This is a genomic window from Streptomyces sp. NPDC050617, from assembly GCF_040654795.1.
In the GTDB taxonomy this organism is placed as follows: Bacteria; Actinomycetota; Actinomycetes; order Streptomycetales; family Streptomycetaceae; genus Streptomyces.
Window position 1 is genome coordinate 210,792 of sequence record NZ_JBFAIS010000001.1, and the last position, 57,671, is coordinate 268,462.

General features: G+C 71.5%; 41 protein-coding genes and 1 pseudogene (1 of these 42 only partly in view). 28 read left to right on the forward strand and 14 right to left on the reverse strand.

Annotated features, from left to right (window positions below; translation table 11 throughout):
* Positions 1-233 precede the first annotated feature (233 nt).
* On the reverse strand, positions 234-7,196 hold the full coding sequence (locus tag AB0I49_RS00925) for an SDR family NAD(P)-dependent oxidoreductase (protein ID WP_363224571.1): 6,963 nt from the start codon (positions 7,194-7,196) through the stop codon (positions 234-236).
* An 820-nt stretch (positions 7,197-8,016) separates the two neighbouring features.
* Here AB0I49_RS00925 and AB0I49_RS00930 point away from each other — a divergent pair.
* Positions 8,017-8,676, forward strand: coding sequence for a response regulator (locus AB0I49_RS00930; RefSeq protein ID WP_363224572.1), 660 nt, complete (start codon positions 8,017-8,019; stop codon positions 8,674-8,676).
* On the opposite strand, the gene AB0I49_RS00935 is transcribed toward AB0I49_RS00930, so the two are convergent.
* Complete coding sequence (locus AB0I49_RS00935; RefSeq protein WP_363224573.1) at positions 8,643-9,923, reverse strand: hypothetical protein; 1,281 nt, start codon at positions 9,921-9,923, stop codon at positions 8,643-8,645. The genes AB0I49_RS00930 and AB0I49_RS00935 overlap by 34 nt on opposite strands.
* Before the next feature lie 18 nt (positions 9,924-9,941).
* Positions 9,942-11,042, reverse strand: coding sequence for an ATP-binding protein (locus tag AB0I49_RS00940; RefSeq protein WP_363224574.1), 1,101 nt, complete (start codon positions 11,040-11,042; stop codon positions 9,942-9,944).
* A 744-nt stretch (positions 11,043-11,786) separates the two neighbouring features.
* Between AB0I49_RS00940 and AB0I49_RS00945 the strand changes: the two genes are divergently transcribed.
* A complete protein-coding gene (locus tag AB0I49_RS00945) occupies positions 11,787-12,488 on the forward strand; it encodes a metal-dependent hydrolase (protein WP_363224575.1) in 702 nt (233 codons plus the stop codon).
* Between the two features lie 47 nt (positions 12,489-12,535).
* On the opposite strand, the gene AB0I49_RS00950 is transcribed toward AB0I49_RS00945, so the two are convergent.
* Positions 12,536-14,035 carry an ornithine decarboxylase gene (locus AB0I49_RS00950; RefSeq protein ID WP_363224576.1) on the reverse strand — a complete coding sequence of 500 codons (1,500 nt, stop codon included), beginning with the start codon at positions 14,033-14,035 and terminating at the stop codon, positions 12,536-12,538.
* Positions 14,036-14,515: 480 nt separating this feature from the next.
* Between AB0I49_RS00950 and AB0I49_RS00955 the strand changes: the two genes are divergently transcribed.
* The 5 genes from AB0I49_RS00955 (at position 14,516) to AB0I49_RS00975 (ending at position 18,905) form a co-directional block, all read left to right on the forward strand.
* Positions 14,516-15,481 carry an SMP-30/gluconolactonase/LRE family protein gene (locus tag AB0I49_RS00955; protein ID WP_363224953.1) on the forward strand — a complete coding sequence of 322 codons (966 nt, stop codon included), beginning with the start codon at positions 14,516-14,518 and terminating at the stop codon, positions 15,479-15,481.
* 543 nt (positions 15,482-16,024) lie between these two features.
* Positions 16,025-16,417 (forward strand): cell division protein SepF, encoded by a 393-nt coding sequence (locus tag AB0I49_RS00960; RefSeq protein WP_363130956.1) that lies wholly within the window; start codon positions 16,025-16,027, stop codon positions 16,415-16,417.
* Positions 16,418-16,472: 55 nt separating this feature from the next.
* Positions 16,473-17,678 carry an ATP-binding protein gene (locus tag AB0I49_RS00965; protein ID WP_363224577.1) on the forward strand — a complete coding sequence of 402 codons (1,206 nt, stop codon included), beginning with the start codon at positions 16,473-16,475 and terminating at the stop codon, positions 17,676-17,678.
* A 169-nt stretch (positions 17,679-17,847) separates the two neighbouring features.
* Complete coding sequence (locus AB0I49_RS00970; protein ID WP_363224578.1) at positions 17,848-18,303, forward strand: nucleotide pyrophosphohydrolase; 456 nt, start codon at positions 17,848-17,850, stop codon at positions 18,301-18,303.
* A 125-nt stretch (positions 18,304-18,428) separates the two neighbouring features.
* Entirely contained in the window at positions 18,429-18,905 is a 477-nt protein-coding gene (locus AB0I49_RS00975) for a DUF6099 family protein (RefSeq protein WP_363224579.1), read from the forward strand.
* 360 nt (positions 18,906-19,265) lie between these two features.
* Here AB0I49_RS00975 and AB0I49_RS00980 read toward each other — a convergent pair whose 3' ends face one another.
* The gene (locus AB0I49_RS00980) at positions 19,266-20,189 is read right to left on the reverse strand and encodes an LLM class F420-dependent oxidoreductase (RefSeq protein WP_363224580.1); all 924 of its coding nucleotides are present in this window, start codon (positions 20,187-20,189) and stop codon (positions 19,266-19,268) included.
* A gap of 59 nt (positions 20,190-20,248) precedes the next feature.
* On the opposite strand from AB0I49_RS00980, the gene mmuM reads away from it, so the two are divergent.
* From mmuM to AB0I49_RS01010, 6 genes are all read left to right on the forward strand, one after another.
* Positions 20,249-21,214 carry a homocysteine S-methyltransferase gene (gene mmuM, locus AB0I49_RS00985; RefSeq protein WP_363224581.1) on the forward strand — a complete coding sequence of 322 codons (966 nt, stop codon included), beginning with the start codon at positions 20,249-20,251 and terminating at the stop codon, positions 21,212-21,214.
* A gap of 124 nt (positions 21,215-21,338) precedes the next feature.
* A complete protein-coding gene (locus AB0I49_RS00990; RefSeq protein ID WP_363224582.1) occupies positions 21,339-22,862 on the forward strand; it encodes a 3' terminal RNA ribose 2'-O-methyltransferase Hen1 in 1,524 nt (507 codons plus the stop codon).
* A complete protein-coding gene (locus AB0I49_RS00995) occupies positions 22,859-25,510 on the forward strand; it encodes a polynucleotide kinase-phosphatase (RefSeq protein ID WP_363224583.1) in 2,652 nt (883 codons plus the stop codon). Before AB0I49_RS00990 ends, AB0I49_RS00995 begins: the two co-directional genes overlap by 4 nt.
* An 81-nt stretch (positions 25,511-25,591) precedes the next feature.
* Positions 25,592-26,815, forward strand: coding sequence for an arginine deiminase (locus AB0I49_RS01000; RefSeq protein ID WP_363224585.1), 1,224 nt, complete (start codon positions 25,592-25,594; stop codon positions 26,813-26,815).
* 194 nt (positions 26,816-27,009) lie between these two features.
* A complete protein-coding gene (argF, locus tag AB0I49_RS01005; RefSeq protein WP_363224586.1) occupies positions 27,010-28,032 on the forward strand; it encodes an ornithine carbamoyltransferase in 1,023 nt (340 codons plus the stop codon).
* A gap of 121 nt (positions 28,033-28,153) precedes the next feature.
* Entirely contained in the window at positions 28,154-29,623 is a 1,470-nt protein-coding gene (locus tag AB0I49_RS01010; RefSeq protein WP_363224588.1) for an amino acid permease, read from the forward strand.
* Here the strand turns inward: AB0I49_RS01010 and AB0I49_RS01015 are convergent.
* Positions 29,601-30,023, reverse strand: coding sequence for an ATP-binding protein (locus AB0I49_RS01015; protein ID WP_363224589.1), 423 nt, complete (start codon positions 30,021-30,023; stop codon positions 29,601-29,603). The two genes, AB0I49_RS01010 and AB0I49_RS01015, sit on opposite strands and share 23 nt — an antisense overlap.
* Positions 30,024-30,294: 271 nt before the next feature.
* Here AB0I49_RS01015 and AB0I49_RS01020 point away from each other — a divergent pair, with 271 nt between their 5' ends.
* Positions 30,295-31,128 (forward strand): enoyl-CoA hydratase family protein, encoded by an 834-nt coding sequence (locus tag AB0I49_RS01020; RefSeq protein WP_363224590.1) that lies wholly within the window; start codon positions 30,295-30,297, stop codon positions 31,126-31,128.
* A complete protein-coding gene (locus AB0I49_RS01025) occupies positions 31,113-33,449 on the forward strand; it encodes a bifunctional salicylyl-CoA 5-hydroxylase/oxidoreductase (RefSeq protein ID WP_363224591.1) in 2,337 nt (778 codons plus the stop codon). Before AB0I49_RS01020 ends, AB0I49_RS01025 begins: the two co-directional genes overlap by 16 nt.
* Positions 33,450-33,456: 7 nt before the next feature.
* Here the strand turns inward: AB0I49_RS01025 and AB0I49_RS01030 are convergent, their stop codons facing one another.
* Positions 33,457-34,284 carry a PaaX family transcriptional regulator C-terminal domain-containing protein gene (locus tag AB0I49_RS01030; protein ID WP_363224592.1) on the reverse strand — a complete coding sequence of 276 codons (828 nt, stop codon included), beginning with the start codon at positions 34,282-34,284 and terminating at the stop codon, positions 33,457-33,459.
* Positions 34,281-35,915 (reverse strand): AMP-binding protein, encoded by a 1,635-nt coding sequence (locus AB0I49_RS01035; protein WP_363224593.1) that lies wholly within the window; start codon positions 35,913-35,915, stop codon positions 34,281-34,283. The genes AB0I49_RS01030 and AB0I49_RS01035 overlap by 4 nt, the downstream gene beginning before the upstream one ends.
* A 152-nt stretch (positions 35,916-36,067) precedes the next feature.
* Here AB0I49_RS01035 and AB0I49_RS01040 point away from each other — a divergent pair, with 152 nt between their 5' ends.
* Positions 36,068-37,303 (forward strand): acyl-CoA dehydrogenase family protein, encoded by a 1,236-nt coding sequence (locus AB0I49_RS01040; protein ID WP_363224594.1) that lies wholly within the window; start codon positions 36,068-36,070, stop codon positions 37,301-37,303.
* A complete protein-coding gene (locus AB0I49_RS01045) occupies positions 37,300-37,719 on the forward strand; it encodes a RidA family protein (RefSeq protein ID WP_363224595.1) in 420 nt (139 codons plus the stop codon). Before AB0I49_RS01040 ends, AB0I49_RS01045 begins: the two co-directional genes overlap by 4 nt.
* 9 nt (positions 37,720-37,728) lie before the next feature.
* On the opposite strand, the gene AB0I49_RS01050 is transcribed toward AB0I49_RS01045, so the two are convergent.
* Complete coding sequence (locus AB0I49_RS01050) at positions 37,729-37,890, reverse strand: Rmf/CrpP fold protein (protein WP_363224596.1); 162 nt, start codon at positions 37,888-37,890, stop codon at positions 37,729-37,731.
* Positions 37,891-37,966: 76 nt separating this feature from the next.
* On the opposite strand from AB0I49_RS01050, the gene AB0I49_RS01055 reads away from it, so the two are divergent.
* The gene (locus AB0I49_RS01055; protein WP_363224598.1) at positions 37,967-38,896 is read left to right on the forward strand and encodes a LysR family transcriptional regulator; all 930 of its coding nucleotides are present in this window, start codon (positions 37,967-37,969) and stop codon (positions 38,894-38,896) included.
* Positions 38,897-39,094: 198 nt separating this feature from the next.
* Positions 39,095-40,279, forward strand: a complete 1,185-nt coding sequence (locus AB0I49_RS01060) for an NAD-dependent formate dehydrogenase (RefSeq protein WP_363224599.1) — start codon at positions 39,095-39,097, stop codon at positions 40,277-40,279.
* Between the two features lie 84 nt (positions 40,280-40,363).
* Here AB0I49_RS01060 and AB0I49_RS01065 read toward each other — a convergent pair whose 3' ends face one another.
* A complete protein-coding gene (locus AB0I49_RS01065; protein ID WP_363224600.1) occupies positions 40,364-41,650 on the reverse strand; it encodes a S1 family peptidase in 1,287 nt (428 codons plus the stop codon).
* A 68-nt stretch (positions 41,651-41,718) separates the two neighbouring features.
* Positions 41,719-42,213 carry a hypothetical protein gene (locus tag AB0I49_RS01070; RefSeq protein WP_363224601.1) on the reverse strand — a complete coding sequence of 165 codons (495 nt, stop codon included), beginning with the start codon at positions 42,211-42,213 and terminating at the stop codon, positions 41,719-41,721.
* A gap of 540 nt (positions 42,214-42,753) precedes the next feature.
* Between AB0I49_RS01070 and AB0I49_RS01075 the strand changes: the two genes are divergently transcribed.
* The 4 genes from AB0I49_RS01075 to AB0I49_RS01090 all read left to right on the forward strand — a co-directional run bounded on the left by AB0I49_RS01075 (position 42,754) and on the right by AB0I49_RS01090 (position 47,789).
* Positions 42,754-45,984 carry an ALF repeat-containing protein gene (locus AB0I49_RS01075; RefSeq protein ID WP_363224602.1) on the forward strand — a complete coding sequence of 1,077 codons (3,231 nt, stop codon included), beginning with the start codon at positions 42,754-42,756 and terminating at the stop codon, positions 45,982-45,984.
* A 91-nt stretch (positions 45,985-46,075) separates the two neighbouring features.
* Positions 46,076-46,471, forward strand: coding sequence for a hypothetical protein (locus AB0I49_RS01080; RefSeq protein WP_363224603.1), 396 nt, complete (start codon positions 46,076-46,078; stop codon positions 46,469-46,471).
* 48 nt (positions 46,472-46,519) lie between these two features.
* The gene (locus tag AB0I49_RS01085) at positions 46,520-46,915 is read left to right on the forward strand and encodes a hypothetical protein (RefSeq protein ID WP_363224604.1); all 396 of its coding nucleotides are present in this window, start codon (positions 46,520-46,522) and stop codon (positions 46,913-46,915) included.
* A 199-nt stretch (positions 46,916-47,114) separates the two neighbouring features.
* Positions 47,115-47,789: a restriction endonuclease gene (locus tag AB0I49_RS01090; protein WP_363224605.1), complete on the forward strand. Its 675-nt coding sequence runs from the start codon at positions 47,115-47,117 to the stop codon at positions 47,787-47,789.
* Positions 47,790-47,832: 43 nt separating this feature from the next.
* Here the strand turns inward: AB0I49_RS01090 and AB0I49_RS01095 are convergent, their stop codons facing one another.
* Positions 47,833-51,219, reverse strand: coding sequence for a caspase family protein (locus tag AB0I49_RS01095; protein WP_363224606.1), 3,387 nt, complete (start codon positions 51,217-51,219; stop codon positions 47,833-47,835).
* Positions 51,185-51,565: a hypothetical protein gene (locus AB0I49_RS01100; RefSeq protein ID WP_363224607.1), complete on the reverse strand. Its 381-nt coding sequence runs from the start codon at positions 51,563-51,565 to the stop codon at positions 51,185-51,187. Before AB0I49_RS01100 ends, AB0I49_RS01095 begins: the two co-directional genes overlap by 35 nt.
* Before the next feature lie 1,441 nt (positions 51,566-53,006).
* Here AB0I49_RS01100 and AB0I49_RS01105 point away from each other — a divergent pair.
* From AB0I49_RS01105 to AB0I49_RS01115, 3 genes and pseudogenes are all read left to right on the forward strand, one after another.
* Positions 53,007-53,408 (forward strand): hypothetical protein, encoded by a 402-nt coding sequence (locus AB0I49_RS01105; RefSeq protein ID WP_363224954.1) that lies wholly within the window; start codon positions 53,007-53,009, stop codon positions 53,406-53,408.
* A complete protein-coding gene (locus tag AB0I49_RS01110) occupies positions 53,405-53,785 on the forward strand; it encodes a hypothetical protein (protein WP_363224608.1) in 381 nt (126 codons plus the stop codon). The genes AB0I49_RS01105 and AB0I49_RS01110 overlap by 4 nt, the downstream gene beginning before the upstream one ends.
* A 283-nt stretch (positions 53,786-54,068) precedes the next feature.
* Positions 54,069-54,295: pseudogene (locus tag AB0I49_RS01115) on the forward strand (IS630 family transposase); the annotation flags it as partial.
* A 398-nt stretch (positions 54,296-54,693) separates the two neighbouring features.
* On the opposite strand, the gene AB0I49_RS01120 reads toward AB0I49_RS01115, so the two are convergent.
* Positions 54,694-56,223: a UDP-N-acetylglucosamine 1-carboxyvinyltransferase gene (locus AB0I49_RS01120; protein WP_363130918.1), complete on the reverse strand. Its 1,530-nt coding sequence runs from the start codon at positions 56,221-56,223 to the stop codon at positions 54,694-54,696.
* 92 nt (positions 56,224-56,315) lie between these two features.
* Here AB0I49_RS01120 and AB0I49_RS01125 point away from each other — a divergent pair, with 92 nt between their 5' ends.
* Positions 56,316-57,341 carry a DUF1648 domain-containing protein gene (locus AB0I49_RS01125; RefSeq protein WP_363224609.1) on the forward strand — a complete coding sequence of 342 codons (1,026 nt, stop codon included), beginning with the start codon at positions 56,316-56,318 and terminating at the stop codon, positions 57,339-57,341.
* Position 57,342: 1 nt separating this feature from the next.
* On the forward strand, positions 57,343-57,671 hold the 5' portion of the coding sequence (locus AB0I49_RS01130) for a GntR family transcriptional regulator (protein WP_363224610.1). It continues 31 nt past the right edge of the window; only the first 329 of its 360 coding nucleotides appear in the window; its start codon is at positions 57,343-57,345; its stop codon lies off the right edge, out of view.

The window sequence follows — 57,671 nt, forward strand, 5'->3', positions numbered from 1 at the left end:
TGCGTGGGTCTTGTCGGTTGTCGTGCGGGCTCCGGCGGTCGCTGCGTGGGTCTTGTCGGTTGTCGTGCGGGCTCCGGCGGTCGCTGCGTGGGTCTTGTCGGTTGTCGTGCGGGCTCCGGCGGTCGCTGCGTGGGTCTTGTCGGCTGTCGTAGGGGCACCCTCGGCCTCTGGGTGGGTCTCGCCGGCCGTCGTACGGGCTCCGCCGGTCCCCGCGCGGGCCCCGGTTCCGTCGCTCACCATCCCGACGCCGTGTAGAGCACCGAGTGCACCGCGGGCGCGCCCCAGGCCAGCTCGCGCAGCAGGCTGAGCGGCCCCTCCTCGGGGTCGATGAGCCCGATGCCGCGGGCGGCGTACGAGCGCATCAGCTCCGGCGTCACCATGCCGCCCTCGCCGCTCTCACCCGCCGCCCAGGGGCCCCAATGCACCGTCAGGCCCCGGCGCCCGGGGGCCGACCAGCGGCGGCCCAGTTCTTCCAGCGCGTCGTTGGCCGCCGCGTAGTCGCACTGGCCGCGGTTGCCGAGGGCGGCGGCGATGCTGCCGAACAGCACGGCGAACCGCGGACCGTCGGTCAGCTCACCGGCCGCGTCGAGGAGTACGCGCGCCCCGTCCACCTTCGTGGCGAACACCCGCCGGAAGGACTCGGCCGACTTCTCGGCGAACAGCCGGTCCTCGATGACGCCCGCCGCGTACACGATCCCGTCGAGCCTGCCGTGCTCGGCGTGGATGTCCTTCACCGCGGCCCGTACGGCCTCCTCGTCGCGTACGTCGACGGAGCGGTAACGCACCGGGCTGCCGAGTTCCCGCAGGTCGGCGAGGGTGGCGCGGACCTCCCGCTCGGCGAGCACGGCGGTCGCCGCACGCTCGATCCCGGCAGGCGAACCCCCACCGGCGGCGATGAGGGCGGCCCGCACCCTGTCCCGGCCGACGGCCCCCGCCGTCCTCGGATCCTCGGCCGCGGCAGGCACGGGAGTACGGCCCAGCAGCTCGATCCGGCACCGGCTCGCCGCCGCGAGCGCGCGGGCGACGCGCGCGGTGATGCCGCGTGCGCCCCCGGCCAGCAGTACCACCGAGTCGCGGTCGATCCCGGCGGCGGCCGCCTCCGCGACGCCGCCGCCCGCAGGGCCCGCGCCGGTGGCGGCGAGCGTACCGAGGCCCGTAGGCGTCGGACGCAACGCGCGCCGCCCCCGACCGCCGCCGGCCAGGACGACCGGCTCCCGTTCCGGTGCGGCCAGCTCGGTGACGACTGCCTCGGCTACCGCCTCCAAGCCGTCGCCCGCTCCGACCTCCACGAGCGTCACGGCGATGTCCTCGTACTCGCGGGCGAGGCTGCGGAAGAAGCCCCGCAGGCCGCGCGCGGCGCCCTGTTCCCGGCGCTCGACGGCGAGCAGCCGCCGCGGGCCGCCGTTCGCCAGTACCGACTTGAACAGCGCGAACGCCTCGGGGAGCGAGGTCTCGGGAGCCTCGAAGGCGTGCAGGTATACGACGGCGTCGCCGCCGTGCCCTTCCGGCAGCCGGTCGCCGGGCACCGTCTCGGGGCGCGCGCCCGCGGCTCGCAGCCGCGCGGCCAGGAGCTCGGCGAGCGGGCCGCCGCCCAACAGTGTCACGGTGGAGCCGGGCAGGAGGGCGGCGGTGACCGGCAGGAGGTCGGTCTCCACGAACTCCAGACGCTGCGGCGCGACCACGGAGGCTTCCGGCGGCGCTTGAGCCGTCGGTGTTTGAGCCGTCGGCTTTTGTCCGGTGTCCTGCCCAGCCTCCGAGGCGTCTCCGTCCCCGCCCAGCCTGGCGACGAGCAGTCCGGCGATCGCCGCCGCCGTACGAGCCGAGCCGACCTCATCGAGATCCGCGCCGTCCCCCAGGGGCAGGCCGAGGCGCGTCGCCAGCTCCCCGGCGATCTCCGTCCTCTTGATGGAGTCGACGCTGAGGTCCGCCTCCAGGTCCAGCTCCGGTTCGATCATGTCGACCGGATAGCCGGTCCGCTCCGCCACGACCGACAGCACCGATTCGAGCACGGTGCGGTGGTCGGTGGCGGCGGCGGTCGGGGGAGAAGCTTCGGTTGCGGGGGCGGGCGCGGCGGCGGGCGGCGCGGTGACCGGCTCGTACGCTGCGGTCGCATCCGGGGCCGGTACCGGAGTCGGTACCGGGGCTGTCAGCACGGGCGGCGGTGACGCTGTCGCCGCCATACCTTCCGCACCTCCCCCCAGATAGCGCAGCAGCACATCGCGCTGCGCCGAGACCATCTCCCGGCTGCTGCGCAGGAATTCGGCGATCAGGGCATCCGGACCGGACGGCGGCAGGCCGCCGCCGTCGCGAGGGGGGTTCTCCGGCACGATCAGCTCCGTGAGGGGGCGGGCGGGTTGGAGGGCGTTGGGCAGGAGGGAACCGTCGGCGCGGCGGACGAGCTGACCGTCCACGGTCCAGCCGGCGGCGGGAGGTGCGGGGGTGGCGGCGGTTTCGGTGTCCACCGCGTCGCGGCCTTGAAACAGCCGTCCGGTTCGTATGTCCACGCCGGATACGGCGAGTTGGGCGACGGCCGCGAGGAATCCGTACAGCCCGCCGCGCCGGCCGCCGCCGTCCAGCGCGACCGCGCGGTGCGGGCGGTCGCCGAGTACGGCGGAGACCAGCCGGCTCAGTACCCGGCCGGGGCCCGCTTCGGCGAAGACCCGCGCCCCGGCCGCGTACATGGCCTCGATCTGCTCGGCGAACCGGACCGGCGCGCCGATCTGCTCGGCGAGCCTCGCCCGTATGGCGTCCGGGTCGGCCGGATAGGCGGCGGCCGTGCTGTTGGCCCAGACCTGCACGGACGGCGCGCGCACGGGCAGCGTCTCCAGTGCGCGGGCGAACGTGTCGCCCGCACCGGCCATCAGCGGGCTGTGGAACGCGCACGCCACCTGAAGCCGCTTCGCGGCGAGGCCCGCGTCCCGCAGGTGGCCGATCGTCGCGTCCACCGCCGCGGTCGGGCCGGAAATCACCGTCTGGCGGGGCGAGTTGCGGTTCGCGGTGACGACCTCGCCCGCGAGTCCGCCGAGCGCCAGCACCTTCTCGACCTCATCGGCCGACGCCGTGACGGCCGCCATGGCGCCGGGGTCGCCGTCCCGGACCCTGGAGAGGATGGCCTCGGCGCGTGCGGCGCTCGCGGTGAGCAGGTCTTCGGGCGCGAGGGCCCCGGCGACCGCGAGGGCGACGAGTTCGCCGTAGCTGTGACCTGCGGTCATGTCCGGACGTACGCCTACGGTGGCGAGGAGCTCGGCGGCGGCCAGCCCCGCGATGCCCAGCGCGGGCTGGGCGACGGCGCTATCGGTGATCCGCGCGAGCTGACCGGCGGCCGTCGCGTCGTCGAAGGCGGTGGGCGGGTGGAGGGCGTCCGCCCAGCGGGCGGCGCCGAGCCGCAGGCAGCCGTGGAGTTCGGGGAAGGCGACGAAGAGATCGGCGAGCATGCCGGGGCGCTGACTGCCCTGGCCAGGGAAGAGAAACGCCAACTTGGTTTCTGTAGACGCTTTTTCGGTTCCTTGGTCGAGGCTTTGGGCGCGAGCCGTGAACAGCCCCGCCTCCGGATCGTCCGCCCCCTCGGCCGCCCTGTGCAACAGGCCGGCCAGGTGCGGCACGCTGTCGGCCAGCAGCGCGATCCGGACCGGCTCGCCCCGCGCGGCGGCCGCGTCGCCGCGCCGGGCGGCGCTACGCGCGTAGTCACGCAACCGCCACGCCCCGCCGCCCTCGACCAGGCCGAGCAGCGTACGGACGCCCCGCCGCGCGGCGGCGTCGTCCTTGCCGCGGAAGGTGAACAGTTCGGCCGGCCACTCGTCGAGCGCGTGGGCGGCCGGGGCCTGGGCGTACGCGCGTAGAACGACATGAAAATTGGTGCCGCCGAAGCCGAAGGCGCTCACGCCCGCGATGCGCTCGGCCGCCTCCGCCGGCCAGGGCCGGGCCGCGGAGTGGAAGACGAACGGGCTGCGGTCGGCGTCCCACGCCGGGTTCGGCTGCCGTATGTGCAGGGTCGGCGGCCGTACGCCGTGGTACAGCGACAGGGCCGTCTTGATCAGCCCGGCCAGCCCCGCCGCGCACTTCGTGTGCCCGATCTGGGACTTCACCGAGCCGATGACGCAGCCGCCCGGAGCGGCCCCGGCCTCGGTGAACACCTCGGTGAGCGTGGCCAGTTCGGTACGGTCGCCGACGACCGTACCCGTGCCGTGCGCTTCGATGAGGCCGACCTGCGCGGGCGAGATCCCGGCGTTGCGGTACGCGCGGGTCAGCGCGGCCCGCTGGCCCTCGGGGCGCGGCGCGGTCAGGCCGAGGGCGCGGCCGTCGCTGGCGCTGCCCACCCCGTCGATCACGGCGTAGACGCGGTCCCCGTCTCGTTCGGCGTCGGCCAGCCGCTTGAGCACCACGCAGCCGACGCCCTCGCCGAGCGCGATCCCGTCGGCGGACCGGTCGAAGGTCGCCGAGCGGCCGGTGGGCGAGAGGGCGTGCACGGAGGAGAAGAGCAGGTAGTCGTTGATGCCGTTGTGCAGGTCGGCGCCGCCGCACAGCACCAAGTCGCTTGTTCCGGTGAGGAGTTCCTTGCATGCTACGTCCACGGCGGTGAGCGAGGAGGCGCACGCGGCGTCGACGGTGTAGTTGGCGCCGCCGAGGTCGAGGCGGTTGGCGATCCGGCCCGCGATGACGTTGGCGAGCATGCCGGGGAACGAGTCCTCGGTGAGGCGCGGCAGTTGGCCGTCGAGCGCGGCGGGTAGCTCGCCGACGTACGCGGGCAGGACCGTGCGCAGGGTGCTCGCGTTGGCCAGGTCGCTGCCCGCCTCGGCCCCGAACACCACCGACGTACGGGAGTGGTCCCGGTCGGTGTGGCCCGCGTCCGCGAGGGCGCGCCGGGCGGCCTCCAGTGCGAGCAGCTGCACCGGTTCGATGCTGCTCAGGGAGGCGGGCGGGATGCCGAAGCGCAGCGGGTCGAAGGGGATCTCGGGCAGGAAGCCGCCCCACCGCGACGGGGTGCGCTCGCCGTCGCCGTCCGGCGCGTAGTACCGCTCCGGGGCCCAGCGCTCGGCCGGCACCTCGGTCACGCAGTCCTTGCCGGACAGGACGTTCGCCCAGAACGCGGCCGTGTCGGGTGCGCCGGGGAACATGCCGGCCATGCCCACGACGGCGACGCCCAGCGGTTCGGGCGCGGGCCGCCCGGCGGCCTCCGGTTCCGGCTCCGGGGGCAGGCCCAGGGTCTCGCGGATCGCCCCGTTCCGGGCCCGTAGCCATGCGGCGGCGCCGTCGCCCACCGACCGGTGGAGGGCGGCGACGGTGGTGACCTCGTCGCGCAGCACGCACACCTCACCGGCCATGAACATGCCCTCGGCGTCCTGCCGCCCTTCATCCACGGGGCGCAGCTCGGCCCCGACGCGCTCGATGCCCTTGCTGGCCAGCCGCAGCCTGCCGATGTTGAACTCTTCGAGCCGCGCCCACCTCTCGCGGTCGGGCACGCCCCGCGCGCGCAGCTCCGCCTTCAGCCCTGCGAAGTCCGCGGTGAACGCGCTGTGCGCGCAGCGGGTGGCGTGGCCGGGCGCGGTCTCCAGCAGGTCGGTCCGCTCGGCGGCGAGGACCCGCCGCTGGAACAGCGGCCGGACGGCCCCGGCTCGTACCGCTTCCGCCGTGAACAGGTAGGCGGTGCCCATGAGCACGCCGAACGCGATGCCCGCGCGGGTCAGCGGCGCGGCGAGCGCGGCGATCATCGCGGCCGAGCGCTCGTCGTGCACACCGCCCGCGAAGAGGACGGTGATGGGGGCGGGGTCGGCTGTTCCGGGGGACACGGTTTCGGTGGGCGCGGTTCCGGTGGATGCCGTCGCGGTGGATGCCGCTCTGGTGGGCGCGGTTTCGGCGGGCGCCGTCGCCATGAAGTCGAGCAGGACCTCGATCTGGGCCTCCCAGAGCGGGAAGCTGTTGCGCGGCCCGACGTGCCCGCCGCACTCCGCGCCCTCGAAGACGAACCGGCGCGCACCGGCCGTGAGGAACTGCCGCAGCAGCCCTGGGGACGGTACGTGCAGAAAGGCGGCGATGCCCGCCGCCTCCAGATCGGCGGCCTGTGCGGGCCTGCCCCCGGCGATGATCGCGTGAGTCGGCCGCAGCCGCCGTACGACCTCCAGCTGCGCGGCCCGCACCTCCTCGTCCGCGAACCCGAGGACGCCGACGCCCCAGGGCGCGTCGCCGACCGCCTCGCGGGTGCGCTCCAGCATCGTTCTCGTCTGCTCGGCGTCGCTGAGCGCCAGTGCGAGGAACGGCAGCGCGCCCGCCTCCGCGACCGCCGCGGCGAACTCGGGGCTGTCGCTGACGCGGGTCATCGGGCCCTGTGCTATGGGCAGTTGAGTGCCCAGGGCGCGTGCGCCGGGGGAGTGGGCGCCGAGCGCGGCGGCGGGCGCGTCGCCGGCGGCGATCTCGGCGAGCGCGGCCCGGATGCCGCGCACGACCTCGCCGACCGTCGTCCACCGGCAGGCGAAGGAGGCGGCGAGAAAGGCGTCCTGACCGACGGGCAGGAACTGGGTCCGCAGGTCATCGCCGCCGATGGAAGCCTCGAACTGAGAACGTGAGGAGGGTAGTTGCGGAGTTCCGGGGCCGCGACGGAGCAGTACGCGCGTGCCGTGGTGCAGTACGGTCTCCGAGCCGTCGAGCCCGCTCAGCGCCTCGGCGATCTCCAGTGGCAGTTCCGCCTCGTCGAGCAGTGCGAGCTGGGTGTCGAGCACGACGCCCGCCGCCCCGCCCGCGACGGCGGCAGCGGCGGTCCGTACGCCGATGCCGCCCCAGGCCCAGACGGGCACGTCGATGTCCGGGGAACCGAGGAGCTGCTGCAACAGTACGAACGTACTCAACTCGCCGACTCTTCCGCCGCTTTCCGTTCCCCGCGCGATCAGCCCCCAGGCCCCGGCCGCGACGGCCCGTACGGCCTCGGCGAGGTCGGCGACCTCGGCCAGGACCCGGCGGCCGGGGAACTCGTCGGGGCGGCGGTCCGGGTCGGCGAGCAGTACGGTCGCCGCCTGAACGGGCAAGTCCGCTGCGGTGAGCGTGCAGTTGGGGCGTACGCGTACGCCGAACGGCCGTGACGACCAGCGGTCCGTACGGTCGAGCAGCTCGGCGGCCCTCGCGGGGTCGCCGGTGGGCAGTTCCAGTACGCCGAGCGCGCCCGCCGCGCAGGCCGCTGCCGTGAGGCGCGGCGACGGCCGGTGCACGGGGTTGACCGCGATGACCGGGCCCGGCCGCGCATCGGGAGGCAGCTCCGCATCGGTAGGCGGCTCCGCATGGGAGGACAGTCGCGCGTCGGAAGGCTGCCGCGCGTCGGAGGGCGGCCGCGCATCGGAGGGCGGCCGTGCGTCGGAGGGCAGCCGTGCGTCGGAAGGCGGTCGCGAATCGGAAGGCGGTCGCGGGGGCTCGGGGGAGGGGCGCCCGCGCCCGGATATGGGCTGAGCGGAATCGGGCGTCGCGGAGGGCGCGTTGGACGGTCTTGGACCCGGCATCCTCATGGGCTCTCCCGACTGCGTGATCGGTCAACCAGCTGATGGTGCGTAGTAGACGGGACGGTTTTCCGAGAGGTCAACTGTCCACTTCCTACAGCTGGTTACTCTCCGTCGACCCCGTCCGGCGTGCTCACTGCCGGGCATTTCGCCCCTAGTGGCCCAACGGACCGCGGCTTCTCACGCCCGCCATCCCCGAGTAACGCAATAGAGATGAAATTGTCATGCCCACATAACTGTGTGCCTATCGATGAGGCGTCGATTGTGGGGCACATCACAGTTGGATCGGCGGTCTTTCGGGGGCGGGTGACGGGTCGACGGCCGTACGGGAGCCGTGATCGACCGCGCGTCCGGGGTGGGGGCGGGGCCGGTCCGGAACCTGATGCGGGGTCAGCCGGCGGGGCGACGCGGTACTGGTCCGGAACCTGATGGCGGGTCAGGCCGGAAGCGGTGCGGAACCGGCGCGCGCCCGGCCCGGCGTCGGTACGGTGGCGGCTCAGGGGCGCCGGGGGCGTGGCGGAGGGGGAGGGCGGTTCGTATGGCTGAGGCAACCGCGCCGGTGACCGTCGCGCTCGTGGACGACCACCCCGTCGTACTCGCGGGCATCGAGTCCTGGTACGCCGCGTCCGCGCGCCCGATCGCCGTGGTGGCGAAGGGCCCCGACACCGCGCTCGCCCTGACCGGCGCGGGCGCCGCTGCCGACGTCGTGGTCCTCGACCTCCAGCTCTCGCGCGGCGCACCCGTCTACCACGAACTGAAACAGCTCGTCGCGATGGAGCGGCAGGTCGTCGTCTACACCATGCAGGAGAGCCAGGACGCCGCGCTGACCTGCCTGGACCTGGGAGCGTTCACGTTCCTGACGAAGGCCGAGGGGGAGGATCACCTCGTGGCGGCGACGCTCGCCGCCGCCGACTGCCGCCCGTACACGCCCCCGGCCCTCGCCGGCGCCTTCGGCAGCGACGCCCGGCTCGGGCGGCCCGCGCTGGCCCCGCGGGAGGTGGAGGTGTTGCTGGAGTGGTTCCAGTCGGAGTCCAAGGCCATGGTCGGGCTCAGCCTCGGGATCTCGGTGCGGACGGTCAACACCTATCTCGACCGGGTGCGGATCAAGTACGCCAACGCCGGACGCCCGGCGCCGACCAAGGCGAACCTTGTCGCCCGCGCCATTCAGGACGGGTGGGTCTCGCTCGACGAACTGTGAGGGGGTGGGGGAGGGGGATGGACGGGTGACTGGGGCGGCTCGGGGCCCGTACCGATGCCCCCGCCGCCCGTACCGTTCCCGCCCTCCGCGTCGGTGTCGGCGTTGGTTCCGCCCGGCACGGCGCACGCGGCCTCGACCCACAGCCGGCCCTCGCTCTGGACCGTACGCACCTGGATGCCCAGCCCGGCCGACGCGGCCGGGATGTCCGTACGCGGGGCGTCCGTGACGACGCTGACCCGTACCCGCCCGCCGCCGCGCACCACGGTCGCGCGGGCGGTGTGCTCGGCCGTCGTGAGCGCGGCGAGTACGGGTTCGGTCAGCGCGCGCCGCAGCGCCCGCGGCACGGGGGCGGGCGTGCCTCGCACGGCGAGCTGTACGTCCACGCCGTTGCGCTCCGCGACCCCGATGCACGCCCGCAGCTCGTGCACCAGCGGGTCGGCGGCCTGGTCCCGTTCCGCGAACAGCCGGCGCAGCCGGGCCGCCTCGAAGGCGCACCGGCGGCGCACCCGCTCGTCCGCCGGGTCCAGCTCCCCACCGGCCAGCCCCGCCAGCAGCGGCAGCACGGAACGGCGCAGGTCCTCGTAGCGCGCCCGCTGGTCCGCGTGGATACGGGCGGACACCTCGGCCTCGGTGCGTACCCGCTCCTGCTCCCGCGCGGTCGCGCTCGCCGCCGCCGCGCATCCCCGCAGCAGCCCCGCCATGATCGCGGCGGCTGCCTGGAACGCGCAGATGACCATGGAGCTGACGGCCATCCCCGCCGCCACCTGGCGCGACGGCGCGCCCGCGGCCAGCAGCTGCGCCAGCGTGAGCGCGACGCAGCCGCCGATGAACAGCAGCGTCCAGCGCAGCCGCTCGCCGTACAGCAGCAGGACGCCGAACCAGCCGATCTCCAGGAACGACCAGTGCGGGGTGGCGAGGAAGTACGCGGCGGGCAGCCGGCTCGTGGCGACGGCCGACGCGGCCAGCGCGCAGCCGAGCCCCACGGCCGCCCAGCGCCGCGACCGGGCCCGGCCGCGCGCGCCGAGCAGCAGGTCCGCCGCCATCACCAGCGTGAGCACGCCGAAGGCGGCGAACTGGATCCACGGCTGCCGGTAGTGGTCGAGATTGGCCAGCAGGGCGGGCAGTGCCAGCCCGAAGTGGACGGCGCCGAGAATGACCAGCCCCGCGACGCGCAGTCCGCCGCGCATGTCGTCGGCGATCCGCTCCGTCAGCGGATCGGCCGGCAGTGCCTCGGTCACCTCGGACATCCGGCCACTCCAGTCGTATCAGACATACGGCCACTCCAGTCGTACGGTCGTGCCCCGGCCCGGAGCGGAGTCGACGGTCGCCCGGCCGCCGACGGAGGACATGCGCTCGACCACCGACCAGGCCAGGCCCCGGCAGTGGGCGGGCACGAGCGTCACATCGAACCCGGCGCCGTCGTCGCCGACCGTCACGGTGACCCGGTCGCCCACGCGCTCCGCGCGCACCGTGGCGTGGCCGACGCCCGAGTGCAGCGCCACGTTGCGCAGCGCCTCGGCCACCCCACCGCGCAGCGCCACGACCGCGGGACCCCAGGCGCTGCCGAGGCCGTCCGCGAACTCCGCCCGTACCCGCAGCGGGTGCCCGGCGATCTCCTCGCGCAGCTCGTCCGCCACCTCCGACTCCCCGGTCGTCACCCGCTCGGCCGCCAACTGCCGCAAATCCTTGGCGGCCTGACGCCGCAGCACATCTCCGGGTATCGACTCCCCGCGCACCGCGACCATCAGCAGAGTCGCGCACGCCGTGTCGTGCAGCGTCGCCAGGTACTCGCGCTCCGCGGAGCGCTGCGCCTGGGCGACCTCGTGACCGCGCCGGGCCGCGGCGGTCCGCGCGGCCGCCGCGTCGGCGGTGCGGCTGCTGCGCAGGACGAGCCGGTACAGCCCCTGGGCGAGCGACGACTGCACCAGCAGCCACCCCGCGTTGGGCAGCGCGTACGCCCAGCCGTCCGGCCGGTCCAGTACAGCCCCTGCCAGATCGGCGGCGGCGAGATACAGGGCCAGCGCGAGCGCGAGCGGCGCCGGGTACATCAGCTGGTACGACACCGCCACGATGCTGACGGCCACCAGCACCCAGGTGCTGCCGTGCTGTGTCTGCGACGCGGGGATGGTCAGAGCCTGGCTGAGGCACAGCCCGGTCAGCACCGCCACGTCGGCGACGAGCAGCAGCCGGGGCCGCCGCCCGGCCGCGCCGATCCGGTAATGCGCGAGGCTCCACGCCAGCATCCCCGCCGCGATGGCCGCGGCTGCCGGCATCGAGTCCACCGGCATCGCCGGCACGGCAAGCAGCGCGCACGAGCACACCACGACCGCGCGGATCCGGTGCGCGTACCTGCGGCCGAAGCTCACGAACTCCCGCTCGGCGGGTCCGGGCCCGTCCGTATCGCGCGAGCCGCCGGTCCGACCGCCCGGTAACGCGTCCGGTAATCCGGCCGGCGATCCGTCCGGCGATCCGTCCGGCAACCTCTCCGGTCCGTCTGGTCCGCCCCGTCCCTCCCCTCTATCCCGTCCGTCCGGTCCGCCCCGTCCGTCCGGTCCGCCCATTCCGAGTGCCACGCCGCCCCCCGCCCGCCGCCGGGATCCACCGGTTCTGCCGGTTCTGCCGGACCTGCCGGGATCTGCCGGGGCCCGCCGTCGATTGTCGGCCGATTGTCGGTCGATTGACCGTCACACGTCCGCGGCTGCCGGCGATAGCGTCAGTCAGGTCAGCGTGCGGACCGCTCCGGCGCCTCGCCGGGCCGGGGCCGTACATCGCCGCAATGTCCTCACCGCTCGGGCCCCCTGCCCCACGGGGGTGGGCAGGGGAACCCGGCCGGGCGACTCCGAAGGCGGGCGGCGCCCGCGCCGCCCGACGGGCCCGAGCGCGATGTCCGAGCGGCCCCGAGGGCAATGCCCGTCGACTTCGAGCGCGCTGTCCGCCGACTCCTAGGACGATGCCCGCCGGCTCCGAGCGTGCTGCTCGCCGGCTCCGGGCGGGCTGTCCGCTGCCCCCGCACCCTTCGCGTACCCGCTCTGATCAGGCTGATAGCGTCTCTGCCGAAAGTGAGGGCACGTCATGAACGTGCCGCCGGGGCGGGAAGGAACGAACGCGCGATGATGGGCCATTCGCACGCCATGAGCGGTGCGCTGATCTTCGCGGGCACCGCGTCGTACTTGCCGCCCGTGCTGATGCACACTCACCTCTCGCCGCAGGAGATACTGATGGGCACCGTGCTCTGCGCCGGTGCCGCGCTCCTGCCCGACCTGGACCACCACGACGGCACCATCGCCAACTTCCTCGGTCCGATCTCCAAGACGCTGTGCCGCTTCGTCGCCTGGATCTCCGGCGGCCACCGGCACGCCACGCACTCGCTGTTCTTCGTGGCCTTCATGACCGCCGGCAGCTGGGCGGGGGTGACCTACCTGGGCCGCCCGTTCACCCTCGGCATGTCCTTCTTCCTGCTGGCACTGGCCGTACGGGCACTCAACCTCTGTCCGCCGGGGCACGGTTTCTCCGCCTGGGGCACCATCGTGGCGATGGCGGGGATGGGCACGGCGGTGCTCGCCAAGTTCATCCCCTCGGCGCCGGGCTGGCTGCCGTACGCCATCGGGCTGGGCTGCCTGGCGCATCTGCTGGGCGACTCCATCACCAAGATGGGCGCGCCGTGGCTGTGGCCGCACAAGAAGCGCTACGAGATCGTGGTGATCCAGCACAGCGGCAACAAGCTGGAGACGGAGATCCTCACCCCCATCATGGGCGTGGCCACCGTCATCTTCCTCTGGTTCACCGCGCTCTCGCCGAACTCCATCAGCTGACAAGCTCTGAGCCGCTTTGAGCGGCTTTTCCCTGAGGCTGGGTCCGCTCAACCCTCCTTGCATACGCGCACGGTCCGCAGCGCCGGGTCCATAGCGTCCGGAAGGTTCATGCCGCCCGCGACGCCGGTCCCCAGATACCGCAGCACGGGGCCGTTCAGCCGCTCGCCGGGGAGCACGGCGGGGATGCCGGGCGGGTACGGGGTCAGCATCTCGGCGGCCACCCGCCCCGCGGCCTCCGCCACCGGCACGGCCTCGGTGGGTCCGAAGTACGCGTCGCGCGGCAGGCATGCCTGTTCGAGCCGGAGGTCGCGGGACGGCGGGACGTCGATGACGGGGGCCGGACGCAGCCGCCGCGCGTTCCCGGACAGGTCGCGCAGGGCCTCGATCAGCGCTCCCGCGGTCGCGGCGTCGTCGGCGTGCGTGATCTGGGCGCTGATCCTGCGGTGGTCGGCGAGGTGCGCGTCGACGTGGTGGTGCTCGCGGAGCCAGTCCGCCGCGCGGTAGCCCGTGGTCCCCAGTCCCCGGACGTCGATCACCACGGGGAGCGGGTCGAATCCGTCGGCCAGCCCCGGCCCGCAGAAGTCGTCGCGGCCGTTGACGTGCAGCCCCTCGATGGACTCGACGGCCGTGCGGACCTCGGCGGCCAGGTCCAGGGCGTGGGCCATCAGCCGGTGCCCGGACAGCGCCATCTGCCGTCGCCAGCCGTCCATTCCGGCGTAGAGGAGTACGGAGGGGCTGGTGGTGCCGAGCAGATCGGCGCGTGAGGCGAGTACGGCGGGGTCGACCAGCCCGCCCTGGAGGTGGAAGACGGAACCCTGCTCCAGCCCGCTGCCCATCTTGTGGATGCTGGTCACGCAGACGTCGGCGCCGGCGTCCATCGCCCAGGAGGGCAGGTCGGGGTGGAAGGGCAGATGCGCGCCCCACGCCTCGTCCACGATGAGCGGCCGGCCCCGCCGGTGGCACACCTCCGCGATGGCCGGGAGGTCGGCGCAGCTTCCGTACGGGGTGGGGCTCGTGACCAGCGCGCCCATGGCGTCCGGGTGCTCCGCGAAGCCCCGCTCGAACTCGGCCGCGGACGGCGGGTGCGCCAGGTGCAGCCCGTCGTCCCAGCACGGGTCCGCCCACACCGGCCGGACCCCGGAGAGGATCAGCCCCGAGACCACCGACTTATGGGCGTCGCGGCCCACCAGCAGCTTTTCGTGCGGACCGGCGACCGCGAGCATCGCGGCCTTGACGGAGAGGGAGCTGCCGCAGGTGGAGAAGAAGGTGTGCTCGGCGTGGACGGCGTCGGCCATCAGCGCCTCGGCCCGTTCCAGCACGCGGCCGGTGGTGCGGCGGTCGTCGAGGCCGCCCGACGCCAGCAGATCACCGTAGAAGACGGCGTCGCCGAGGACTTCGCGCACCCGCGGGTCCGCTCCGCGGGCTTGTTTGTGGCCGGGCGGGGTGAAGGGCAGTTCCTTCGATTCGCGGTATCGGACCAGAGCGTCGAGTACCGGCGCCTCATGGTGATCGATGTGATCCGCATGATCGACTTCTTCGGCAGCCATGGACAGACGACTGCCCGTGACGGCGCGGGGCCAATCCCTTTCGGCCGCGCACCGCGAATTACCGGCCGTCAGCTGATTGCTGATCAACTTCCTTGTGCGGCAAAGGACAAGAGGGTGGGAAGTCTTTAAAGTGCTGACTACGTCGCCGGCCAGGCGTTCACTTGATTGGCGGATGAGGCGGAACAGGTGTCGTCGGTGAGCGTGCGGGTACTCCTGTGGCACCGTCCGAGGAACGAGCGAAGAGACCGGCCCCGTCGAACGGAAAACAGTGCAGGTGGCGGGCGGGGCGCGAATAACTGGAGGCGGCATGGCTATTTCCCGTGATCCGGCATGAGTACGTCCCGGCGGCGACCTTCCCGTACGCGTACGGGGGAATCGCGACCCTCTCCCGCGCAAGCGCAAGCGCAAGCGCAAGCGCAACCACAAGCGCACGCGCAAGCACAAGCACATGCGCATGCGCATGCGCGAGAGCCGGGGCGGCTGCCCGTACCGCGCGTCGTCGCCCCCGGCATCGAGGGCCCGGAGGACGTGATCGTGGACGGCGCGGGCCGGATTCTGGCCGGGGCCGCGGACGGGCGCATCTGGCGCTTCGCGCTCCCGGAGGCGCCCGGCGGCGACGTCCGGCCGGAGGCCGTCGCGCATACGGGCGGCAGGCCGCTGGGCCTGGAGGCCGTACCCGGCGGCGGGCTGCTCGTATGCGACGCGGAGCGCGGCCTGCTGCGGGCGGACCCGGAGACGGGGGCCGTGGACACCCTCGCCGACGAGGCGGCGGGCGCGCCCCTGCGCTTCTGCAGCAACACCGCGGCGGCGTCGGACGGCACCGTCTACTTCACGGTCTCCAGCCGTCGGTACGGTCTTGAGGACTGGCTCGGCGACATTCTGGAGCACACCGGTACGGGCCTGCTGCTGCGCCTGCGGCCGGGCGGCGAGCCCGAAGTCCTGCTGGACGGGCTCCAGTTCGCCAACGGTGTCGCGCTGGCCCCGGACGAGTCCTTCGTCGCCGTGGCGGAGACGGGCGCGTACCGCGTCAGCCGCTACTGGCTGACCGGCCCCCGGGCCGGGCGCCACGACATCCTCGCTGACGGCCTGCCAGGTTTCCCCGACAACATCTCCCGCGACGCCGACGGCGTGTTCTGGATCGCCCTCGCCGCGCCGCGCCGGCCGGGCCTCGGCTGGCTGCACCGCAGGAGCCCGAGCGTGCGGCGGGCGGCGTGGGCCGCGGCTCGGCGGGTCCGGCCCCGGCCGAGCCGCACCCTCCGGGTCCTGGCGGTCGGCGCCGACGGCGGCATCGTCCGCGACCTGCGGTGCGGCGGGAGCCCGTACCGGATGGTCACGAGCGTCAGCCGGCGCGGGGCGCACTTGGTGATGGGCAGTCTGGTGGAAGGGGGTATCGCGGTCAGCGAGCTCCCGCCCCTCGTCGGGGATGCGGAGTGGCCGGTCCAGTAACGGACAGGACGCTTTCGCGCGGCGTCGAACACGTCGTGCGGGCACGTCGTGCGGGTTCGTGGGGCGTATGCGGACGGCAATAGCCGTGGCATTAGCCGGCGGCAACCGCTGCCTCCTCTTCCGCCCTTCTTCCTCACCTCTGCCTCCTCACCCCTTCTTACCCACCCCCTCTTCCCCACTCCTTCCTTCTCGCCCCTTCCTCCTCATGCCTTCCTCCTCATGCCTTCCTCCTCATGCCTTCCTCCTCGTGCCTTCCTCATCCTGGCCCCGTTCCTTCTTCGCCCCTTCTCCGTCCCTTCTCCGCCTCTTCCCTGCCTCTTCTCCGCCTCCCCGCCGTCGCTTCACCGATTCACCACTTTTTCGCCGCGCCACTTCTCTGTCTCTCCACCGGTTCGGCCTGCGTCACGGAGCTGGTTTGTACCGGCTTTGCTACGGGATCCCTCATACGCGGCCGGATGCGTGTCATTCGGCGCAGAGATTGTGTGTTCATCTTTAAGATTGCGGGATGTACATAGCCAGCACACTTCCCAACGGGGTGATCCGGTGATCGGTCGCGACGCCACCGACGAGCAGTGGGAGGGCCTGGCCGAGGTCGTCCCCCTGCGCAGTCGCAACGCATGGCCTTCCTGGCCCAACCACCGGGCGCTGCCCGAGGAGGAACCGGACGAGGAGCAGCGCCGGTTCGTCGTCATCCGCGTGCAGGTCTTCGCCGACGCCCGAGAGGTCGCCGAGTACCTGATCGCCCAGATCCCGGTCCTGCTCGACCTGAGCGTCGCCGACAGCGAGGTCGCCAAGCGGATCCTGGACTTCTCCAGCGGAGTCGTCTTCGGCCTGGGCAGCGCCATGCACCGGGTCGACGCGAACGTGTTCCTGCTGGCGCCCGTGGGCACCGAGGTCGAGGAACCGGCGATCGGTTCCGGCGTACCCCGATCGTAGGAAGACCGGTCAGCTAAAACGGTTCGCCGTTCGGGCCGGTGCATACGGTCCGGGCATGGACGCACGCTGCGCCGGACCGGCCGCCACAGTTCGCCCGACCGCCCGCCCTACCGTCACCGAGATCAGGCTCTCCGCCTTCAAAACGCACCGCGGAGCGGCCTTCCCGCTCGGCCCGCTCACCCTCTTCACGGGTGCGAGCGGCAGCGGCAAGTCCACCGTCCTCCAGGCGTACGAGGCGCTCGCCCGGCTCGCCGGCGGTGAGCCCCTCGACGCCGCCCTGGCCCCGGTGGCCGGCGGGAGCGCCGCGTGCGTACCGCGGCGGGCCAGACCGGACGCGCAGGGGCGGCGCGGCTTCCGCATCGGCTGCACGGTGGACGGGCCGGCCGGGGAGATCCGCCTCGACCTGGCCGTGCAGGCCGAGCCCGAACTGCGCCTGGTCGGCGAGCGGCTCACCGGCGCCGGGTGCACGCTGCTGTCCAGCGCGCTGCGCGACCCCGAGCGGCGCAGCGTCCAGGCGGCCTGGCATACCGCCGGCACCGTGCCTGTCACCCGCGCCCCGCTCCCCGACGACCTGCTCGGCACGGCCCTGCTGCCGCTGCGTGTCGCGGGCAAGACGGCAGGCCAGCGGCTCGTGCTCCAGGCAGCGGAACAGGTCGTGGTCGCGCTGCGCTCCGTTTTCGCCTGCGACCCGCGGCCGGAGCTGATGCGGGCACCGGCCAAGGCGCGGGACGCGCTGCTGCGGAGCGGGTGCGACAACGTTGCCGCGGTGCTGGGGCGTACGAGCACGGAGTGCGCCATCCGGCACACGGCCCTGGTCGCGGCGGTACGGGCCGGTTGCCAGGGGGCCGAGGTGGACGGGCTCGCGGCGCGGGAGACGGAGGGCGGCTTCGTACGGGCCGTGCTGGCGGCGGCGCCGGACGGCGACGGGATGCCCGTGGAGCGGCTGGGCGACGGGGAACTGCGCTATCTGGCGCTGGCGCTGGTCCTGCTGACCGGCCCGGGGGTGCTCGCCATGGAACGGGCCGCGGAAGTGCCCGCGGCCCGGCAGTCGTTGACCCTGCTGTTGGACGGGTTCGACCGGTGCCTCGACCGGCGGCAGGCGCGTGAGCTGTTGGCGCTCGCGGTGCGGATGTGCGCGCGGGGGCACATCCGGCTGGTGGGGACGGTGGGGTCGGCGGAGGCTCTCGGGGTGGGGGAGACGGGCGCCGAGTGGGGCGGGGACGTGACGGTGGTAGACCTGGGGCGTGATCGAAACCCCTGATTCCGCACCGCACAAGGCTGACGGCAGTACCGCTGCCGCCCGTACTTCTGAAGGCCGTACCGCTGATGGCCGCACTGCTGCTCATGGCTGCGGCGCCGGCCCTGGCAACGGTTCTGGCCCTGACTCCGGTTCCGTCGGCTCCGTCGGCTCCGGCGAGGACGTACGGGCGTTGCAGCGCCGGCTCGTCGCGTTCGCGGCCGCGCGCGACTGGCGGCAGTTCCACACGCCCAAGAACCTGGCGGCGGCGCTGAGCGTCGAGGCGTCCGAACTCGTGGAGATCTTCCAGTGGCTGACCCCGGAGCAGTCGGCGCGGGTGATGGCGGACCCGAAGTCGGCGGCGCGGGTCGAGGACGAGGTCGCGGACGTACTGGCGTATCTGCTGCAGTTCTGCGAGGTGTTGGGGGTCGACGCGCTGGCGGCGCTGGCGGCGAAGATCGACCGCAATGAGCACCGCTTCCCGGCGGTGTCCACGGCGCCCGCGGAGGCGGGGGACGGGGCGGAGGCGGGGGACAGGGGCGAGGCGGAAGACGGTGAGGCGGAGGGCGGGGGCGAGGACGAGAGCGAGGGCGGCGTGGAGGCGGAGTGGAACGGTCCGGTTTCGTCGGTTCGTCACTCTCCGGAGTGATCGAGATATCCACAGCGTAACTTCTATCCACAGATTTCTGTTTTCCCCTGGCTTTTCCGGCGGTTAGTCATCACTCTGGGTAGTGAGGTCGAGACGGCGGAGAGCGGGGACGGAATATGGAGGCAATGCGGCTCATCGGGGCCACACGGCACGCCCTGGCAGGAGCCAGCGGCGTGCGGGACATCGTCATGGAGGCATGGCAGGTACAGGCGTTGGCCCAGGCGATGGGCAGTCACCTCGCGGCCACGGGGCCGGGGGAGATACGGGCCGAGGCGTGCGGCCTCAGCGAGGCGGGGGGCCGGGCCTGCGGCGCGTTACGGCAGTCCGTCCTGCGCGATGGCGGGGTGCGGGCCGCTCAGCTCTCCGAGATGCGGGACCCGCGGCGGGCCCTGCTGGGGCTCGGCGGACTGCTCGGGGATGTGGGAATAGCTCTGGTCACGGTCGCTTCCGCCTCCGACGAGGACGGCGTGTACTGGCAGTGCATAGAAGCGATCGACGCCGCCGACGAGTCCAGCGACCGGGTGCTCAGACTGCTGAAGCGCTTCGAGGGGCGGGAGCGGGTGCCCTACGACGTGTGGGCGCGGCGGGCGAGCGGCGAATAGCCGGTGACGGGCGGCGGCCTGCCACCACCGGGGGAGACGGCGGCGCACGCCTGGCGCGGGCGCGGCACGGCGGGGGGGCTGTGGTGATGATGACGACGGGGGCGGTCGTGTCCAGTGGCAGTTGTGGTGGCGACGGAGGGGGTGGGGATGACGCTTATGGCGGGGAAGTCGGGGGCGGCGACGACCGATGCGGTGGGGGCGGCGGTGGCGTCAGCCCATTGCGCCGACACCACCGCACCGATACCACCCCACCGGGCCGACGCCACGTCACCGCGTGGACGCGACCGCACCGACGCCACCGCGCCGGTTCGTCACGTCGGCCCGGCTACCACATCGGCCCGGGCGCATCGATCGGCTGGTTCAGCTCACCTGCGGCATGACCTTGTCGGCGATGAGCTCCAGGTGGTCCAGGTCGGACAGGTCGAGCATCTGGAGGTAGATCCGCTGCGATCCGATCGACGCGAACTTGCCGATCTTTTCGGCGACCTCGTCCGGGGAGCCGGCGAGCCCGTTCTCCCGGAGATCCTCCACGCTGCGGCCGATCGCGTCGGCCCGGCGCGCGACCTCCGCGTCGTTCTTGCCGACACAGGCGACGAGGGCGTTGGAGTAGACGAGTTCGGACGCCTTGCGCCCCCGCTCCTCGGCCGCCGCCCGCACCCGACCGAACTGCTGCTCCGAGTCCTCAGGGGAGGCGAAGGGAATGTTGAACTCGTCCGCGTAGCGCGCGGCGATGGCGGGGGTGCGCTTCGTGCCGAGGCCGCCGACGAGCACGGGGATGCGGGGCTGGGCGGGCTTCGGCAGCGCGGGTGAGTCGGCGAGCTGGTAGTACGTGCCGTCGAAGGAGTAGCGGTCGCCGACGGGCGTGTTCCACAGACCCGTGATGATCTCCAGCTGCTCCTCCAGCCGCCCGAACTTCTCCTTGGGGAAGGGGATGCCGTATGCGGTGTGCTCCTCGGCGTACCAACCGGAGCCGAGGCCGAAGTCCACCCGGCCGCCGGACATCTGGTCGACCTGGGCCACCTGGATGGCGAGCACGCCCGGCAGCCGGAAGGTGCCGGCCGTCATCAGGGTGCCGAGGCGGATGCGCTTGGTCTCGCGGGCGAGCCCGGCCAGCGTGACCCAGGCGTCGGTCGGGCCGGGCAGACCGTCGACGTCCCCCATGTGCAGATAGTGATCGGAGCGGAAGAAGGCCCCGTAGTTCAGTTCCTCCGCGGTCTGCGCTACACGGAGAAGGGTGTCGTAGGTTGCGCCCTGCTGAGGTTCGGTGAAGATGCGAAGATCCATACCCCCCATCTTGCCTCGCGGCCCGGCGCGCCGGTCACCGCGTGGCCCGAGGACCACCCATGACCGCTGCTCCCATTACTCCGCTCGCCACGGCCCTGGCCCGTGGGCCGCTCGTCCTCGACGGCGGACTGTCCAACCAACTGGAGGCACAGGGCTGCGACCTCTCCGACGACCTGTGGTCGGCGCGCCTCCTCGCCGACGACCCGCGACAGATCGAGGCGGCGCACACGGCATACGCGAGGGCCGGTGCGCGGGTACTGATCACCTCCAGTTATCAGGCCACGTATGAAGGGTTCGCGCGGCGCGGGGCCGGGCGGACCGAGGCGGGGGCGCTCCTGCGGCGGAGCGTGGAACTGGCCCGGCGGGCGGCCGGCGCCGTGGAGGACGCGGTCTGGGTCGCCGCGTCCGTGGGGCCGTACGGCGCGATGCTGGCGGACGGCAGCGAGTACCGCGGGCGGTACGGGCTGAGCGTGGCGGAACTGGAGCGGTTCCACCGGCCCAGAGTGGCGGCGCTCGCCGAGGCGGAGCCGGACGTCCTCGCCCTGGAGACCGTGCCGGACGCGGACGAAGGGGAGGCGCTGCTGCGGGCGGTCGAGGGGTGCGGGGTGCCCGTATGGCTCAGTTACACCGTCGCGGGGGAGACCACTCGCGCCGGGCAGCCGCTGGCGGACGCCTTTCGCCTGGCGGCGGGCAATGACCAGGTGATCGCGGTCGGCGTCAACTGCTGTGAGCCGGGCGACGCCGAGCGGGCCGTGGAGATCGCGGCGCGGACCACCGGGAAGCCGGTGGTGGTGTATCCGAACAGCGGGGAGGCATGGGACGCGGAGGCGCGGAACTGGAGGGGGAGGCCGACCTTCGATCCGGCGCGGGTCAGAGCGTGGCGGGAGGCGGGCGCCCGGCTCATCGGGGGCTGCTGCCGGGTCGGCCCGGACCGGATCGGAGAACTGGCGCGGACGATCGCGGGGGATGCCGTGCACAGCGATGCCGAGCGTGGCGACGCGAAGCGGCGAGACTCCGCGTCGTAGGGCTCGTCACCGGCATCGTTGCCGATCCCGATCCCGATCCCGATCCCGATCCCGGCCCCGGCCCTGGCCCGGCCTTGGTGAAAACCGATAGAAGCGCAGGTCGAAGGGGGAGATAATGGCACGTGTGTTCCTGACAATCACCACGACCGGCAGCCTTGAGCGCCCCGCGACCGATCTCGGATACCTGCTGCACAAGCATCCCGACAACGCGCAGCGCTTCTCCACCTCGTACGGCACCGCGCATGTCCTCTACCCCGAGGCCACGGCGGAGCGGTGCACGGCGGCGCTGCTGCTGGAGGTGGACGCCGTGGCGCTGGTGCGGCGGGCGCGGGGCAAGGGGCGCGGCGGCGGGGCGGACTCGGCGCTCGCGCAGTACGTCAACGACCGTCCGTACGCGGCCTCTTCGCTGCTCGCCGTGGCGATCGGCACCGTGTTCTCCAGTGCGCTCAAGGGGCAGTGCCGGGCCCGCCCCGAGCTGCCCGGCCGGCCGCTCCCGCTGCGAATCGAGGTGCCCGCGCTGCCCGCGCGCGGCGCCGGGGACCTGGTGACCCGGCTGTTCGAACCGCTCGGCTGGGCGGTGACGGCGGAGCCGGTGGCGCTGGACGAGCAGTTCCCCGAGTGGGGCGACTCGCGGTACGTACGGCTCGTGCTGGAGGGCGAGCTGCGGCTCGCCGACGCGCTCCGCCAGCTGTACGTACTGCTGCCGGTGCTCGACGACGCCAAGCACTACTGGGTCTCGCCCGACGAGGTCGACAAGCTGCTGCGCTCCGGCGAGGGTTGGCTGGAGAACCACCCCGAGCAGCGCCTCATCACCAGCCGCTACCTCGCCCGGCGCCAGGGGCTGACGCGGGACGCGCTCGACCGCCTCGAACTCGCCCGGCTCGCCGAGGCCGACGACAGCGAGGCGGAGGAGCTCGACAACGCGGTGGACGAGGAGAGCGACACCGAGGAGAAGCCCGTACCGCTGGCCGTACAGCGCCGCGAGGCGATCCTCGGGGAGCTGCGCGCGGCCAAGGCGGCGCGGGTGCTCGACCTCGGCTGCGGGCAGGGCCAGTTGGTGGGCGCGCTGCTGAAGGAGGCCCAGTTCACCGACATCGTCGGCGTCGACGTGTCGATGCGGGCGCTCAAGGAGGCCGCGCGGCGGCTGCGGCTGGAGCGGATGTCCGAGCGGCAGGCCGCGCGGGTGCGGCTGTTGCAGGGCTCCCTGGCCTACACCGACGCCAGGCTCAAGGGGTACGACGCGGCGGTGCTCAGCGAGGTGATCGAGCACCTCGATCCGCCGCGGCTGCCGGCCCTGGAGTACGCCGTCTTCGGGGCGGCCAGACCGGGGGCCGTGCTGGTGAGCACGCCCAACGTCGAGTACAACGTGCGCTGGGAGAGCCTGCCCGCCGGACATGTGCGCCACAGCGACCACCGCTTCGAGTGGACGCGCGCGGAGTTCCGCGCCTGGGCCGAGGGCGTGGCCGAGCGGCACGGCTACGGGGTGGAGTTCCGGCCGGTGGGCCCCGACGACCCGGAGGTCGGGCCGCCTACCCAGCTCGCGGTGTTCACCATGGCCGCCCAGGACATGGACGCCAAGCCCGAGACCAAGCCCGAGCCCGAGACCAAGACCGGGACCAAGACCGAGAAGGAGGAGAAGGCGGCATGAACGACAAAGACACCAATACCCACACCGACACCGGTGCTGGCAGCACCGGCACCGGCACCCGCGCCAAGCGCGCTCTCGCCGTGCCCGACCTCTCCCTCGTGGTCCTCGTCGGCGCCACCGGCTCCGGCAAGTCCACCTTCGCGGCGCGCCACTTCAAGCCCACCGAGGTCATCTCCTCCGACTTCTGCCGCGGACTCGTCAGCGACGACGAGAACGACCAGGGCTCCAGCCGGGACGCCTTCGACGTCCTGCACTACATCGCGGGCAAACGGCTCGCGGCCGGGCGGCTCACCGTCGTCGACGCCACCAGCGTCCAGGCCGAGAGCCGCAAGCAGCTCGTACAGCTGGCCCGCGAGTACGACGTGCTGCCGGTGGCCATCGTCCTCGACATGCCGGAAGAGGTCTGCGCCGAGCGCAACGCGGCGCGCCCCGACCGGGCCGGCGTGCCCCGCCATGTCATCCAGCGCCACCAGCGCGAACTGCGCCGCTCCCTGCGCCACTTGGAGCGTGAGGGGTTCCGCAAGGTGCACGTCCTGCGCGGCGTGGAGCAGGCGGAGGCCGCCGAGGTCGTCCTGGAGCGGCGCTACAACGACCTGCGGCACCGCACCGGCCCGTTCGACATCGTCGGCGACATCCACGGCTGCCGTTCCGAGCTGGAGACGCTGCTCGGCAAGCTCGGGTACGCGGTCGAGCGGGACGGCGTGGGCCGGCCGGTGGACGCCGTGCATCCCGAGGGGCGTACGGCCGTCTTCGTCGGCGACCTCGTGGACCGCGGCCCGGACAGCCCCGGCGTGCTCCGCCTCGTCATGGGCATGGTCGCCGCCGGCCACGCGCTGTGCGTGCCCGGCAACCACGAGAACAAGCTCGGCCGCTACCTGAAGGGCCGCAAGGTCCAGCACACGCACGGGCTCGCCGAGACCGTCGAGCAGTTGGAGAAGGAGGACGACGCCTTTGTCGCGGAGGTCCGCGACTTCATCGAGTCGCTGGTCAGTCACTATGTGCTCGACGGCGGGAGCCTCGTCGTCTGCCACGCCGGGCTGCCCGAGAAGTACCACGGCCGCACCTCCGGCCGGGTCCGCTCGCACGCCCTGTACGGGGAGACGACCGGGGAGACCGACGAGTTCGGCCTGCCCGTGCGCTACCCGTGGGCGGAGGAGTACCGGGGCCGCGCCGTCGTCGTCTACGGCCATACGCCCGTACGGAAAACCTCCTGGATCAACAACACCATCTGCCTCGACACCGGCGCCGTCTTCGGCGGCAGGATGACCGCGCTGCGCTGGCCCGAGCGCGAGCTGGTCGACGTCCCGGCCGAGCAGGTCTGGTACGAGCCGGTCAGACCGCTCGCGTCCGAGGCGCCCGGCGGGGCCGACGGCCGGCCGCTCGACCTCACCGACGTCGCGGGACGGCGGGCCGTGGAGACCCGGCACATGGGCCGGATAGCGGTGCGGGAGGAGAACGCCGCCGCGGCGCTGGAGGTCATGAGCCGCTTCGCGATCGACCCGCGGCTGCTCGCCTACCTCCCGCCGACCATGGCGCCCTGCGCGACCTCGAAGGAGGACGGCTATCTGGAGCACCCGGCGGAAGCCTTCGCCGGGTACCGCTCGGACGGCGTGCGCCACGTGGTGTGCGAGGAGAAGCACATGGGGTCGCGGGCGGTGGTCCTGCTCTGCCGCGACCAGGACGTCGCGTGGGAGCGGTTCGGCGCGGCCGACGGGGTGACGGGGGCCCTGCACACGCGCACCGGCCGGCCCTTCTTCGACGATCCGGCGAAGACCGAGGCGGTTCTCGCGCGGCTGCGGAGCGCCGTCGGCGCGGCGGGGCTGTGGGAGGAGCTGGCCACGGGCTGGCTGCTGTTCGACGCGGAGCTGATGCCGTGGTCCCTGAAGTCCGGCGGGCTGCTGCGCCACCAGTACGCGGCCGTCGGCGCGGCCTCCCGCGCCGTCTTCCCGGGGGCGCTCACGGCCCTGGAGTCGGCGGCGGCGCGTGGCGTGGACGTGTCCGGCCTCCTCGATCTCCAGCGGGAGCGGGCCGCCGACGCGGCGGCCTTCACCGAGGCGTACCGGCGCTACTGCTGGCCGGTCGAGAGCCTGGACGACGTGCGCCTCGCGCCGTTCCAGATCCTGGCCGCCGAGGGGCGCGGCCTCGCCGCCGTGCCGCACGACGAGCAGCTTGCCTGGCTGGACCGGCTCGTCGACGCCGACACGCGCCCCGGCGAGAGCGGACGGAGCGGCGGCGGACTGCTGACCCGTACCCGCCGGCTCGTCGTCGACACGGAGGACGAGGCGTCGGTCGCCGCCGGTGTGCGGTGGTGGCTCGACCTGACCGAGGCGGGCGGCGAGGGCATGGTCGTCAAACCGCTCCAGGCGTATCTGCGCCGACCGGACGGCAGGCTCGTCCAGCCCGGCGTCAAGTGCCGCGGCCGCGAGTACCTGCGCATCGTCTACGGCCCGGAGTACACACGCCCGGAGAACCTGGACCGGCTGCGCATACGGCATCTGGGGCACAAGCGCTCGCTGGCCCTGCGCGAGTACGCGCTCGGGCTGGAGGCGCTCGACCGCATGGCGGACGGCGAGCCGCTGTGGCGGGTGCACGAGGCGGTGTTCGCGGTACTGGCCCTGGAATCGGAACCGGTCGACCCCCGGCTCTGACGTGCCCCGGTCCGGCTCCGCGCCGGAACGCGGCGCGTCGCGCGCCGAGTGATCACGGCTGGTTCGGGCCAGGATGGGCGCATGGGATTCCATGTCGACTCCGAGGCCGGGCGGCTGCGCCGCGTCATCCTGCACCGCCCCGACCTGGAGCTGAAGCGCCTCACGCCGTCCAACAAGGACGCCCTGCTCTTCGACGACGTCCTGTGGGTGCGCCGGGCCCGTGCCGAGCACGACGGGTTCGCCGACGTGCTGCGCGACCGCGGCGTGGAGGTCCACCTCTTCCAGGACCTCCTCGCCGAGAGCCTCGCGGTGCCGGCGGCCCGTACGTTCGTCCTGGACCGGGTCTTCGACGAGAAGGAGTACGGGCCGCTCGCCACCGGGCCGCTGCGCGCGGCCTTCGACGAGCTGTCGGTGCCCGAGCTGGCCGAGGCGCTGGTGGGCGGGATGACGAAGCGGGAGTTCCTGGCCGGGTATGCCGAGCCGGTGTCGGTGCGGTTCCACGCGATGGAGCTGGACGACTTCCTGCTCAACCCGCTGCCCAATCACCTCTTCACCCGCGACGCCTCGGCCTGGGTCTACGACGGGGTCTCCATCAACGCGATGCGCTGGCCGGCCCGCTGGCACGAGACGGTGCACTACGAGGCCGTGTACCGGCACCACCCGTTGTTCGCGAGCGCCGATTTTAACGTCTGGTCGGAGGGGCAGGCGGCCTATCCGTCCACCATCGAGGGCGGGGACGTGCTGGTCATCGGCGATGGGGCGGTGCTCATCGGGATGAGCGAGCGGACCACGCCGCAGGCCGTGGAGATGCTGGCGCGCGGGCTCTTCGCGGCCGGGTCGGCCCGTACGATCGTGGCGCTGGACATGCCCAAGGGGCGGGCGTTCATGCACCTGGACACCGTGATGACCATGGTGGACGGGGACACCTTCACGCAGTACGCGGGGCTCGGGATGCTCCGCTCGTACACGATCGAGCCGGGCGCGGGCGAGCAGGACCTCAAGGTCACCGACCATCCGCCGGGCCATATGCACCGCGCCATAGCGGCGGCGCTCGGCCTGGACGCGATCCGGGTGCTGACGGCGACGCAGGACGTGCACGCGGCGGAGCGCGAGCAGTGGGACGACGGCTGCAACGTGCTGGCCCTCGAACCGGGCGTGGTGGTCGCGTACGAGCGGAACGCGACCACCAACACGTTTCTGCGCAAGCACGGGATCGAGGTCATCACGATCCCCGGCAGCGAGCTGGGCCGGGGGAGGGGCGGCCCGCGCTGTATGAGCTGCCCGGTGGAGAGAGACCCTGTATAGAGCGGCCGGGGAGCGTGGACCCTGTCGTCACTTCGGGGACCAGGGGGCAACTGCATCCCTATACGCGGTTTCGTATAGACTTCCGTAATTCTCTGTACCTCTGTACCTCTGTACCTCTGTACCTCTGTACCCCTGTACCTCCCCTTGACCCTGTACCCCTGTACCCCTGTAGTCGTGACCGAGGAGCACCCCCCATGGCGATAGATCTCACGGGCCGCCACTTCCTCAAGGAGCTGGACTTCACCGCCGAGGAGTTCCGCGGCCTGATCGAGCTGGCGGCCGAGCTCAAGGCCGCCAAGCGCGCCGGCACGGAGGAGCAGCGGCTCCGCGGCCGGAACATCGCCCTGGTCTTCGAGAAGACCTCCACCCGCACCCGCTGCGCCTTCGAGGTGGCCGCCGCCGACCAGGGGGCGTCCACGACCTACCTCGACCCGGCCGGTTCGCAGATCGGGCACAAGGAGTCGGTGAAGGACACGGCGCGGGTGCTGGGCCGGATGTTCGACGGGATCCAGTACCGGGGGCACGGCCAGGAGGTCGTCGAGGAGCTGGCGCGGCACGCGGGCGTTCCCGTCTTCAACGGGCTCACCGACGAGTGGCACCCCACCCAGATGCTGGCCGACGTGCTCACGGTCGTCGAGCACACCGCGAAGCCGCTGGAGCAGGTCGCGTTCGCCTATCTGGGCGACGCCCGCTACAACATGGGCAACTCCTACCTCATAACCGGGGCCCTGCTCGGCATGGACGTACGGATCGTCGCGCCGCGCCGGATGTGGCCGGCGGACGAGGTCGTGGCCGAGGCGCGGCGGCTGGCCGAGGGGTCCGGCGCGCGCGTGACGCTCACCGAGGACGTGGCCGAGGGCGTCCGCGGCGCGGACTTCGTCGCCACCGACGTCTGGGTGTCGATGGGCGAGCCCAAGGAGGTGTGGGAGGAGCGGATCAAGCTGCTCTCCGGGTACGCCGTGACCATGGACGTGCTGCGCGCCACCGGCAACCCCGACGTGAAGTTCATGCACTGCCTGCCCGCCTTCCACGACCTCGGCACCAAGGTGGGCCGGGAGATCCACGAGCTGTACGGGCTGACCTCCCTGGAGGTCACCGACGAGGTCTTCGAGTCCGAGTGCTCCGTCGTCTTCGACGAGGCCGAGAACCGCATGCACACCATCAAGGCCGTGCTGGTCGCGACGCTGGGCGGCGGCAGGGACGCCCTGGCCGCATAGCCATACGCCCCATTGGGCGATCATGCATCGATAGCGGTTACTATTCACCTATTCGGTGGGGTCCGGGCGCGCATGCCCGGACCCCACCCGCTTGTGCACGACCAGAGAAGAGAACCACCCCATGCCCCCGTCCGGACTACGCGTCAAGTCCCCCGATCTGCTCATAGCCGAGTCCGGCGCGGACCTCGAAGGGCATGGCCTCAAGCGCACCATGGGCCTCTTCCAGCTCGTGTGCTTCGGCGTCGGCGCGATCGTCGGCACCGGCATCTTCGTCGGTCTCTCCGACACGGTCGCCCAGGCGGGCCCGGCCGCCGCCGTCTCCTTTGTGATTGCCGCCGTGACCTGCGTCTTCACCGCCTTCTCCTTCGCGGAACTGGGCGGCGCGATCCCCGTCTCGGGCTCCTCCTACGCGTACGCCTACGCGACGCTCGGCGAGGGCGCGGCCTTCGTCATCGGCTGGTGCCTGCTGCTGGAGTACGGCGTCTCGGTCTCGGCCGTCGCCGTCGGCTGGGGCCAGTACCTGAACGAGCTGCTCGCCGGGCTCATCGGCCACCAGCTGCCCGCCGCCCTGTCCAACGCCCCCGGCGAGGGCGGCGTCGTCAACCTCCCCGCCGTCGCCGTGCTGCTGCTCGCCGCGACGCTGCTGGTGCGCGGGGTGCGGGAGAGCGCGCGGGCGACCGCGTTCATGGCCGTACTGAAGATCGCGGTCCTCGTCGTCTTCTGCGCCATCGCGTTCACCGCCTTCAGGGCCGGGCACCTCTCGCCGTTCGCCTCGCACGGCGTCGCCGGGGTCACCTCCGGCGCGTCGGTCGCGTTCTTCTCGTACATCGGCTTCGACGCGATCACCACGGCCGGCGAGGAGGTCAAGAACCCGCGGCGGACCGTCCCGCTCGCGATCATGATCTGCATCGGCGTCGTCACGCTGCTCTACTGCCTGGTCTCCTTCGCCGCGGTCGGCGCGATGTCCGCCGACGCCGTGGCCGACCGGCCCGCGGCCCTCTCGCTCATCGTCAACCAGGTCACCGGCTCGACCCTCGGCGGCGGCGTCATCGCCTTCGGCGCGGTCGTCGCCATCGCCTCCGTCGTGCTGGCCGTGATGTACGGGCAGACCCGCATCCTGATGTCCATGTCGCGGGACGGGCTGATCCCGCGCGTCTTCGAGCGCATCTCGCCCAAGACCTCGACGCCCGTCGCGGGCACCTGGATCGTCGCCGTGGTCTTCGCGGTACCCGCCGCGTTCGTGCCGCTGGACGTCGTGCTGAACCTGACCACCATCGGCACCCTCGCCGTCATGGCCGTGGTCAACGTCGCTGTGATCGCCCTGCGCCGCACGCGCCCCGACCTGCCGCGGCCCTTCCGGGCCCGGCTCTTCCCCTTCACGCCGCTCCTGGGCGTCGGCTTCTGCCTGTATCTGATGTACGGGACGGGGCCGGCGACCTGGGCGCAGTTCGCCGCGTTCCTGGTGGTCGGCGCGCTCGTGTACGTCTTCTACGGGCGTCCCCGCTCACGCATCGGCGGCGCGGCGGACACGGACGGCCCGCGGGTCCCGGCGGGCGCGGCCGCGGGCGTCAGCACGCCGGGCGGAGAGTGAACCAGACGGCCTTGCCGTGTTCAGTGGGGCGGTAGCCGGAGGCCGCGCTCAGCGTACGGATCAGCAGCAGCCCCCGGCCGTGCTCGTCGAGGCTGTCCGGGGAGGGCGACGGCGCGGGGATGCCGTCCAGACCGCCCACCGGGGCCGGGTCGCGGTCGTGCACCTCGACCTGGCAGCCGGTCTCCAGCAGCTCCACCACCAGCTCTATCGGGTCGTCGCCGCCCGTGTGCTCCACCGCGTTGGCCACCAGCTCCGCCGTGAGCAGCTCCGCCGTATCGCTGTCCGCCGCCGCCTCGATGTCCGTGAGCGCGCTCCGGATCAGGGCGCGCGCGATCGGCACGGCGGCCGTGGTGTGCGGCAGGAAGATGCGCCAGAAGGCCGGGCGGGCGGTATCGGGCAACGTATCGGTCCGTTCATAGAAGGACTCTTTGGGGACTCTTTGGAATCTTTCCGACTTCAACAGTACGAAATCGGTGCTGGTGGTGTGAGAGTCCCCGGTCCGCCGCTCGTGGGACTAACGGCCCCCTCGAACTTTCGGCCTCTTGAACTCTGCGGCTCCTGTCCGATGGCCCCCGCCCGCTGTATAGCGCACTCGTGACGACAGTCACGCTTCGGTGATAACTTCGAAAGGCAGGCAACACCAGCCGTCCGGCTGCAGGAGGCCATGCCCCATGAGTCCGTTCACCGGGTCCGCGCACCGCACCGAAGCCGAGGAGTGGCGGAATCTGCGCCTCACCCTCGACAACGGCGTCGCGACCGTCACCCTCGCCCGCCCCGAGAAGCTCAACGCCCTCACCTTCGGCGCCTACGCCGACCTGCGCGACCTCCTCCCGGAGCTGGCCCGCGACGGTTCCGTACGGACCCTCGTGCTCGGCGGCGAGGGCCGCGGCTTCTGCTCCGGCGGCGACGTCGACGACATCATCGGCGCCACCCTGGCCATGGACACCGGCGAGCTCCTCGACTTCAACCGGATGACCGGCCAGGTCGTACGGGCGCTGCGCGAATGCCCCTTCCCCGTGGTCGCCGCGGTGCACGGCGTCGCCGCGGGCGCGGGCGCGGTCCTCGCCCTGGCCGCGGACTTCCGCGTCGCCGACCCCTCCGCGCGCTTCGCGTTCCTGTTCACCCGCGTCGGGCTCTCCGGCGGCGACATGGGCGCGGCCTATCTGCTGCCGCGCGTCGTCGGCCTCGGCCACGCGACCCGGCTGCTGATGCTCGGCGAGCCGGTGCGCGCCCCCGAGGCCGAGCGGATCGGCCTGATCAGCGAGCTGGTGGACGAGGGCCGGGCCCCGGCCGCGGCCGCCGCCCTCGCCCGCCGCCTCGCCGAGGGCCCCGCCCTCGCCTACGCGCAGACCAAGGCGCTGCTCACCGCCGAACTCGACATGCCGCTGTCCGCCGCCGTCGAGATGGACGCGGCGACGCAGGCGCTGCTGATGAACAGCGCCGACTACGCCGAGTTCCACGCCGCGTTCTCCGAGAAGCGCCCGCCGAAATGGCAGGGGCGCTGATGGCCGCGGCGGGCACGGAGGGGGCGGCGGCCGACCGCGTCGCCGTCATCGGCGGCGGCCCCGGCGGCCTCTACGCCGCCGCCCTCCTCAAGCGCCTCGACCCCCGCCGCGAGATCACCGTCTGGGAGCGCAACGCCCCCGACGACACCTTCGGCTTCGGCGTCGTCCTCTCCGACGAGACGCTCGGCGGCATCGAACACGCCGACCCCGTCGTCTACCGCGCGCTCGCGGACGAATTCGTGCGCTGGGACGACATCGACGTGGTCCACCGCGGCGCCGTCCAGCGCTCCGGCGGCCACGGCTTCGCCGCCCTCGGCCGCCGCCGGCTCCTGGAGATCCTGCACGAGCGCTGCGCCGCGCTCGGCGTCGAACTCCGCTTCCGGACCGAGGCCCCGCCCGCCGCCGCGCTGGCCCGCTCGTACGACCTGGTCATCGCCGCCGACGGGGTGCACAGCCGCACCCGCGACGCCCACCGCGACGCCTTCCGGCCGCGCGTCACCACGCACCGCTGCCGCTACATCTGGCTCGCCGCCGACTTCGCCTTCGACGCCTTCCGCTTCGAGACCGCCGAGACCGAACACGGCATCGTCCAACTGCACGGCTACCCCTACGCCGCCGCGCGGGAGGACGGCTCCGGCGCCTCCACCGTCATCGTCGAGATGCGCGAGGAGGTCTGGCGCGCCGCCGGCCTCGACCGCTGCGACGAGCAGGGCTCCATCGACCAGTGCGGCAAGCTCTTCGCCGACGCCCTCGGCGGGCGGCCGCTGCGCGGCAACAAGTCGAGCTGGACCGCGTTCCGTACGGTCGTCAACGAACACTGGTCGCACGGCAACACCGTGCTGATCGGCGACGCCGCGCACACCGCCCACTTCTCCATCGGCTCCGGCACCAAGCTCGCCGTCGAGGACGCCCTCGCGCTCGCCGCCTGCCTCACCGAGCGGCCCACGGTCGCCGAGGCGCTCGCCGCGTACGAGGAGGAGCGCCGCCCCGTCGTGCAGTCCACCCAGCGCGCGGCCCGCGCCAGCCTCGAATGGTTCGAGGACCTCGCGGTCTACGCAGGCCAGCCGCCCCGGCAGTTCGCCTTCAACCTCCTCACCCGCAGCCGCCGCGTCACCCACGACAACCTGCGGCTGCGCGACGCGGAGTTCGTCGGCTCCGTCGAGCGCGAGGCAGCCGTGCCGCCCGGCACGCCGCCCATGTTCACGCCCCTGACCCTGCGCGGGCTGACCCTGCGCAACCGCGTCGTCGTCTCGCCGATGGACATGTACAGCGCCGAGGACGGCGTGCCCGGCGACTTTCACCTCGTCCACCTCGGGGCGCGCGCCCTCGGCGGCGCGGGCCTGGTCATGACCGAGATGATCTGCGTCAGCGAGCGGGGCCGCATCACCCCCGGCTGCGCCGGCCTGTACGCGCCCGAGCACGAGCGGGCCTGGCGGCGCGTCACCGACTTCGTGCACACGAGCGCGCCCGGCGCTGCCATCGGCGCCCAGATAGGCCACTCCGGCCGCAAGGGCTCCACCCGCCTCATGTGGGACGGCATCGACCAGCCCCTGCCGGACGGCAACTGGCCGTTGGACGCGCCCTCGCCGCTGCCGTACCGGCCCGGCGTCAACCAGACCCCGCACGCGCTCGACGCCGCCGGGCTGGCGGCCGTACGCGAGCAGTTCACACGGTCCGCCGAGGCCGCCGACCGCGCCGGGTTCGACCTCCTGGAACTCCACTGCGCCCACGGCTATCTGCTCTCCTCCTTCCTCTCCCCGCTCACCAACCGGCGCACCGACGCCTACGGCGGTGACCTCGCCGCCCGGCTGCGCTACCCCCTCGAAGTGTTCGACGCCGTACGGGCCGTGTGGCCCGCCGAGAAGCCGATGACCGTCCGTATCTCCGCGACCGACTGGGCCGAGGGCGGCACCACCGGGGACGACGCCGTCGAGACCGCCCGCGCCTTCGCCGCCCACGGCGCCGACGCCATCGACGTCTCCACCGGCCAGGTGGTCCCCGACGAGGCCCCGGACTTCGGCCGCTCGTACCAGACGCCGTACGCCGACCGGATACGCAACACGCTCGGCGTGCCGGTCATCGCGGTGGGCGCCATCTCCTCGTGGGACGACGTCAATTCCCTGGTCCTGGCGGGCCGCGCCGACCTCTGCGCGCTGGCCCGCCCGCACCTCTACGACCCGCAGTGGACCCTGCACGCCGCCGCCGACCAGTCCTATACGGGCCCCGGCGCGCCCTGGCCGCTGCCGTACCGGGCGGGCAGCCGCACGCCCCCGACGGGCCGCACGGACGGCCCCAAGCCCAGGCTCACCCTGGATACATGACGGGGCGTCAGGAAAGCCACCGCGCCACGTACACCGCGCCCGCGTCCCGCAGCTTGCGGTGCAGCGCGCCGAAGACCTCCGCCGCCCGCGCGCCCGGCCAGTCCGGCGGCAGCAGCGCGGGCGGCAGCCCCGGATCGGCGTAGGGCAGCTGCCGCCAGGTGTCCAGCGCGAGCAGATAGTCCCGGTAGGCGTCGGCGGGCGGCACGACGCGGCGGCGCGCCCAGCGGCCCAGCACCGGCTCGTGCGCGTCCAGGAACGACTGGTGCCGCTTGGCCAGCCCCGTCAGGTCCCACCACCGCGCCACCGCGTGCGCCGTCGGCTCGAACCCGGCGTGCTCGCCCCGGAAGAGATCCACATAGCCGTCGAGGCCCAGCCGCTCCAAGGTGTGCCGCGTCTCGTCGTGGACGTGCGCCGGAGCGATCCACACGCCCGGCGCCGCCGTGCCGAACCCCAGCCGGGCCAGCCGCGAACGCAGCAGATGCCGCTTGTTGCGCTCCTCCTCCGGGACCGAGAAGACCGCGAGCAGCCAGCCGTCGCCGCACCGCGCCGAGGGCCGCGTGTAGATGCGCCGGTCGCCGTCGTCGAGGAGCTGCCGGGCGTCGGGGGAGAGCGCGTACCCGGCCGCCCCGCCCGCCGTGCGGTCCGCGACCAGCAGCCCGCGCCGTTTCAGCCGGGAGACCGCCGACCGCACCGAGGGCGGGTCCACGCCCACGGCGCCCAGCAGCCGGATGAGGGCGGCGACCGGTACCGGGCCGGCGGGGGAGTTGGCGTCCCCGCGCCCGTACGCGCCGTAGAACGTGACGATGAGGGAACGGGGAGCGTGCTGGTCGGTCACGGGGGAAACTGTAAAGCGCCGCCGCGCAGCCGAAAGCGCTGGAGCTTGCCGGTCGGCGTGCGGGGGAGCGTCTCGGCGAACACGATCTCGCGCGGACACTTGTAGGGCGCGATCTCCTTCTTGGTGAACTCGCGGAGCGCGGCGACGGTCTCCGCGGTGCCCGCCAGGCCCGGCCGCAGCACCACATGGGCGACGACGATCTCCCCGCGCTCCGCGTCCGGCCGCCCCACCACCGCCGCCTCGGCCACATCGGGATGCCGGGACAGCGCGTCCTCGACCTCGGGGCCCGCGATGTTGTACCCGGCCGAGATGATCATGTCGTCGGCGCGCGCCACATAGCGGAAGTAGCCGTCGGGCTCGCGGACGTAGGTGTCCCCCGTCAGGTTCCAGCCGTCCTGTACGTACCCGCGCTGCCGGTCGTCCGCCAGATAGCGGCAGCCCGTGGGCCCGCGCACCGCGAGCAGCCCCGGCGAGCCGTCCGCCGCCGGCCGCCCGTCCGCGCCGACGACCCGCGCCTGGAACCCGGGCACCGCGACGCCCGTCGTGCCCGGCCGGACGGCGTCGTCGGCGGCCGAGATGAAGATGTGCAGCATCTCGGTCGCGCCGATGCCGTTGATGATGCGCAGGCCGGTGGCCTGGTGCCAGTCGCGCCACAGGGCGGCCGGCAGATTCTCCCCGGCGGACACGCACCGGCGCAGCGACGACGTGTCGTACGAGCCGAGCTTGCCGAGCATCGCGCGGTAGGCGGTGGGCGCGGTGAACAGCACCGAGACGCGGTGCTCCGCGATGTGGGCGAGCAGCCGCTCGGGCCCGGCCCGGTCCGTGAGGAGCGCGCAGGCCCCGACGCGCAGTGGGAAGATCACCAGTCCGCCGAGCCCGAAGGTGAAGCCCAGCGGGGGGCTGCCCGCGAACACGTCGGTGGGCCGGGGCCGCAGCACATGCGCCGAGAAGGTGTCGGCGATGGCCAGCACATCGCGGTGGAAGTGCATGCAGCCCTTGGGACGGCCCGTCGTGCCCGAGGTGAAGGCGATCAGCGCCACGTCGTCGGCGGCCGTCGCCACCGGCTCGTACGACGCGGGCTTGCCGGCGGCCAGCCGCAGCAGGTCACCGGGGCCCTCGCCGCCGTACTCCGTCACGCGCAGCCCCGGTATGTCCGCCCGTACGAGGTCGTCGAGGCAGTCCGCGTCGCACAGGGCGTGCCGTATACGGGCGATGCCGCAGATCGTCGCCAGCTCGGAGGCGCGCTGCGCGGCCAGCACGGTGACGGCCACCGCGCCGGCCTTCATCACCGCGAGCCAGCAGGCGGCCAGCCAGGGCGAGGTGGGCCCGCGCAGCAGCACGCGGTTGCCGGGGACCACCCCGAGATCGAGGGTGAGGGCGTGCGCTATCCGGTCGACGTGGCCGCGCAGCTCGTCGTACGACCAGACGCCGCCCGCCCCGTCCAGCATGGCCGGGCGTCCGGAGTCCGGGCCGAGCCGCCGGACGGTGGCGTCGAGGAGTTCGGCGCCGCAGTTGAGCCGTTCGGGGTAGTGCGGGGCGGGCGGCTCGTGGAGCAGCTGCGGCCACTCGTCGGCGGGTGGCAGGTTGTCGCGCGGAAAGGTGTCGACGTGGGCCGAAGGACTGAGCTCCATGACGCATGCGCCCCCTTGCGCCGTGCTTGCGCGGAACTTGCGCCGGACTTGCGACGAAATGGGAAGTGGGGGTCTTGCAGGCAGCGACGATCCAGTGTCAGCGTAACGTCTTGGTGACGGCAGTCAACAGACCGCGATAAAGGAGGCGCCCGGTGACCACCCCCTTCGCGCTTGAGCCGCACCAGCGGCAGTGGTGCACCGAACTGCGCGCCCTCGCCGCGGAACACCTCCGTCCGCTCGCCTCCGAGGGCACGCCCGGCCGCGTCAACCGGCCGCTCGTCACGGCCCTGGGCGACCTGGGACTGCTGGCCCGGGTATTCCCGGCGGAGGGGCCCGTACGCGCCATGGACCTGTGCCTGCTGCGCGAATCGCTCGCCGCCGAGTGCACGGAGGCCGAGACGGCCCTCGCCCTCCAGGGCCTCGGCGCATACCCCGTCGCCCTCTCCGGCACCGCCGAACAGCGCGCCCGATGGCTGCCGGAGGTCGTCGCGGGCCGCGCCGTCGCCGCCTTCGCCCTCAGCGAGCCCGACGCGGGCTCCGACGCCGCCGCCCTCGCCCTGCGCGCCGAGGCGGACGGCTCCGGATGGCGGCTGACCGGCGAGAAGTGCTGGATCTCCAACGCACCCGAAGCCGACTTCTGCACCGTCTTCGCCCGTACGACCGCGGGCGCGGGAGCCCGTGGCGTCACCGCCTTCGCCGTACCGGCCGACCGCCCCGGCCTCGCCGGCGCGCCGCTCGACATGCTCAGCCCGCACCCCATCGGGACCCTCGCCTTCGACGGCGTCCCCGTCACCCGCGACGACCTGCTCGGCGAGGTCGACGGCGGCTTCCGCGTCGCCATGCGCACCCTCAACCTCTTCCGGCCCAGCGTCGGCGCGTTCGCCGTCGGCATGGCGCAGGCCGCGCTCGACGCGGCGGTGCGGCACGCGGGGGAACGGCAGGCGTTCGGCGGCCCGCTCAAGGACCTCCAGGCCGTCTCCCACCAGCTCGCCGAGATGGCGACGCGGACGGAGGCCGCGCGGCTGCTGGTGTACGCGGCCGCGGGGGCGTACGACGCGGGGGCTTCCGGCGCGGCGGCGTACGACGCGGGGGCCTCGGGCGCCGGGGCCGTCGGCAGCGTGGCGAGCAGCTCGGCCATGGCCAAGCTGCTCGCCACCGAGACGGCCCAGTACGTGGTGGACGCCGCCGTCCAGCTGCACGGCGCGCGGGCGCTGCGCCGCGGCCACCTGCTGGAACACCTCTACCGGGAGGTGCGCGCGCCGCGCATCTACGAGGGGGCGAGCGAGGTGCAGCGGACGATCATCGCGAAGGAGCTGTACCGGGGGCGGGCGCAGGAACCAGCGGGCCCCGTCGGGGTGCTGAACGAGTCGCAGAAGGAGGACCGATGAGTGACGAGCCCGCCGGGCCGGAACTGGTGCGGATCAACCCGGCCGAGCTGTCGCCGCCCACCGGGTTCACGCACGCCGTGACCGCCACCGGCGGCCGGCTGGTCTTCCTGGCCGGGCAGACGGCGCTGGACGGGGACGGCAAGGTCGTCGAAGGCGGCCTGGTGACGCAGTTCGAGCAGGCGCTGACCAATCTCCTGGCGGCGCTGCGCGCGGCGGGCGGGCGCCCCGACCAGCTGGCCAGGGTCACGGTGTACGCCACCGACGTGGCCGCGTACCGCGCGCACGCGCCCGAACTCGGCCGCGTATGGCGGAGGCTGGCGGGGAGCGACTACCCGGCGATGGCGGTCATCGGGGCGGCGAGGCTCTGGGACGAGCAGGCGAAGGTGGAGCTGGACGGCATAGCGGTCCTGCCGTGACCGACGGGCTCACGCCTCCTGGCCTTGGGAGCGGGCGGCGGCGAAACCGCGCAGCCAGGCGGCTCGCAGGGGATCGCCGGCCGGGTACGGGCAGTCGGCGCTGCTCTCGCCCAGCTCGTGGGCGAGCCGCCCCTCCTTGAGCGCTGCGATCAATTCGCCGCGTGCTGCCATGGAACTCTGCCTTCCAGTTCATCCGATGTCGTACACAAGTTTGGCGTGTCCCTCCAAGATCGGGTAGACCAGGAAGGTGCTGTTTCGCCAACTCGAATATCTGGTGGCGCTGTCGCGGGAGCGGCACTTCGCCCGCGCCGCGCAGGCGTGCTATGTATCCCAGCCGGCCCTTTCCGAGGCCGTACGGAAGCTGGAGGACGAACTCGGCGTGCCCCTGGTCCGCCGGGGCCGGAAGTTCGAGAGCCTCACACCGGAAGGCGAACGCATCGTCCTCTGGGCGCAGCGCATCCTCGCCGACCGCGACGCCCTCACCGACGAGGTCGACGCCCTGCGTACGGGCCTCAGCGGACAACTGCGCGTCGGCTCGGTGCCGACCGCCGCGACGGCCGTATCGCTGCTCACGGAACCATTCTGCACGGAACATCCGCTGGCCAGCGTACGCGTTCTGTCCGATCTCAGATCGGAGGATATGCTCCGCAAGATCCAGGATTTCGAGATCGACGCGGGAATTACTTACCTGCGCGCTGGAATTTCGGAGAAATTCCAGGTGGTTCCGCTTTATCGGGAGCGCTACGTTCTGCTGACGGGAACGGCCATAGGGCGCCCCGGAGCCCGTAACGCGACCTGGGCGGAGGCGGCGCGGCTGCCGCTGTGCCTGCTGGTCGGCACCATGCAGGGCCGCCGCGTGCTGGACGAGATCTTCGAGGCGGCGGGGGCGCGGGCGGAGCCGGAGGTGGAGACGGACTCGGTGGCGTCCTTGTTCGCCCACGTCAGGACGGGCCGCTGGGTCGGCGTGGTGCCGTACGCGTGGCTGCACGTGTTCGGGGTGCCGCGCGGGATGCGGGTGCTGCCGCTGGTGGAGCCGGATCACACGGTGCCGATGGGGCTGGTGACGACGGTGCGGGAGCCGGGGTCGGTGATGGCGCGGGCGCTGGCGGAGCTGGCGCGCAGGACGGATGTGGCGGCGGTGCTGGAGCGCTTGCCGACGGATTCCCTGACGGGCTGAGCGCGGCTGAGGCGTGCTGCTGGGGATATTGACGGGCGTACTGATAGGGCGGGCTTATCACGCATTCCAAAATGCCTCTTTGACGGTGCCGGGAAACGGGACCAGGGTGGAGAGCAGTTCGGAATTCGGCGCACGGCCGAAGAAACATCCGGCGCCGAAGAGACATCCGGCAGCTTCCGCAGCGCAGAGGAGTTAATAATGGCGAAGATAGTCTGTGTTCTGTACCCGGACCCGGTGGACGGTTTCCCGCCGAAGTACGCTCGGGACGACATTCCGGCCGTGAGCGGCTATCCCGGCGGACAGACCACGCCCACCCCCGACGCCGTGGACTTCACCCCCGGCGAACTGCTCGGCAGCGTGTCGGGCGAGCTCGGCCTCCGCACGTTCCTGGAGGAGCGCGGCCACACGCTGGTCGTCACCTCGGACAAGGAGGGCCCGGACTCGGAGCTGGAACGCGAACTCCCCGACGCGGACGTCGTCATCTCGCAGCCGTTCTGGCCGGCTTACCTCTCCAAGGCGCGCATCGCGAAGGCCCCCAACCTCAAGCTCGCGATCACGGCGGGCATCGGCTCGGACCACGTGGACCTGGACGCGGCCATGGAGCGCGGAATGACCGTGGCGGAGGTGACGTACAGCAACAGCATCAGCGTCGCGGAGCACGCGGTGATGCAGATCCTCGCGCTGGTCCGCAACTACCTCCCGTCCCACAAGTGGGCGGCCGAGGGCGGCTGGAACATCGCCGACTGCGTGAGCGACGCGTACGACCTGGAAGGCATGAACGTCGGCGTCATCGCCGCCGGCCGGATCGGTATCGCCGTCATGCGCCGTCTGGCCCCCTTCGACGTCAAGCTGCACTACACGGACAAGCGCCGGCTGCCGCGCGAGACCGAGGAGGAGCTGGGGCTGACGTACCACCCGGACGCGCGGTCGCTGGCGCGCGCCGTCGACGTGGTCTCCATCCACTGCCCGCTGCACCCGGAGACGGAGCGCCTCTTCGACGAGGAGCTCATCGGGAGCATGAAGCGCGGCTCGTACATCATCAACACCGCGCGCGCCCAGATCGTCGACCAGGACGCGGTGACGGCCGCCCTCAAGTCCGGCCAGCTGGCGGGCTACGCGGGCGACGTGTGGTACCCGCAGCCCCCGCCCGCCGACCACCCCTGGCGAACCGCCCCCCACAACGGCATGACCCCGCACGTCTCCGGCACCACCCTCTCCGCCCAGGCCCGCTACGCCGCGGGCACCCGCGAGATCCTGGAGGACTACCTGGCCGAACGCCCGATCCGCGACGAGTACCTCATCGTCGACGGCGGCAGCCTCGCAGGCACCGGCGCGGCCTCATACACAGCAGGCAGCGGCACGGCCCCCGGCGTCAGCGCATAACCCCCACGCGAAACAAACCCCACCGCAGAACGGGCCGGACGGCACACCAGCCACCCGGCCCGCTGTGCTGCGCACGCCCCCATGTCAGCCCACGAGTTGGATTTCGCCGTGGGTTCCGGTGCCGTCGACGCCCGGGTAGTAGCTGAGTTCGCCGTCCACCCATCGCACCAGAACGTCGTTCGGACGGCTGTTGGCGGCGAAGGCCCCGACCGTGAGCACCCGGGCGTTCTTCCAGTACGGGTTGTCCTTGCGCTCGGGGAACAGCGTCTTCTCCCCGTGGAACCCGTCCCGGTCGACATGGGCGTACTCGGTCACCTCCCCGTCGACCCAGCGCACCACCAGCCCGTCACTGCCGCTGCCCGTGAAACTGCCGGCCGTGATCGCCCGCGCGTACTGCCAGGTGCTCCCCGCCTGCGCGAGCTGGTACTGCGTCGAGAACGGGTACTTCGGGTCCTTGTGATCGGCGCCCTGGTAAAGGGTGACCGAACCATCCGCCCAGCGCACGATCATGTCCATGTGCCGCTTGCCGCCGGCCGAGCCGCCCGTGAAGTAACCCGAGGCCAGGTAGTCCGCCTTCTTCCAGTCCGCCCGCGGCAGCAGCGTGCGCGAGGAGACCGACTGGACCCAGTCCGCGACGTCGTCCACGCGGGTCTCGACGGCGTCCGTACGCGTCTCCTTCTCGTCACTGCCGAAGCAACCCCCCTGCCAGGCAGTGGAATTGACGGCGACCAGCTCGATCCGCCCACCGGACTCCCGGAATGCCGGCCCGCCCGTGTCCCCCCTGCAGACACTGGCCGCACCGGAAACCTCGGCACTGAGGCCGACAGCGGTGTCCTTGACCGAACCCACCGCGAACGCGGCGGAATGCAGCCGGTCGGGTACCCACTCGTCCTTGGTACGGCCATACCCGGCGACACGCACCTCCTCGCCCTCGCCGGGCACGGACGTCCCCACCGAGACGGGGGCGATACCCGTGACGGGCCGGGCCAGTTTGACCATCACAAGGTCGCGATCACCACGCGGTACGAGCTCCACCGCGTCCACCACCGCACCCGCCCCGCCCGTGAGATCCGTACGCCCGACGGTAACGACCGTCTTATCCTTCGGTGCACCCCCGGCAATCTGAAAACCCCGCTCCGGATCATCCGCAAAGCAACGAGAAGCGGTCAGCACCCACTGACTCTCGACCAGCGCCCCCGAACAACTGCGCTTGCCATCACCGATGGCAAGCTTCGCGGTGAACGCGTACTGACCGTCCTTGGCCTCGTCGCCGACCACGGCGTGTGCCTGCGTACTGGTTAACAGTCCGGCGATGATGCCGGTCGCGAGGAAACCCGTCGCCCACGCGGAGCGTGCAACCTTGCCAGACATGTGTCTTCCTTGACTATTTCTTTGGGATTTAGAGTGCAACTCGGTGTCCATGGCAGTCGGCGTGGCCGTCACTTCTTGGCGACGATCTCCAGCAGGGTGAAATCGCGTCCCTGGGGGTCGGATGCCTCTCCGACCGAGGTCCACTTGTCCTTGTCCAAACTGAAGGTTTTCTCAGAATCAGCTGTGATCATGTTGAGGTTGACCGCGTAGTCATTGCCCTTTGCCGTGTACACGGCAGGAAGTTCCAGGCTCAAGTAGCCCGCCTTCCCCGTGACACGGAAGCAGAAGTGCCGTTTGCCGGACGTGTCCGCAGGGTCCGTGCTCCGCGCGTACACCTCGACGAGTCCGGGGCGGCCGTCGCACGTAGTGAGCGTGATGTGCCCGTCGCCGCGTTTGAGCTTGATGCCGCGTTCCTGGAAGATCTTGTCGGCCTGGGGGTAGTCGAAGTCCTCCACGGCCGACGGGGGAGAGTCCGTGCTCTCGGCGATCGCCGTCGCGGAGCTGCCCAGCGCTGTGGCGCCGAGGACGGCGCCCACGGTGAGCAGGCGAGAAGTAGGTCTCATCGATCCTTTGTCCTTCGTGGTGGGCGGAGCGAAGAAGACACCCGTGACAGCGCGCGGGCGTGTCTCACAGGCAAATGAAAAATGGGCTGGCTGAGGCGGAGGCTGCGGGGATGTGGTGTATGGCCCATTGGCGGCACGGCGGCCTCGGCTCGGCGACCTATTGATATCACTGACTCGGGTGAGTGGCGAGGCCCGGTTTGATGGCGCGTCGCTCCTGGGGGATTCAGCTGGCACAGTCCCGTGACCGTTGCGTGATGCAGCATCAATTCCTGAAGAATTCCTGAAGATTGGCCTGGGGTGAACCGGGCAACGGGGGTCCCTGCCTCTTTGGGCAAATGCATTGCAAAGATCGTTCGGCTTCCGTTTCGCTATATGATCAGGCGCGGCATGCTGCGGCAAGTGCCGTTGCGTGGGGGTGCGTTCGGCACGGATCCCGTGATTCTTCGAAGGGAATCAACCGTGAAGAGACCTTTATCGAGTGCGCTGCGCGCACCACGTCTGCGCCTGAGACTTTCCGCCGCCACAGCTCTCGCACTGGCTGTGACCGTGTTCGGCACGACGGCTGCGCACGCGCTGCCGGCCGAGGCGACGGACCCCGGCCCGCCGCCGAACGCACGCGCGCAGGTGGTCGATGCGTGGCGGCTGGGCGGCCGGGCGACCAAGGACGCGGCCGCGAACGCGTTGGCCGGCACCGACGCCGACATCAGCAAGTTCCTGTCCACCGGCCTTGAGCGCGCTTCGGTCGAGGACGAGCGGTTCGCCGTCGTGAAGATGCTCAGCTTCGCCGGCAAGGGGGTCCGCGAGGCCGCGCAGAAGGCGCTGAACGGATCGGACGCGGACCTCAAGGAGTTCGTGAAATCCGGGTACGAGGGCCCGCTGGCGGACGACCGGCGGGTCGCGGTCGTGGAGGCGATGAACGGCGCCGGCCGCGGGGTGCGCAGGGCCGCCCAGCGGGCGCTCGACGACGGTTCCGCCAAGGCGTTGGACACGTTCCTCTCCGTGGGCCGGGCCGGGGCCCAGGAAGAGGACGACCGCTTCGAGCTCATCAAGATCATGGACGCGGGCGGCCCGGAGGTGCAGAAGGCCGCGCAGCGGGCGATGGACGGAAGCGCCCAGGACGTAAGGGAGTTCCTGGAGACCGGACAGCAACTGGCCCGGTCGCGGGACCAGGAGACTCTGACGGTCGCTCAGCTCGCGCAGGTCGCCGAGGACGCGGGCAAGCGGGCCAAGGCGCAGACGGACGCCGCCAAGGACGCTTCCGATCGTGCCGAGGACGCCGCGCGGATGGCCAAGGAAGCCGCGCAGAAGGCAGCCGAGGAGACCGCGGCGGCGAAGGGTGATTCCGAGAAGGCAGGGCAGGCCGCCGGACGGGCCGCGCAGGCGGCCGAAGGCGCGGCCGACGCCGCGCGGACGGCGATTCAGGCATCCGACACCGCGGTCTCCGCGGCTCGTACGGCCGCGAGCGCCGCCCAGGCCGCCGCCTCCGCGGCCGCCGCCGCGGGGCAGGCCGCCGCACGTGCCTACAACGCGGCCTCCGCGGCCGGGAAGAACGCCGGCGAGGCCAAGGCGGCGCGCCAGGCGGCCCAGGCAGCACGTGACGCGGCCGCGGGGGCGCGCTCCGCGGCGTCGGCGGCCTCACACGCGGCCGACGCCAGTGCAGAGGCCGGGCGTTCCGGCGCTGCCGCCGCGCGGGCCGCGCAGAACGCCGCCGACGCGGCGGACGCCGCCGCCTCGGCCGGCAGCTCGGCCGGCGAGGCCACGGCCCAGTCGCGCAGGGCCCGTGAAGCCGCGGCCGTCGCCCGTAGCGCGGCCGCTACCGCCACCCAGGCGGCGGGCCGGGCCGAATCACTCGCCTCCCAAGCCGCTGCCGCGGCCCGTTCCGCACAGCAGAGCGCCAACAGCGCCGCCGACCATGCGGAGAAGGCGGCCAAGGCCGCCGACGACGCCGCGAATGAGGCGGGCAAGGCCCAGGACTGGGCGAACAAGGCCACCGCGCATGCCAACGCGGCCGTCGAGGCGGCGAAGACGGCCTCCGACGCCGTAGCGACAGCGCAGAAGGTCGAGAAGCTCGCTCGTGAGAGCGAGAAGGCCCAACTCGACGACAACACCACGCTTGGTATGGCGGAAGCCAGGGACATCGCGAAGGCCGATCAGGAGGACCGCGACCACCAGCTCGCTCAGAAGAACCAGGCGGCCGCCATCGACCAGGCGACCAAGGATCTGCTGAAGAAGGCGGCCGCGTCCGGTACCGACACCGCGGCTATGGCCGCTCTCGGCCGCAAGGCCGCCGTCAACTTGCTGTCCGCCAGCGGCGCCTGGACCCGCCAGGCTGCCGAGACCGCCCTCTCGGGTACCGACGAGGACGTCGCCGTCTGGGTCAGGACGGACTACGAAAAGGCCCTGCACCAGGACGACCGGGAGCGGGTCCTCTACCTCGCCAAGATCGGCGGCCCCCGGTTGGCGGAGGCCGCCCGTAAGACGCTGGAGGGCGACGACGCGGGCGTGGAGACGTTCCTGAGCCAAGGCGTCTACGACGTTCAGGCCGAGGACTACCGCGTTCAGGTGGCCAAGCTCATGAACGGGGCGGGCAGGGCCGTCAAGAACGCGGGAAGCGCCGCCATCGACGACGGCAGCACCAAGGCTCTTTACGACTTCCTGCTCAACGGCTACCGCACGGCGCTCGAGGAGGACGACCGAGTCGAAACCGCCACGGTCATGCACGACGCCGGTCCCAATGTGCAAGCCGCCGCTCAGGTCGCGATGGACGGTCCCGCCTGGATGCAGCACCGGTTCGTCATCCGCACGCAGTACACGTCGGCTCAGATGGATCAGGACACCGCAGCTCACGTGGCATCTGTACGCGCCCTGATCGCCACGGCCGCCCGTACCGCCGCCCTCGCGAACCAGAACGCGGCCGAAGCCTCCGCGGTAGCCGCCACGGCCCACAACAGGGCCGACGAAGCCGGCGAGTGGGCCGACAAGGCCCGCACCTCGGCTACGCAGGCCAAGGGGTACGCCGACGAGGCACAGGACAAGGCCCGCGAGGCCGACAAATCGGCGGCCGACGCGGCCGATTCGGCCAAGAAGGCCAAGAACGCCGCGAGCACCGCTCGTCAGGCCAGCCGCCAGGCCAACTACTCGGCGAACCAGGCCGCCGTCTCGGCGGAACAGGCCGTTTCCTCAGCGGCAAACGCACGCACTTCGGCCGCCGACGCCGGCAGAGCGGCCACCGCCGCCGGCAAGGACGCCAAGGAAGCCGCACAAGCCGCGAGCGAAGCTCACGGAATCGCCGCCCAGAAACGGCGTCAGGAGCAGGCCGCAGCCGCGGCCAAGGCGGCGGAACAAGCCCGGGAAAACGCCCAGAAGGGCACCGACCCCGCCGACAACCCCAGCAACGACTCCGTTCATCCACCTGGCAAAGCCAAGGATGACGGATGGGACCTCGACGATTGGGCGGGGGCGTTGGGGACGGCAAGCACAACGTCTGGATTGTTGGCTGCAACACTGTCACCTTTCCCTGGGGCGAATCTCGCCTCTCCTTTTTTGGCGGGTTTCTCCAAAGGGGCAGGAATTCTCAGTGTCGCGCTCTACGGCATTTCTGACGGGTTCGGTAGCGAGAAATTCATAGAAGGGGTGGTTGAATTGACCATCGGGAAAGTGGGGGCGGATTTCGGTGAAGAGGTCCTGAAAATTGGGGGTGTGGTGTTCACGAAGGTGGACAGAGCTGTCTATGACGCGATTTCTCCCTTGGTCACCCTGTTGTCCGGATGACTGAGAATGCTCTGTTGAGCTCAAGGGAAATAGGGAAATAGAATGCCGCGGGGCCCGTGCAGGCGGGCCCCGCTGACCCGAGGAAAGTAACGTGGAACCTCCTGTTATATCCATGCCTATGTGGTGGATCATCGCTGTGATCAGCGTGATTGTATTTCTGGTATTTTCCATCACTCTCATGCCTAACCGGCGTTACAAGATCCAGGTGTCTTCGTCTCCGGTGGCTGGGGCGTCAGTCGCCTTGGTGGCCGGAATTGTGAAGCATATGGATACGCATACTTTGCTGGCGCTGTATTCGAGCGCGATGCTTGGAATCCCTCTGGGGATGCTGGGGAACCGGCGGGAAGTGAGAGAAAAGGCTCAGGATATAGCGATCCATGGAGATCGTCCGGAGAATAAGTTGTCCCGCAGGGCTTTGGTGCAACTTCTGGCGACGCTGGCTGCTACGGGGGCGCTCGCAGCGTGGCTCTCCACGGCAAAGCCGTAAAACAGTACGCGGCACGCCCCGGGTCGATTTCGAGTAAAGGCAGAAGATATGGGACTCCCCTTCATTTCGCTGAATTTTTGGTGGGGTGCATCCGTCACGGTCACGGCGATTTTTCTGGCATTCTTCATTCCACTCATGCCGAATAAACAATACCGCATCCGAATGCTCCTTGCGCCCGTGTTGGGTATAGCATTCTGCGTGATCGCTGCCATGGCGAAAGGGCTGGGAGCAGGGGAAGTGCTTCCGATGTACTCGTTCGCAATCTTGGCATTTCCCGCCGGCTTCATCGGGCATCGCAGAGAGTTCAGGAAACGGCTTCTGGACAGGGTGGCGAATGGCGAGAGCCCGGCGAACGGCCTGTCCATGCTGATGCAGTTGCAACTGGTCTTGGTGATCGCGGTTGCCGCATCGATCGGGGCGCTCTTTTCCATGTCGGCACCGTGATGCGGCTCGGCGGAGTGGAACGGCCGGGGGAGCAAGGCAGTCCCTGACGGGGCACGTTGTCAGTGGTGGGTGCTGTCATAGAGGTGGGGAGACTAGGGAAGAGGGGGAACATGACGGGGAGTTGGGGGTACAGCGGTGGTGGTTGTGGGGGGCTGGTAGTGGGCGGGGGGCCGTGGCGCGGGGTGGCGGGAGGGGCTCGGTGAGCCCGCGTCGTCGGCGGCGGAAGAAGGACGGGGATCTGCTCGTCGTGCTGGGCGCGCTGGGCCTCGCCGCATTGGTGCTGGTCAAGGTCGGACAGTGGGCGTGGGCGCACTGGTGGGTCCTGATCGTGCTCGGACTGCCGGCGCTGTGCGTACTCGTCGGCTTGGCGTACCGGCAGGTTGACCGGATGCGATCCGCGCGGATGCGGGCCGCGAGCCTGACCTACTCGCTCGGCCAACTGGACGCCATGCACCACAGCGCCTTCGAGGTCGCCGTACGCGACCTGCTCGCGCGGGACGGCTCACGCGACGCGCTGCGTTGCGGCGGCAGGGGCGACCTCGGCGCCGATGTGAAGGGGCACGATCCCGCCGGCCGGTTCTGGGTGCTGCAGTGCAAGCACCGCAGCAAGGGACTGGACGGTTCCGCCATCGGAACCCCGGAGTTGCAGACGCTCAACGGGACCGGCCGCCCGGTGCACGGCGGTGACGTCGTCGTCATGGTGACGAACGGGAAGATATCCGGCCCCGCTCGCGACTTCGCCCGGCAGCAGCGCCTGCACCTGGTCGACCGCCACGTGCTGGACGAATGGGCCCGGGGCAGACGGCCGCTCTGGGAGATCCTTCCGGCCGTTCCGCCGCCCCGGAAGCCTCCGCGTCTCCGCCGAGCGCCATGAGCCGCGCCCCATGAGCCGAGCCCCATGAGCGGTACCCGACCGTTCAGAGGCGCCGGTGCACGCGGGATGCGACTCCGTTCCCGCCGTTCCCGCCGTCCCGCTTCCGGGCGAGCTGGTCTTGCAGCAGCGCGTGACGGAACTGGTACCTGGGGCCCTCCGCGCGCAGGATGCGATGGTCGTAGGCGTCCTTGAGGAAGCGCATGCCGAGCAGCGGGAAGCGGCCGGTCGCCCACAGCTGGACGAACAGGAGAGTGGTCCGCCAGTGGTCCGACACGGTGATGCCGCCGGCCGTACCGAAGGGAACGGCCGCGCCCACCACGACGAAGGGCAGGGAGGCGACGCCGGCGTCGTTCTTCACGAGGTGGTTCAACCCGGCCGCCAGCCCCAGGAAGAGGCCGAAGAGGGTGCCGCAGACCATGGCGAACCAGCGCTCCTGGCGCCATGACGTGTGCGGGTCGGTGACCGGGTCCGCATGAGCCTTGGGGCGTGCCGAGGCGACGATGAGGGAGAGCAGGAGCGCGCCGATGATTCCGGCAGCCTGTCCTTGGAGGAGCGAATGTCGTTCGCGCCAGTAGAGCAGGCCCAGGTAGAGCCCGCCCGCGGTCGCTGTGCCCAGCAGGGCCCAGGAGCGCAGCCCCTGCCATCTGGACAGGATGGTCCACCCCGGAGCCGCCGGCACACGCGCGGCCGCGAAGGCGGCCGCCCCGCCGACGGCCAAGGTGGCGAGGGCGGCGGAGAGGTAGTCCAGGAGCGACCCCGCCTCGACGCTCCACCTGCCGAGACTCATGCTGAGGATCACGATGCCGGCCATCGCGCCTACGGGCAGGTTGAAGTTCCGTCGCCCTCTGCTGCCGGGCACGCAGAGCCTTCCGCGCCGCCGCGGATCGGGGTCGCGGAACTCCGTGATGGTCCCCACCACCGTACCGACGCCGATGCCCATCAGGATTCCGAAGGCGATTCCGCCGCCGACCCCGGAGAACCACGGCTCGTTGGTATACCCACCGAGGCCGAAGGCCACGACGCCGCCGAGCACGCCGACGGTCAAGCCGACCAGCGCTGTCATGAGCACACGGGGCCAAGCCGGCGCCCACCACTGCATGCGGCGCCAGTCGATGCTGCGCTCACCGCGCCGGACCATGATGGCGGCGAGGTTGCCGAGCCACTGCTCCACCTGTTCCGGCGCGTACGACGGGTGGGCGGCAGGCCGTCCGGACGCGCTGTAGCGCACGGTGATCAACCGGCTGAAGAGGTACTCGACGACCTCGTCCCGCGACCCGAACCGCCCCGGCACGAGCATCTCGTCCACGTCGGCGATCCGGTCGTCGGGAAAGGCGTCACGCATGAGCGTGAGTGTCAGCGGCGTGTCCAGGGCCGCGGAGACGACGCTGTCCTGCTGCTCGTTGAGGTGCGCGATGAGCCGCCGCCAGGGCTCCGGAGCCGGCACGGGCTGGCAGTGCTCAAGGAAGCCGACCGCGTCGGCGCGCGTCACCGGCGACAGTTCCAGCGCCGCCGCCCCATGCAGGAGTCCGGACCGTACGGCCTCCTCGTACTCGTGCGGGCGGGAGAAGAGTATGACGCGGTACGCGGCGTGGCGGTCGATCTCCCGGAGTGCGGCCTGGCGCAGGGCGGGCGCCATTTCGTCGAATCCGTCCAGGAACAGCGAGATGACGCCGTCCTCGACCAGATGGGCCGCGCTCTCGCGTGCGAGGCGGTAGTCGTCCGTGAGCCGGCTGACCAGCCAGTCGTTCAGGTCCCGGCCGTCCCAGCCCACGACGCTCAGCAGAACCGGCACCGGGCAGTTCGCGCGCTCGGCCGGGGAGAGCCCCCTGCGGTGTTCCAGGGCGCGCAGCAGGGTGAGCACCGCCGCGTCGGACTTCCCGCTGCCGGGGGCGCCGAGGACGACGGTCCTGCCGGAGCGCAGCCCGCCGTAGACATGGAAGAGGCCCTTGGCGCCTCCCTCCCGTACGGTGCCGGCCTCGGCCGTGCGGACGCCCGGAACCAGCGGGATCAGGAGCGGGTCGTCGGCGTTCCCGAAGGCAGCCGACTCCGGCCCCGTCACCGCGCGACGTGTCCATGTCCAGCGCAGCGGGATGGGCGCCGGATGCAGCCCCCGGTCGAGCGCGGCCCGCCTCCACTGCTTCTCCCCTGTGGCCGCGAAGGCGTCGAGCATCGCGGCGGGCGAGAGCCGGTCGGGCTTCTTCGTTCTCGTGAAGACGAATCCGGGGTGGACGTGGGCGTCGACTCGGGCGTCGTCTCGGCCGTCGACCGGGGCCCCGCCGCCCGGCCCGCCCGCCGGAGCGGCCCCGGAGCCAGCTGCCGCACCGCCCGCCGGACCGGCTCCGGCAGAAACGGGCGTGCCCTTCGGGGCGGCGCGCGGACCGCCGTCCGCGGCCTCCTCCAGAGCCCGGTGCGCGGCGCGGGCGACGCGCGGGGCGTCCTCCCGCGCGATGGCCCGCAGCCGCTCCGAGGCCGCCAGCACCCGGGCCGGGTCATCGCATGCGAGCCACTCGGCCAGCTCGTTCACCGCGCCGAGGCGTACGTACGGACGTCCGTCCTCCAGCGCTTCGACCAGTCTCTCCGGCAGCGGGGCCGCACTGACCGGGACGCCCGCCGGGTTGCGCGCGAGCCAGATCGTCCCCTCGCCGCCGAACAGCCAGCGCTGCGGGGTCTGGTTCTGGTTCCGCGCCTGCACGTAGTCGAACGCGTACTGGTACGCATCCTCTACGGACACCCAGCCGTCCTGATTCGTGTCCGCGGCACCGGTGCGCAGGCCGTTCACCAGCCCGGCCGTGAACACCGACGCGGCGTTCCGCGCCTCGCCTCCGGTTCCCCCGGCCCCGCCGGAGCCGGTGAGCAGCGACGCTCCCTCGAAGGAGTACTCGCCCTCCCGCGAGGCGGTCAGCACCATTCTCCCGCGCCCCTGGCTGGACAACTGCTGCTCCAGAAGTAGCCCGTCGCCGCCGCCCTTCGCGCCGAGAGTGAATCCCCCGGAGAAGCAGCAGTCCAGGATCAGCACTTGGCGTTTGGCCCGGCACTCGTCCAGCCGGTCGGTCAGCCACTTCGACGGCACGCCGGTCGAAGCCAGCAGGTCCTTTTCCGTGTCCGAGGCGGCGAAGTACAGCTGCCCGCGCCCGTCCTGCACGCCATGGCAGGAGAGGTACACCACCAGCAGTTCGTCCGGCCCGCGCCCGCGAAGGAAATCATGTGCCCCGCGCCGCAGTTGGCGCTCCGTGGGATTGCTGAGCGTGGTGACCCGGAACCCTCCCACCTCGGGGGAGCTCAGTACGTCGGCCAGCTCGCGCGCGTCCTGGACCGGGGAACGCAGTTGCGCCAGCGCGCGGTCCTGATACTCCGATGTCGCGACGACCAGCGCCGAACGCGGGCCGCCCGACAGCTCAGGGGCGGGAACCGAGACGTTCGAGGTAGACATCGATCAACTGCTTCTGCTGGTCGTCCGAAATGCCCGTCACATTCAGCCGTACACCGTCGATTTCGATCTCGGCCGACCGCACGGCGTCCCGCGCCGCCCACCTGCGCACGGCCTCCACGAGATGCCGGACCGCGACCGAGACGCCCATGCGCACCAGCAGCGTACCGACGGCCGCGCTCAACCCCTTCGCCCCCGCCGGAAGATGCTCTGACGCCGCCAACTCGACGTCTTTTACATCGAGTTCGAGGAGCTCCCGGCGCAACCCCCGCGCCAGTGAGGTCAACTCCTGCGCGTCGTAGTCCTGGCCCGCGGCGATCCGTACGGTGACAATGCCTTCCCCGTTCAATTCCAGCCCTCCCTCTTGCCCCCGGGCAGGCCGCTCCGAGGCGGTTCACGCGAAACCTCGGGAACGGCCAGCATGTCACCCGGGCGGTCCGCCATGAAGGGGCGCGATGGCCGACACCGGTCGTGTGGTGCTTCTTCGGCCAGCCCTCATTCTGACGGACCTCGTCAACGAAGCACAGGGCGCCGTGAGTTGGCGGCGCTACAGCCGCGTCACGGTTCAGCGACAAGGGGCAAGGGACTCGCGAACTCGCGAAGCGGCCTCCAGTCCCGCACCCCTCAGATGTACCGGGGGAGACAAGCGAAGACGGTGAGCCCCGACCATGAGTGGACGCCCTATAACAGCGAGCGTCCCGTCGCGCGAGCCTGGCGAGCGACGGCGTAGGAGCTGATCGAGGGGCTCGTTGCTGAGGGATGGGTCCGGATTGCCGACCTCAATTGCGGCGAGATCGCGGAGTGGCGGCGCGTCGCCAACTATGCGAAGCGGGGCGGCCTCGAACTGGCAGGCAGCTGCTTTGAGTAACGTGCACATCCGGCGGTGAACGTACGTCTGGTGGCGAAGCGACTTCAGGCGATCGCGGGGCCATGCTGAGTGGCTGGTCAGGCGGCTTGATGGTTGGCTCGATGGGGGCGAGATCGTCGAGGATTTTGCCGTGCCCAGCAGTCGCGCTCAGCTACGAGGCGCCCAACAGATTCGTTGTGGTACAGGGCTCATTGTGGTGTTGCCCTGCTGCGACGGCGGCTGCGTTCGCTGCTGGGGAGCGTTGGTCCGTATATGGTCCGCATCTTGGCGTCGCCAATGAGTTGCTGCCTCCGATGCTTTCGCCGTCGCGCCGGTACCGATGGACTCGGTGGGGGCTCGATGCTCACCCGTCCATGCCCTCTACGGCTTACAGAACCGTCGTGCTCCGGCTGGAGCGATCTTCTCTCGACTCTCGGCACGGCCCGTCGTCGGCCGTGCCTGCCTACGCCCGCGACGCCGCCAACCAAGCCGAAGCCGAAGCAGCACGCGCCCGCGGCGCAGCGGCCGAAGCCGACCAGCACGCCTCCGCCGCCAACAGTGCTGCCGACCTCGCCGAACACGAAGCCACCGTCGCCCAGGGCGCCGCAACCCAGGCACAGAAGGACGCCACCGACGCCGGCAAGCTCGCCGAATCCGCCGAAACACACGCCAAGTCGGCGGAAGAAGCAGCAAAAAACGCCGACAAATATGCCCATGAAGCTGACGAGGCAGCCAAGAAGGCCGAGGAATACGAGCGCGAGCAGGAACGCAAGCGCCGCGAAGAAGCCGTCAAACAAGACGGCAACGGTGACGGGGGTGACTCCAAGTCGAGTGAGGAAGAAACGGATATTCTTAGACACGCTGGGTTTCCTGTCGATGGGCTCGAGGGAGCTCACGAGATGGCGGGTCAGTCCATTTCTGACTTGGCGAGCCGCGAGAGGTCATTGCTACCCGGGCATGGACCGAGAGTCGCAACGTCTACAATCTCACCGTTGACGAAACTCACACGTACTATGTGCTGGCGGGCAGGACTCCAGTCCTCGTTCACAATAGCAATGGATCTTGTGGTATCACTGGTGTATCCAACCTTCACGGGAAGACTCTGGGCGAAGCCGAGCAGGGCATATTTGGTCAAGGCTTCTCGTTCACGTCGGAGACCAAGGGTGGATACCGCTGTTACGACCACCCTGACGGTAGTCAGGTCTGGATCAGGCCGAACGGCGAGGTGATGAGACTTGGGCCCTCGATTGATGCTGGTCCGAACCAGAAGAACTACCGTCAGAGGTATGGTCCGGATGGCCAGATTACGCAGGAGCATTCAACTGGGGAGATGGTGATTCGGTGAGTTCACTGCAGACATTCCTTGAAGTCGCCTCAGGTTGCCAGGGGTATTTTCTGGATCGTCTCTCACTAGAGCGCATCGATGACATCGATGCGCTGGAGATCGGTCTTCGCTGGGGTCCCGAGAAGCCGGATGTGACGCTCGCATTTCGGGACGTCTACTTTTGCTCGATCGAGCGGCCTCCGGGTCCTGGTGACGCGCCGCTCGATCAGGTAGCTGCAACGCTACTGGAACCGAGCAATTCGTCCTGGCCTGAAGGGCTGAATCTCGAACTGATTCGCTCGTCGTCACTCCCGGCGTTGGTTTGGTTTCGAACGGAAGGGCCAGTGCAAGTCAGCGTGCTTGCTGCGATCGCAAGCGCGTCGTTCGAGGTTATGTAAGCGACCACAAATCTGAAGCCCGTCGGGCAGAGTGGTTTGCAGCGGTGTGCTGGGGGCATGGGGACCAAGCTGCAGCCGCTGGAGCTGACGAAGGACGAGATCGAGATCCTGCGCGGTTGGGCGACGCGTCGTTCGACCGCGCAGGGCCTGGCCAAGCGGGCTCAGATCGTGCTGGCATGTGCCGAGGGCCGCAGCAATACCGCGGTCGCTGCCCCCCTGGGGGTGAGCACGTGGCGGGCGCGTTTCCTCGTCCGCCGGCCGGAGGGACTGTGCGACGAGTCCCGATCCGCTGCTGATCGACAAGATCCGCGATGTGGTGGGGCTCTACCTGCCCCGCCGGCGAAAGCAGCGGTCTTCTGCGTGGACGAGAAGCCCGGGATACAGACCCTGGAGCGGACCGCGCCGGTACTGCCGATGATCCCCGGCACGCCGGAACGACGCAGTTTCGACTACGTCCGGCACGGCGCCGTGGACCTGTTCGCGGCACTCAACACCGCTACCGGCATGGTGATCGGGGCATGCTCACGACGTCACGCGGCAGCAGACTTCCGGCCGTTCACATGGGCCAAGACCGCCGACCAGATCATCGACCGCATCTGCCGCTACTGCACACGAATCTCCGGACCGGCTCACCAGGAGTTGGAGGCGGGCGAGTCGGTCGTCTCTCTGGCCCGGTGGCTCGGTCACTCGGACCCTGGTTTCACGCTCCGGAAGTACGCGCACTTTCTGCCGCGCGCGGGGGCACGGGGCAGCGTCGCCATCGACGCGGTCTTTGCATAGTTGTAGCCGGGGCGGCCGGGAACTGCCCGATCCTGGCCCGAAGTCCCAGAGGAGTCCCAGAGGTGCCGACGCGCCCCCTCCCGGCCCGCATGCGTGCAGGTCAGGTTAGGTGCGGCGGCCCGCCTCCCTCAGATGTCCCGGAACGTCTCGATCTGGGCGCCGATCGAGTTGAGGCGCTCGGCCAGGTCCTCGTAGCCGCGGTTGATGACGTACACGTTGCGCAGGACGGAGGTGCCCTCGGCGGCCATCATGGCGAGGAGGACGACGACGGCGGGGCGCAGGGCGGGCGGGCACATCATTTCGGCGGAGCGCCAGCGGGTGGGGCCTTCCACCAGTACGCGGTGGGGGTCGAGGAGTTTGACGTCGGCGCCGAGGCGGGTGAGGTCGGTGAGGTAGATGGCGCGGTTGTCGTAGACCCAGTCGTGGATGAGGGTCTGGCCCTGGGCCGCGGCGGCGATGGCCGCGAAGAAGGGGACGTTGTCGATGTTCAGGCCCGGGAACGGCATCGGGTGGATCTTGTCGATCGGGGCGCGGAGCTTCGACGGGCGTACGGTCAGGTCGATGAGCCGGGTGCGGCCGTTGTCGGCCGGGTACTCCGGGGTGCGCTCGTGGTCGAGGCCCATCTCCTCCAGGACCGCGAGCTCGATCTCCAGGAACTCCACCGGAACCCGACGGATTGTCAGCTCCGACTCCGTCACCACGGCCGCCGCCAGCAGGCTCATCGCCTCCACCGGGTCCTCCGACGGCGCGTAGTCCACATCGCGGTCGATGTGGCGCACGCCGTGCACGGTCAGCGTCGTGGTGCCGACGCCCTCCACCCGTACGCCCAGTTCCTCCAGGAAGAAGCAGAGGTCCTGGACCATGTAGTTTGAGCTGGCGTTGCGGATGACGGTGACGCCCTCGTGCCGGGCGGCGGCCAGCAGCGCGTTCTCCGTCACCGTGTCGCCGCGCTCGGTCAGCACGATGGCGCGGGTGGGGGCCACGGACCGGTCGACCTCCGCGTGGTACGTGCCGTCCGTCGCCGTCACCTCCAGGCCGAAGTGGCGCAGCGCCGTCATGTGCGGCTGCACGGTCCGGGTGCCGAGGTCGCAGCCGCCCGCGTACGGGATCTTGAACCGGTCCAGCCGGTGCAGCAGCGGGCCGAGGAACATGATGACGCTGCGGGTCCGGCGGGCCGCCTCGGTGTCCATGGCGGCGAGGTCCAGTTCGGCCGGCGGCACGATCTCCAGGTCGTTGCCGTCGTTGATCCAGCGGGCCCGTACGCCGATGGAGCCGAGCACCTCCAGAATCCGGTAGACCTCCTCGATCCGGGCCACCCGGCGCAGCGTCGTGCGGCCCGCGTTGAGCAGCGTCGCGCAGAGCAGCGCCACGCACGCGTTCTTGCTCGTCTTCACGTCGATGGAGCCCGAGAGCCGGCGCCCGCCGACTACGCGCAGATGCATGGGTCCCGCGTACCCGAGCGAGACGATTTCACTGTCGAGCGCTTCACCGATTCGGGCGATCATCTCAAGGCTGATGTTCTGGTTGCCGCGCTCGATGCGATTGACCGCGCTCTGGCTGGTGCCCAGAGCCTCCGCGAGGTGCGTCTGGGTCCATCCCCGGTGCTGTCGGGCGTCGCGGATGAGCTTGCCGATGCGGGCGAGGTACGCGTCTGTCATGCGGCAGACGGTATCTCAGATATGAGATTCCCGCCTAATCGACGGTTGTTCTACTACTATGCAAACAACAGGGAGAACAACGGGAGGTTCATATGTCTGGTTCGCGCACTCCGGCACCGGCCGTCACGCACCGCAAGCCCTGGGCAGTCGCCCTCGCGGCCCTGCCCTTCCTGGTCGGAGCCCTGGTCGTGGTCGCCCTGTACATCCCGTTGCGCCCCCGGCTCCCCGACCCCATGGCCACCCACTTCGGCTCCGGCGGCAGGCCCGACGGATTCACCTCATTGGGTGCGTTCCTCTGGGTTCCGCTCATCATGCAGCCGGTCCTCGGAGCCGTCTTCGCCTCCTTCCACCTCCTCTCCAGCGCCCCGGTCCGCGCCCGGAGCGCCTTCATGGCCATCGGCTACTCCGTCGCCGCCCTCGTCGGCTACCTCTTCGCCGCGCTCATTTACGCCGGCGTGGACGTTCCCGACGCGGCGGACGTGAGATTCCCGGCGTGGCAGGTCGCCGTCGCCCTCGGCGTCGCGGCCGTCGCGGCGGCGATCGGCTGGTTCATCACCAGACTCGTGCCCTCGACCACCCGCCCCGCGACGGGTGAGGCCGCCGCACCCGAGCCCGTACGGCTCGGACTCGCCGCCGGCGAGCGCGCCGCCTGGACCCGCACGATCGGCTCCCTCTTCCTGGCCCTCCTCGGCGCCGCGGCCGCCTGCGCCGGAATCGTCCTCATGCTCACCGTCGGGGTGTGGCCGGGCGTCCCGCCGCTCCTGCTCGGCCTCACCGCCGCGCTGTTCGGCACCGTCCGCGTCACCGTCGACCAGGACGGCCTCCGCCTCGCCCCGCGCGTCGTCCCCCTCCCGCGCATACGCATACCGCTCAGCCGCATCGAGGAGGCGCGCGCCTGCGACATCCGCATCTTCAAGGACTTCGGCGGCTGGGGGTACCGGGTGCGGCCCGGCCGCAGCGGCGTCGTACTGCGCTCCGGCGAAGCCATCAGCCTGCGGCTCACCACCGGCAGCGAATTCGTCGTCACCACCGACGACGCCGGCACCGCCGCCGGGCTCCTCAACACCCTCATCGACCGTCGGCCCGCCCCCTCGGGCCCCGGCAGTAGTGGGAGCTGACATGCTCTTCCGCGTCGACCCGAGCTCCCCGCTCCCGCTCGGCGACCAGATCGCCGGGTGCGTCCGCGGCGCCATCGCCGACGGCACGGTGCGTACGGGCGAACGCCTGCCCGCCGCCCGCGAACTGGCCCGCTCCCTCGGCGTCAACGTCCACACCGTGCTGCGCGGCTACCAACGCCTGCGTGACGAGGGGCTGTTGGAGCTGCGCCGCGGCCGGGGAGCCGTCATCACCGCCGGCGCCTCCCCCTCCCGCGCCCGCCTCGTCGAGGGGGCGCGGGAGCTGGTGGCCCAGGCGCGGGAGCTCGGGCTCGCCGACGACGAGATCCTGGC

What these genes read in the sequence shown, in the direction of transcription:
- AB0I49_RS01070 (WP_363224601.1), bottom strand. Translation starts at nt 42,213, where the DNA reads ATGAGACCTACTTCTCGCCTGCTCACCGTGGGCGCCGTCCTCGGCGCC.
- AB0I49_RS00930 (WP_363224572.1), top strand. Translation starts at nt 8,017, where the DNA reads ATGGCTGAGGCAACCGCGCCGGTGACCGTCGCGCTCGTGGACGACCAC.
- AB0I49_RS01025 (WP_363224591.1), top strand. Translation starts at nt 31,113, where the DNA reads ATGGCAGGGGCGCTGATGGCCGCGGCGGGCACGGAGGGGGCGGCGGCC.
- AB0I49_RS01065 (WP_363224600.1), bottom strand. Translation starts at nt 41,650, where the DNA reads ATGTCTGGCAAGGTTGCACGCTCCGCGTGGGCGACGGGTTTCCTCGCG.
- argF (WP_363224586.1), top strand. Translation starts at nt 27,010, where the DNA reads ATGGCGATAGATCTCACGGGCCGCCACTTCCTCAAGGAGCTGGACTTC.
- AB0I49_RS01060 (WP_363224599.1), top strand. Translation starts at nt 39,095, where the DNA reads ATGGCGAAGATAGTCTGTGTTCTGTACCCGGACCCGGTGGACGGTTTC.
- AB0I49_RS00980 (WP_363224580.1), bottom strand. Translation starts at nt 20,189, where the DNA reads ATGGATCTTCGCATCTTCACCGAACCTCAGCAGGGCGCAACCTACGAC.
- AB0I49_RS00995 (WP_363224583.1), top strand. Translation starts at nt 22,859, where the DNA reads ATGAACGACAAAGACACCAATACCCACACCGACACCGGTGCTGGCAGC.
- AB0I49_RS01125 (WP_363224609.1), top strand. Translation starts at nt 56,316, where the DNA reads ATGTCTGGTTCGCGCACTCCGGCACCGGCCGTCACGCACCGCAAGCCC.
- AB0I49_RS01035 (WP_363224593.1), bottom strand. Translation starts at nt 35,915, where the DNA reads ATGGAGCTCAGTCCTTCGGCCCACGTCGACACCTTTCCGCGCGACAAC.
- AB0I49_RS00975 (WP_363224579.1), top strand. Translation starts at nt 18,429, where the DNA reads ATGCGGCTCATCGGGGCCACACGGCACGCCCTGGCAGGAGCCAGCGGC.
- AB0I49_RS00965 (WP_363224577.1), top strand. Translation starts at nt 16,473, where the DNA reads ATGGACGCACGCTGCGCCGGACCGGCCGCCACAGTTCGCCCGACCGCC.
- AB0I49_RS01120 (WP_363130918.1), bottom strand. Translation starts at nt 56,223, where the DNA reads ATGACAGACGCGTACCTCGCCCGCATCGGCAAGCTCATCCGCGACGCC.
- AB0I49_RS01045 (WP_363224595.1), top strand. Translation starts at nt 37,300, where the DNA reads ATGAGTGACGAGCCCGCCGGGCCGGAACTGGTGCGGATCAACCCGGCC.
- AB0I49_RS01095 (WP_363224606.1), bottom strand. Translation starts at nt 51,219, where the DNA reads ATGTCTACCTCGAACGTCTCGGTTCCCGCCCCTGAGCTGTCGGGCGGC.
- AB0I49_RS01020 (WP_363224590.1), top strand. Translation starts at nt 30,295, where the DNA reads ATGAGTCCGTTCACCGGGTCCGCGCACCGCACCGAAGCCGAGGAGTGG.
- mmuM (WP_363224581.1), top strand. Translation starts at nt 20,249, where the DNA reads ATGACCGCTGCTCCCATTACTCCGCTCGCCACGGCCCTGGCCCGTGGG.
- AB0I49_RS01010 (WP_363224588.1), top strand. Translation starts at nt 28,154, where the DNA reads ATGCCCCCGTCCGGACTACGCGTCAAGTCCCCCGATCTGCTCATAGCC.
- AB0I49_RS00935 (WP_363224573.1), bottom strand. Translation starts at nt 9,923, where the DNA reads ATGTCCGAGGTGACCGAGGCACTGCCGGCCGATCCGCTGACGGAGCGG.
- AB0I49_RS00945 (WP_363224575.1), top strand. Translation starts at nt 11,787, where the DNA reads ATGATGGGCCATTCGCACGCCATGAGCGGTGCGCTGATCTTCGCGGGC.
- AB0I49_RS01085 (WP_363224604.1), top strand. Translation starts at nt 46,520, where the DNA reads ATGGGACTCCCCTTCATTTCGCTGAATTTTTGGTGGGGTGCATCCGTC.
- AB0I49_RS01000 (WP_363224585.1), top strand. Translation starts at nt 25,592, where the DNA reads ATGGGATTCCATGTCGACTCCGAGGCCGGGCGGCTGCGCCGCGTCATC.
- AB0I49_RS00950 (WP_363224576.1), bottom strand. Translation starts at nt 14,035, where the DNA reads ATGGCTGCCGAAGAAGTCGATCATGCGGATCACATCGATCACCATGAG.
- AB0I49_RS01050 (WP_363224596.1), bottom strand. Translation starts at nt 37,890, where the DNA reads ATGGCAGCACGCGGCGAATTGATCGCAGCGCTCAAGGAGGGGCGGCTC.